Below are 57,671 nucleotides of genomic sequence, written 5' to 3'. Positions count from 1 at the left end.
CTCGACGCTGAAGCCGCTCAGCCGGCCGTCGAACGCCAGCACGGTCGAGATGCGCCCGTCCTTGGCGTCGATACGCACCAGCTTGGTGCGGGTGTTCTCGAACGATTGCGCCAGCAGCGAGCGGCCGTCCGGCGCCCAGTCCAGGCGACGGATGTGGCCTGGATGGTCCTCGCCGATCCGCAGACGCTTGTCGCTGTCGACATCGATGATCCAGGCGCGCAGGCCGATGTACTGCTCGCGCAGCTGGATGAAGGCCAGGCGCTTGCCGTCAGGCGACCACTCGCCGGGGCCAGAGGCCTCCTCGAACACGATCCGCGCCGCGCCGGTGGCGGCGTCGATGACCACCACGTCCGAGTGGTAGAAATAGTCGTTCAGGCCGGTGGTGTCGGCGACCCGTGCGGCCAGCCGCTTGCCGTCCGGCGACCACCGCACGTCGGCGATGTTGCGGCCCTCGATGGCGATGCGGCGGGGCTGCCCGCCGGCCGCGTCGAGCAGCCAGAGACGGCCCAGATCAACCTTGTCGTCGATGACCGTCTGGTCGCGCTTGGCGGCGATATCGGCCTTCTGCTGGTCGGTCTTGGGGTCGGCGGCGACATAGGCGAAGGCCTTGCCATCGTTCGTCCGCGAGAAGCCGCGCACCTCCGTGACCGAGGCCGTCACCCGGCGGGCCGGGGCGCCGTCGACCGGGGCGATCCACAGCTGCCGCGCCGCGAGGCCGGCCGTGGGGGTTTGGTTGGACAGGAAGGCGATCTCTCGCCCGTCCGGCGACCAGCGCGGGCCGCTCTCGATCTGCGTGCCGCTGGTGAGGCGTCGGGGCTGGGCGCTGCGATCGACCGGCGCGATCCAGATCGCCGAGCGCGACGGCCGCTGGGTCGACAGCGTGGGGGTGACGACATAGGCCACCCACTTGCCGTCGGGCGACATCTGCGGGTCCGACGCGTCGGTCAGGCCCATAATGTCCTGCGGCCGGATCGGCTGGGCCGCCGCCGCAGCGACAGGCGGGCCGCCGAGCAAGGCCACGGCGGCCAGCATCACTGCAAATCGAAGTCCGCCGGCCATGCCGCCAACCTCATGTTCGATGGGGGAAGGTTCGGCGCGCGACCTGCAGGACCGCGCGCCGAGGGGATTGGCTAGCGCAGCTTCCAGTTCACCGTCACGCCCACGGTGCGCGGGCGGATGACGAACTCGTTCAGGCCCGTGCCGTTGGTCGACAGGCCGTAGCCGAACGCCACGGCCCGCTTGTTGGCGATGTTGGTCGCGAACAGGGCCACGTCGACGGTCTCGAGGCTGAAGTTCAGACGGGCGTCGAACTGGTTATAGCCGGCGACCTTGACGTCCGGGCCTTGCAGGGTCTCGGGGGCCTCATCCAGATAGCGGTGCGAGACGGTCAGGACCGGGCTCAGCGGCGCATCGAAGCGATAGGTCGCCGAGTTCGAGATCTGCCAGGGCGAGGCGCCGGGCAGTCGCGTGCCTTCCAGCAGCGGCGGCGAGGCGGTGCGCACCGTCTCGGTCAGCTTGGCGTCCAGATAGGTGATGTTGGACATCAGGGTCAGGTTGTTGGTCGGACGCCCCACCACCGCCAGTTCGACGCCGCGGATGCGCGCCGAGCCGGCATTGGTCCCGTAGGTGAAGTTGTCGCCGGGACGGACCAGGCGCACCTGGATGTCGCTCCAGTCGATGTTGTAGATCGACGCATCGACCTCCAGACGGCCGTTCAGCCAGCTCGAGTGTGCGCCCAGCTCGTAGTTCCACAGCGAGTCAGAGGCCCAGGCCGCGGGGGTGTCGAAGCCGGGCAGATCCACGACGGTGTTGGGATTGCCGAACCGGAAGCCCTTGCTGGCCAGGGCGAAGACCGTCAGGTCGCGGCTGGGCCGCCAGGCCAGCGAGACCTTGGGCACGAAGCCGTCGTCGCCGGCGTTGCGGCGCGGCACCATCTGGCCCGTCAGGCCGTAGTTGATGCCGTAACGCTCGATCTCGACCCAGTACTTGGTATCGAACAGGCGGCCGCCGACCGTTGCGGTCACCTTGGGCAGGAACTCGTAGCTGACCTCGCCGAACAGCGCCTTTTCCGAGCCCTCGCGATGGCTGTAGGTGCGGTTGAAATACTCGCCCTGCAGCTGGACGGCGTTGTAGCGCGAGGCCAGCACGGCCGCGCCGGTCGGCAGGCTGCTGAGCGTGGCGACGTCGGTCTGGGTCTCCGAATACATGCCGCCGATCAGCCACTTGAACGAGCCGTCGCCCTTCGAGGCCAGACGCGCCTCCAAGGTCTTCATGTTGGTGTGCATGTCCTCTTCCGACAGCACACCCTTGGGCGCGAAGGTCCGCAGCGCGCTGGTGCGCGTGACGTCGCTTTTCAGCAGGTGGTCCTTGGTGTTGGTCGAGGCCAGGATCGTCAGGTTGGCGAAGTCGAACTCGTGGTCCAGCCGCAGCGAGTGGATCTCGAAGTCGTAATCGGTCGGCCCCGGCAGGATGGTCGAGCGGGCGAAGGGACCGAACGTGCTGTGCGTCGTGGCGATCTCGTCCGACTTGTTCTTCTGGTACAGGCTCAGCAGCGACAGGGTCGTGCGGTCAGTCGGGGTGAACACCACCGAGCCGCGCACGCCGTTGACCTGCAGGTTGTTGGTCGTGCCCGTGCCCAGGTTCTTGATGTAGCCGGCGTCCTCGCGCGAGAAGCCCGCCACACGCACCGCCAGCCTGTCCTGGATGATCGGCACGTTGACCATGCCCTTCACCGCATAGCTGGCCTTGCCCGAGCGCGCGATCTGCCGGACCGTCGTCTCGGTCGCCGCGTCATAGTCCGACGTGTCGGCGGTGTTGACGATGTAGTTGATCGCGCCGCCCAGCGAGGCCGAGCCGAACAGCGAGCCCTGCGGGCCGCGCAGCACCTCGACGCGGTTCAGGTCGAAGGTGTCGACGTCGGGAATGCCCGAGGCGTAGCTGGGCTCGGTCAGCGGGATTTCGTTGAGGAAGTAGCCCGTGGGCCCCTGCCCCTGGTCGATGCCCGCCGTGGCGCCGACGCCGCGGATGGTCACGGCCGACTGGCCCGAAGTGCCCTCGTTGAACACCACGCCCGGGATGCGGCCCAGATAGTCGGCGTTGCTCTGGGCGCCGGCGGCCTGCAGCTGCTGACCCGTGACGGCCGACGCGCCGCCGGCCAGGTCCTGCAGACGCTCGGCGCGCTTGCCGGCGGTGACGATGACTTCGTCAATGAGGGCGGCCTGGGCCGTGAGATCCCCGGCGGGTTCGGCCTGGGGGCTCGTCGCCTGGCCCTCGGGCACGATGCTCAAGCCCCCGGCCGGCGTGCGCCGCACCGTCAGGCGGCTGCCCGACAGCAGCGCCTTCAGCGCCGCCTCGTCGGTCAGGTGACCGCTGGCGCCGGGCGAAACCCGCCCCCGCACCAGGCTGGGATCATAGACGACGTCCTGGCCGCTCTTCAGTGAATAGGCTCGCAAGGCCGAGGCCAGGTCCTGGCGCCCGATGGCGTAGTCTCGCGACTGGGCCTGAGCCTGGGCCGCCGTCGCGCCGCCCGCCATGGCCAGGGCCGCGCATCCCGCCAGCAGCATACCCCGAAGGTCGATGGTCTTCATTATCCGCCCCCATTGAACTCAAGCGTTCAGTGACAGGGATGCAGCGCGAGGGATTCACCCCCATCGCCCTTCGAACTTTTTGTGACGAAATGAACGCGGTTCAAAAACTAGCGGTGCGTCAGGACGATCTGGCCGTCGCCCGCATGGGCCTCGACGGGGAACGCGGTGGCAATCGCCTCGGCGAAGGCCTGCGGGCGATCAGTGTGGAAGACGCCGCTGACAGGCAGGGTCGACAGGTCCGCATCGCCCAGCACCAGGCGCGGGCCGCCATAGCGGTTGAACTCGGCCACGGCCTCGCCCAGCGGGGTGGATTCCAGGATCACCCGCTCGGTCCGCCAGGCCTGGACATGGGCCAGGTCTACGGCGACGACAGCCGGGGCCGCGGCGGGGATGAGGCGGACCTCATCGCCGGGCGACAGGATCACCGAGGGCGCGACGGGGCCGGCCAGCAGCTTGGATTTTCCACCGGCGGCGGTCGCGGGCAAGCGCTGGCTGGTCGTGTCACGGAAGATCGCCACCTTGCCCTCTTCCAGGGTCACGGTCGCGCGCTGGCCCTCGCGGCGGACGTCGAACGCCGTGCCCAGCGCCCTGACCTCGTCCTGGCCGACAAAGACGCGGAAAGGCCGCTGGGCGTCCTTGGCGACCTGGAACCAGGCCTGGCCGTGGTCCAGGAACAGACGCCGCTCGTCCTTGTCGAAGCGCACCCGCAGTTGCGAGCGGGTGTTCAGCATCACGGTCGAACCATCGGCCAGGCGCAGACGGCGTTGCTCGCCCGGCTCGGTGCGATAGGTCTTGCTGGCCAGCAGGCCGGCGCCGATCACCCCGGTCACGGCCGCCGCGGCGGCCAGTCCGCCGCCCAGCAGCAGTCGGCGATCGATCCGCCGGGCCGGCGTCTTGCCCGAGCCCATCAGGATCGCGCGGGCCTCGGGGTTATCGGCCAGATCGCCGACCGCGTTGAAGATGCCGGCATGGGCGTCGAACGCCGCGCCGTTGGCCTTGTCCGCCGCCAGCCAGGTCTGCAGCTGCTGGTCGTCGTCGCGCGTGCGCTGGTCGGAGCCCTGGCGCGTCACCCAATCGGCCGCCGCCTCGGGGCCCTTGCCCCCGGGCGACCGGGGTCCGCCGGCAAAAATCCAGTTACGCTTACGCATCCTGATCCATCCGCACCCGGATATGCCCGAGCGCCTTGCTCACCTGCTTTTCGATGGTGCCCACAGAGACCCCGAACCGCGTCGCCAGTTGAGTGTAGGTCAGACCGTCCATTCGGTTGAGCAGAAAAACTTCCTTGGTGCGCGAGGGCAGCTCTTCCAGGATCTTGGAGAGCCGTACCAGGGCTTCGCGCCCTTCGAAGATGCGGGCCGGCGAGTGCTCGCTGCCGACCAGTTCGACGGTGTCGATGTGCACGTGGCGATCCTCGCGCCGCGTCCGGGCCCGGCGGCCGCGCTCCAGGAAGACGTTCGAGGCGACCGTGAACAGATAGGCCTCGGGACTGACCAGCTCGCCCGGATCCACCCGGCTGATGCGGACGAAGGTCTCCTGCGCGCCGTCCTCAGCCGCGGATTGGTCCAAGCCCTTGCGCCGGAAGTAGCGGACGATCGTGTCGCGATGGCGGGTGACCAGGTCCGACAGGCGCGCGTGACGATCGTCTCCCCCCCGCATATCCATCTTCATCGGCGTTTCGCCATCCCCGACATGAACCTGACCGGACGCATCGCTCCCAGCGTGCGTCACAGCAGTCCGGCTTCGTCGTCACCGACGCGCGCCCGCTGCCCGGCTGATCCCTATTATTCTGTTCTGTTCGTCCAGTTCTCAGGCAACCTCGTCCGGCTGGCAACCGCAGTTTCCGGTTTCCCGGGCGCCTCCTGCCCGCCCTTTGCGCACAGGAGGCTCCGGAAGGCCTAGACGGCGATGGGTGTTTGCGCCGTCTCGCGCGCGGTCAGCAGGCCGAACAGGTCGCGCGGATCCCCCGGCGAGGCCAGCAGGTTCAGGCGCACGCCCTCGCCCGCCTCGGTCATCCGATCGCGCAGATAGCGCAGCGCCGAGAAATCCTCGATCGCGAAGCCCACCGAGTCGAAGATGGTGATCTGGTCCGCGCCGCGCCGGCCGGGCGCCTTGCCCGTCACCACCTGCCACAGCTCGGTGACCGGGAAGTCCGGCTCCAGCTGCTGGATCTCGCCCTCGATGCGGGTCTGCGGCGCGAACTCAACGAACACCTCGCCCCGGCGCAGAATGTCGGCGGCCAGCTCGGTCTTGCCCGGGCAATCGCCGCCCACCGCGTTCAGGTGCACGCCGGCCCCGACCATGTTGTCGGACAGGATGTGGTTCTGGGCTTTGTCGGCGGTGACGGTGGTGACGATGTCGGCGCCCATCACCGCCTCGGCGGCCGACTGCGCCACGGTGATCTCGAAGCCCCGGTCGCGCATGTTGACCAGGAACTTGCGCGTCGCGGCCGGGTCCACGTCGTAGACCCGCAGCCGGCGCACGCCCAGCACGGCGCGGAAGGCATGGGCCTGGAACTCGGACTGCGCGCCCAGGCCGATGATCGCCATGGTGCTGGCGTCGTCGCGCGCCAGGTGACGCGCCACCATCGCCGAGGTCGCCGCCGTGCGCAGCGCCGTGGTGATGGTCATCTCGGCGATCAGCTCCGGATAGCCGGTGCGGACCGAGGCCAGGACGCCGAACCCGACGACCGTCTGCAGACCCTGGGCGACGTTGCAGGGATGGCCATTGACGTACTTGAAGGCGAAGGCCTGGCCGTCGCTGGTCGGCATCAGCTCGATCACCCCGTCAGGCGAGTGGCTGGCCAGCCGGGGCGACTTCTCGAACGACTCCCAGCGCCGATAGTCGTCCTCGATATAGCTCGCCATCTCGGTCAGCACGGTCTCCAGGCCGATCCGATCGACCAGGTTCACGACGGCGTCGACATCCATCAAAAGCACGGGGTAGCCCTCCGGTTTAAAGCCTGGGCGACACCCTAACTGCGCGTCGATACCGAACGGGATGCTCAATTAGCCTGGCAAAGCGCCAGACTTTTTGTCACTTTTGATGTTGTGACCACGAGTTTTGCAAAATGCACATCTTCGACGACCTTGATCGCCGGCTGATCGGCGCCCTGCGCGAGGACGGCCGTGCGCCTCTGTCGAAACTGGCCCTGCTGCTAGGAGTCTCGCGCCAGACGGTCGAGAGCCGCCTGACCCGTCTGCTCGACAGCGGCGCGGTCCTGGGCTTCACGATCCGGGTGCGCCAGGACGCTGAGGACGACGCGGTGCGGGCGATCATGATGATCGAGGTGGTGGGCAAGTCGACCACCGCCGTCATCCGCAGCCTGCGGGGCCTGCCCGAGCTGCAGTCGCTGCACTCGACCAACGGCGCCTGGGACCTGGTGGCCGAGATCCGCGCCGCCAGCCTGCAGGACTTCGACCGCATCCTGCGCCACGTGCGCGAGACGCCCGGCGTGCAGAACAGCGAGACCAGCCTGCTGCTGAGCAGCGTCTGAGGCGACGCCAGCCCGTCCGCGACCTTCCCAGGATTTTCAGTCTGTGGAATAGGTATCCACATAGTGAAAATGACACCGGTTACACCGGCGTCCCGTGGAGGATTTCGCCCCTGTCTCGAGCAACCTCCAGCCGTCCGTTCATCGCCCTGTTGCTGGCCAGCGCCGCGCTCGCGACCGCCGCGCCGGCCCTGGCCGCGCCCGCCGCCAAGCCGATCGCCGCGGAGCGGCAGATCCCCGCCGCCGACGCCGTGCTGGCGACCCTGGTCCGCGCCAACGCCGCGCAGATGGCGGCCATGCGCGCCGAGCCAATCCCGGTAACCACCGGCGGGGCCGTGCGCGAGATGTCGTCCAACTGGGTCTCGGCCACCTACTATGTCGGCGCCGCCCGCCTGGCCCGGGTGACCCAGGACCAGGACACCCTGAAGTTCCTGACCGACGCGGCCGAGCACTACAACTACGCCCTGCGCGGCGCCCGGTCCGGCAAGACCATGCTGAACGCCGACGAGATGGCGATCGGCGCGCTCTATCAGGAGCTCTACGCCCGCCGCGGCCAGGAAGGGACGCTGATGCCGCTGCGCCAGCGCCTGGACTGGTCACTGCCGCATCTGGCCCGCCTGCCGATCCCCGAACATCTGGTCTGGTGGTGGAGCGACTCGCTGTTCATGGCCCCGCCGGTGCTGGCGCGGATGAGCGCGCTGGACGGCGACCGCAAGTATCTCGACGCCATGGACAAGCAGTGGTGGCGCACCTTCGCCCGCCTCTATGATCCGGACGAGAGCCTCTACTACCGCGACGAACGCTTCATCGAGCGCCGGGACGAGAAGGGCCGCAAGCTCTTCTGGTCGCGCGGCAACGGCTGGGTGATGGGCGGCATGGCCCGCGTGCTGGAATCGATGCCGGCCGACTACATCCAGCGCCCGCGCTACCTGATGGTCTATCAGGCCATGGCCAAGCGGGTCGCGGGCCTGCAGCGCGCCGACGGCCTGTGGGCGTCCAGCCTGATGCAGCCGGAAAAGTTCCCGGAGCCCGAAACCTCGGGCTCGGCCTTCTTCGTCTACGCCCTGGCCTGGGGGATCAATCACGGCGTTCTGGACCGCGCGACCTATCTGCCGGCGGTGCTGAAGGGCTGGAAAGGCCTTGAGGCCCAGGTGCTGCCTGACGGCATGATCGGCGCGGTGCAGAAGACCGGCGACCAGCCCGTGCCCACCACCGCCACGGACATCGGCCCGTACGGCACCGGCGCCTTCCTGCTGGCGGGGCTGGAGGTCATGAACCTGGCCAAGCCGACGACCGCCCTGCCCCTGGCCGAACCGCCGCGCGATGCGCCGGCCTTCATCGCCGCCACGACCCCGACCCCGGCCCTGCCCCGCACCGTGCGCGGTCCCGAGGAAGAGACCCGCCACGCCACCGAGATGAAGGCCGTGGCCGCGCTGGCCTATGACCCGCTGATCGAGGGCCCGGGCCTGGCCCCGGCCCAGGTCCCGCCCGCCGCGCCGGGCCAGCCGACGCCGCCGAAGATGATCTTCCGCATGACCCCGCCGCCCGCCGGCCAGGACCAGCCGCGCGCCACGGTCCGCTACGCCCCCGAGCGCTACGACGACATCCTGTGGGAGAACGACCGCACGGCCCACCGCATCTACGGCCCGGCCCTGGAGCAGTACGAGCCGCCCTCGACCTCGGGCATCGACGCCTGGGGCAAGAGCGTGCGCTACCCGTTCATGACCCGCCAGCTGCGCACCGGCGACCAGCACGCCTATCACGGCGAGGGCATCGACTATTACAACGTCAAGACCTGGCGCGGCGCGGGCGGACTGGGCGTCTGGGACGGCGGCAAGCTGTGGGTGTCGCGCAACTGGAAGGACTACAAGATCCTGAAGGACGGCCCCGACGTGGCGTCGTTCAAGGTCGACTACGCGCCCTGGAAAGTCGGCGGCTCTGAAACAAAGAAGGGCCGCCAGGTCTGGGAAAGCCGGACCTTCGCCCTGCCCATGGGCACCAACTTCACGCGGATGGTCTCGACCTTCGGCTCCAACGCCAAGGGCCCGATCACCGTGGCCATCGGCATCACCAAGAAGCCGACCGCCGACCGGCCGGGCGACTTCCAGGCCGACAAGACCAAGGGCGCCTTCACGTTCTGGGACGTCACCGATCCCGACAAGGGCACCATGGGCCTGGCCCTGCTGGTCGATCCGCGCCAGATCGTCGACGTGGTCGAGACCGACAGCGACTGGCTGGTGCTGGTCAAGGTCATGCCCGGCAAGCCGTTCGTCTACTACATGGGCGCGGCCTGGGACAAAGGGCTGGACTTCCACTCCCGCGCCGAGTGGGAAGCGTATGTCCAGGCCCAGACGCCCGACTTCAATCCGGCGAGGCAGTAGCCATGGACCGTCGCGCGCTCTTCCAGCTCGGCCTCGTCGCCGTCTCTGCGCCGAGCCTTGCTCTGGCGGCCGGCAAGGCGATCTTCGTCACCGGCGCGGTCGGCGACGGCAAGACGCTGAACACCAAGGCCATCCAGGCCGCCATCGACGAAGCGGCCAAGACCGGCGCGACCGTCGCGCTGAAGCCCGGCGTCTATCTGACCGGCGCGCTGTTCCTGAAATCCGGCGTCACCCTGCGGCTGGACAAGGGCGTGACCCTGCGGGGCTCACAAAACCTGGCCGACTATCCCGAACTGCCCACCCGCGTGGCCGGCATCGAGCTGACCTGGCCGGCGGCCCTGATCAATGTCTACCGGCAGAAGAACGTCCGCATCGTCGGCGACGGGACGATCGACGGCGACGGCAAGGTGTTCTGGGACAGCTACTGGGCGCTGCGCCGAAAGTACGATCCCAAGGGCCTGCGCTGGGCCGCCGACTACGACTGCAAGCGCCCCCGCCTGATCCAGGTGTTCGACAGCGAGCAGGTCGAGCTGGCTGGGCCGCGCCTGCGCCGCGCCGGCTTCTGGACGGTGCATGTCTGCTATTCGCACGACGTCCACATCGCCGACATCGAGATCCGCAACAACGAGGGCGGCCGCGGCCCCTCGACCGACGGCGTCGACATCGACTCCTCGCACGACGTGCTGGTCGAACGGATCGACGTGACCTGCAACGACGACGCCCTGTGCCTGAAGGCCGGCCGCGACGCCGACGGCCTGCGCGTGGCGCGGCCGACCTACAATGTCGTCATCCGCGACTGCGTTGTCCGCGACGCCTCGGCCGGGATCACATTCGGCAGCGAGACCTCGGGCGGCTTCCACGACATCAAGGTTTCGGGCCTGAAGGTCCATCATCCCACGCCCGTGGGCATCCTGTTCAAGTCGGCCCACACGCGCGGCGGCGCGGTCTCGAACATCGACATCGCCGACCTGCGTCTGCAGGACGTCTTCACGGTGTTTCGGGTGAACCTGAACTGGAACCCGACCTACAGCTACGCCGAGATCCCGGCCGGCATGACCGACGTGCCGCCCTACTGGAAGGTGATGACCCAGCCCGTGCCGCCGGAGAAGGGCCGCTGCCGCCTTAGCGACGTGCGCGTGAAGGACATCAAGGCCATCGGCGCCAAGACCGCCTTCGAGGTCGCCGCCTTCCCCGACCTGCCGCTGGAGCGCTTCAGCTTCGACAACCTGGATCTGGACAGCCAGACCGGCGGCCGCATCGCCAACGCCCGCGACTGGCGCTTCACCCGCACCAAGGTCGACACCCTGGACGGCAAGCCGCCCGAGGTGACGGCCTCCTCGGGCGTGACAGGCCTCTAGGCCGGTCTCAGGCCTTGGCCACCTCGACCGCATAGACGTGGTTGGCGCCGTGCATGTTGGACGTGAACACGATCCACTTCTGGTCCGGCGTGAAGGTCAGGTTGGGCTCAAGCCGGTAGTCATGGGTCGACATGTCGACCAGCTTCTCGCTGGCCATCTTGTCCACGGTGATCAGGTCATCGGTGTAGTATTGGGTGGCGGCGTCGCGGATGGTTTCGGGCCGGAAGGCGTAGATCCATTTGCCGTCCTTGGCGTGGGCGACCATGTCCTCGTCGCCGCCGTCGCCGGCGAACAGCAGGCCGTCCGGCGCGACGTTGTAGTGCACCGACCACTCGTTCTGCTCGACGCGGCGATACAGCTTCTTGCCCGTGGCCAGCTCGTGGCCGGCGATCCAGAACACCTGGCCGCGCGGGGTCTGCAGGTCGTACCAGATCCATTTGCCATCGGCTGAGAAGAACTCGTGGCCGGCGATCTCGAAGTTCATGGTCCGGGTGTGGATCTTGGTCAGGCCCGTGCCGTCGGCCCGCACCGTCCAGATGCGGTCGACCCGGTGCCAGGGGCCCTCGTGGCAGAACATCACCAGAGACGGATCGGTCGGCGAGAACTGGATGTGGCCCAGCCAGCGCACCGACTTGTGGACCACGGTCCGCGCGCCGGTCTTGAGGTCGATGACGAAGATCTCGGCCGGCACGTCGGTCTCGAAGCGCTCGGTCATCCGCACGCCCTTGGCCTTGGCGAAGGACAGGGGTTTGCCGTCGGGACCGTTGGCCGCGTACTCGGCCTGGCCGAAGCGCTTGCGGTCGTCCTCGGTCTGCGGCTGCAGCGGCTTGGCGCCGTAGGACACCGAGCCGGCCAGCAGCGTGCCGTCGGCATTGATCGAGTTGATCGCCCCGGCCGGGATCTGCGCGATCTTGCGGGCCTTTCGGGTGTCGATATCGATGGCCCAGATGGTCTTGGGCCGGTCGGCGGCCAGGCCCTCGCTCCCATCCGCCATCTTGGGCGCGGTGACCGAATAGAGCACGTCGCGCGAATGGCGGGTGGTGAACAGCAGGTCCACGCCCGGCCCCTTGACCAGCAGGCCGGTCTTGAAGGTCTTCAGATCGCAAAGCCAGATGCCGGCGGCGCTCTTGAACACCAGCTTGTCGCCCTGCGGGGTGTAGCCGTTCTGGTGGAAATAGAGGCTCTGCGTACCGGGCTCGGGCGACAGCCGCACGATGCGGTGGCCGGTCTTGGGATCGACCCAGTCGCGCGGCGGCTCGGCGCCCTTCCCCACCACCGCTTGCCCTGAAGCCAGGGCCGGCGCGGTCATCGCCGTCGCCAAGGCCAGGGCGCCGCCGCCCAGGAACTGGCGTCGATGGGTCGAGGTCGTCGGGTTTCGCATGGAACGCATTCTACGATATGGGACCGGTACCCACATATTTTAACGGCGGGCGCGAATCTGCAACTCTGCGCCGCAACAGCCGTCAGCGCTGGGCGAGGAAACCGATGAAGACGTGGCCCCAAACCCTGGTGCTCGCCGGACTGCTGGCCGGCCTTTCCGGCTCGGCCCTAGCTCAGCCCCAGACCCAGACCCTGGCCTTTCCCGGGGCGGAGGGCTTCGGTCGGTTCGCCAAGGGCGGTCGCGGCGGCAAGGTCATCAAGGTCACCAACCTCAACGACGCCGGCCCCGGCTCGCTGCGCGCGGCGGTCGAGGCCGAGGGACCGCGCATCGTGGTCTTCGAGGTCGGCGGCGTGATCCGCCTGAAGAGCGACCTGACGATCGCCAACGACTACATCACCATCGCCGGTCAGACCGCGCCGGGCTACGGGATCACCCTGCGCGACGGCCAGTTCCTGATCGACGCCAACCACGTGATCGTACGCTACCTGCGCTCGCGGGTCGGCGACGAGGTCGGCAAGGAGCACGACTCCCTCTCGATCGGCGGCGGCTCGGACATCATCCTCGACCACATCTCGTCGGGCTGGTCGATCGACGAGAGCCTGTCGGTCACCCAGAAGGTCACGCCCCAGGTCAAGCACCTGACCAATGTCACCGTGCAGTGGTCGCTGATCGCCGAGAGCCTGAACCACTCGATCCACGAGAAGGGCGACCACGGCTATGGCAGCCTGCTGCAGGGCTCGTATGGGGCCCGTTACAGCTTCCACCACAATCTGTGGGCCCATCACGAGGCGCGGATGCCGCGCATCGGCAACTACGCCAAGGCCGCCGACGACCCCGAGGGCGTCACCTTGGATTTCCGCAACAACGTCTTCTACAACTGGGGTCCCGGGGCGACGACGGACTTCTACAACTGGGAGCCGGGCTTCAGCCAAGGCTGGGCCATGGACCCGTTCTATGGCCGCCCGGACAACGCCTCGCGCTTCGCCGCCGGCGAGGACCTGAACACCAACTCGACCACCCACTCCAACTTCGTGGCCAACTACTACATCCAGGGCGCCAATACGGGCGGCCCGCTGGCCCTCTATATCCGCAACAAGAGCGGCCTGACCCACTTCGCCGGCAACTGGATGGACGATCAGCTGGTCGCCGATCAGAAGAGCCTGGTCCTGGCCTCGCCGGCCGCCCCGGGCGAGCACGTCGTCGACCAGCCCTTCGCGTTCGGCGACGTCGCCACCCAGACCGCGCCCGACGCCTACAAGGCCGTGCTGGCCAAGTCCGGCGCCTCGCGCCAGCGCGACCCGATCGACGCCCGCGTGGTTCAGAGCGTGATCGACCGCAAGGGCAAGATCATCAACAGCCAGAAGGACGTCGGCGGCTGGTTCACGACCGCCTCGACCGCCGCGCCCAAGGACAGCGACGGCGACGGCATGCCCGACGCCTGGGAGAAGGCCCACGGCCTGAACCCGAAGGATCCCGCCGACGCCGTCCAGGATCGCGAAGGCGACGGGTTCACCAACATCGAAGAGTACGTGAACGGCCTGGTTGGGTGAGCATCAGCTGTCATCCCGGACAAGCGCGGAGCGCGCCGATCCGGGACCGCAGGAAGCGCCGCTTTCCGCGGTCCCGGCTCTCCGCTGCGCTGCGGCCGGGATGACAGGTCAGCCTAAGGCAGCGGCTTGAAGCCCTCGGCCTTCACCACCCACCGGCCGTCCTTGGGGAAGCCCGGGGTCGGACCGGTCGAGCCGTCCCAGCCGCCGGCCATCATCGCTACGGCCGCCAACAGCGAGCCGTTCGACGGGAAGTAGGTCTCGGCCGCGCGGGTATAGCCCGGACCGTCGGGACCGACCGTCTGCCCCGCCCCCGCCGTCGGGACGAAGGCCTCGGCGTGCGCATCCAGATGGACGCGGGGCGTCATGCCGCTGACCCCGAACTTGTTGTTCTTGGCGTCATAGAACAGCCAATCGATCGCCTTGTCCGGCTCGCCCAGGCGCGCGGCGGTCATGGCCGCCATCGGATAGTCCCAGCCCCAGGTCTGGCGCAGGTCCCAGTCGCTCTCCACCGCCCGCAGGGTGCGCCGCATGGTCTCCGGATCGACGCCCTTCCCGGCGATCAGGCCATAGGCCATCAGGAACGACGGGTGGTCGCGGTTTACGCACTGCGACTCGATGGCGTTCTTGGAGCAGGCCGGGCTGCGCGCGTTGTCCCAGAAGTCCGGCGCGGACTCGGCCGGCAGGTAGAGGCCGTCCTTGACCGCCAGGGGAGCCAGACCCCGGATCACCGCGTCCCACTCGGGCTTGCGGGGCTGGCCGGCGCGGACCCGCCACTGCTGCGCCGTCTCCAGACCCCAGCGGTAATAGGCCAGCTCGAAGGCTGGATTGACCGTGGTCAGGGGGTCGTAGTTCTCCTGCACCGGGATGATCGGCGGGCCCAGCACGAAGCGGCCTTTGTCGTCCTTGTGCGGGAAGCTGGCCAGCAGCTCGGCGGTCTCCGAGACCAAGCGGCCGTACTTGGCCAGGGTCGCCTTGGTCGGCTTGTCGCGCCAAACCAGCTCGGACATCCAGATCGGGTGCGGCTGCTGCCACATGATGAAGGGCGAGACCTTCGACGGGCTGTCGACGCCGTCGGGGCCGACCATCTTCGGCCACCAGGCGCCCCTCAGGCCATGGCTGGCGGCGCGGGCCTGGGCGTCCTTCAGATGGCCGACATACCAGGGCAGGCTGCGCTCCAGCTGCTGCGGCCGGTTCCACAGCGCGAACTGGCCGGCGTGCCAGGCGTGCATCTCGAGGTGGAACTTCCCGTTCCAGCTGTTGGAGAACAGCCCCTCCTCCTGCGGCGGGACCTCGCCCGCGCCGTTCAGGGCCATCAGATATTGCGACAACACCACCCGGCGCTCCAGCTCGGCGGCGCGCGGATCGGTGCTGCCCGAGAAGTCGACGGCTGCGCCTTGCGTCCAATAGGATTTCCAGTGCGCCCGGGCAGCCTGGTCGGCGACCGCCACGCTGGGCAACGCCTTGGGCAGGGCCTGGCGTGCGAAGGCCACCTCCAGCCCCAGCGTCCGCCCCTTGGCCTTGGGCGCGACGATGTAGCCGTGCGGCCCGGCGGCGGTGAAGTCGACGGCGCGGTCGGCCTGCAGGGCGGCGAAGTATCGGGTGGCGTCCAGCTGGCGCGCAACGTCGAGGCGGCTTGGCCCCTCCCCCGTCAGCTTGGTCGTGTGCAGCTCCGGATGGGTCCAGTCGGACGGGTTGGGGTTCAGGGTCTTGGAAACGCCCGGGAATTTCACCGACAGCTTCAGCCGTCCCTGTTCGACCAGGGCGGAGTCCACGTCGACCACGATCATGTCCAGGGTCGGGTGGACGCGGGTGCGGACGACCACCGCCTCGCCATCATAGGTGAAGCGACTGGTCAGCACGCCGCTCCACAGGTCCAGGGTCTGCTCGGTCTGCGTCAGGTCCTCGAACTGCGCGGGCTTGCCGGCCTTGTCGCGCAGCTCCAGGGCCACGCGGCCCAGCGAGAAGCGGTGCGGGTTCTCGCGCAGATAGGCCAGGGCCGGACGGGTCTGGGCCTCGTTCCAGTCCTTCATGTAGGCGTAGGGCTGCTTGGTCCCGCGCACGTCGATCGGCGTGGTCCCGTCGGCATAGGTGTAGTTGTTCGGATTGGGAAAGGCGTGCCAGGCCCACTGGGCCTCGGTCAGCAGCGGCGCCAGCTTGGAATAGGCCTCGGGGAAGGTCTGCAGGCCGGTGATGTCGGCGGTGAAGCCGATCTGGCCGTTGCCGACCATCAGCGGGGCGGACGGATCCACCTTGGTCAGGCGCACGTCATGCCGGCTGACCAGGGCGTGGCGGTCGATGGTCTGGGCCTGAGCGCTCAAACTCACGAGCATCGCGCCGAACGGGATGAGGCTGGCCAGCAGCGCACGTCGCATCTCGTCGTCTCCCTGGATTATCGCTCCGGCCGCCGAAGCTCTTCATTCCATCTTATAGGAGACTTTCTCACATCGTGGAGCCCTTAGACTCCCTTCACCCAGACCTTGACCCACCACTCGGCGCGCTCGCCCTCCAGGGCGGACGTCGTCCAGGCCAGGACGTCGGGATGGGTCATCCAGAAGCCCAGCGGCGGGGCGTGGTCGCTGTTCTCGAAGTTCAGGTCCGGCTCGCGGTCGCGGGGCACATTGGCGTTCGGCATGGCCCAGTCCTCCTGCGGCGGCATCCGCACGCCGTCCAGGAAGTGCAGCGCGGCCTGGATCGCGCCCGCCAGCGGCTCGGTCGTCACCTCGCCCATCGCCGGGTGCCGGCGCAGGAAGGCGACGCCGGCGGCGTCGGTCAGCACGACGGGTTTGAACGCCGAGGGTGGTTTGGGCGAAGCGGCCGAGGTCATGGCGGCAAGCTAGGCGGGTCGGCCGGCCGGCGCTAGGCCCCGGCCGCCCTTGGCGAGGATGGATGACGGCGACTGCGCGCCCACCGGCATCCGCCCCCCGTCAGTACTGGTAGCGCACCGTGGCGGACCAGAACGCGCCCTCGGGACCGATCGCGCCGTTGTTCTGGTAGGAATAGATCGCCTGGGCCGGCAGCAGCGGATCGGGCGTCCTGGTCGGCTTGGCCCCGAAGACATTGCTGCCCGACACCGTCAGGCGCACGTTCTCACGCACGTCGACCGAGACGTTCAAGTCGGTCGTCCACAGTCCGCCGATGTCGTAGTCGTACTGGGTGACCCCCGCCCACGGGCCGGTGGTCGGCGGCACATTGACCGTGCCCGAGCGCCGCAGCTTGCCCCAGTGGCTCTGGCGGACATTGACGTCGAACGGCCCGCGCTTCCAGCCCGCCGACAGGATGTGCTTCGACTTCGGGACCGAGTTCTTCAGATTGATGGCCGCGCTGCTATCCAGCAGCGTGATGCCGTACGAGGCCAGCACCGGCGGGGCGTCATAGATCTTGCGCAGCGAGATCTTGTTGAAGTTGGCCGCATAGCCCAGCGTGAAGGTGTCGCGCTCGAGCCTGAACACCTTGTCGGCGGTGATCTCGATGCCGTCCGTGCGGATGTCCGACGAATTGACCAGATAGCTGATGCCGTCGCCGCGCAGGATGCGGCCGTTGGTCAGCTGCTCCGACAGCGACGGACTGCCGGTCGCCGGGCCCAGCGGACGGGCCGCGACGTTGAAATTGGCGATCTGGGTGATGCGGTTCTCGACGTCGATGCGATAGGCGTCGACGGCCAGCTTGATCCCCCAGAACGGCTCGGCCACGAAACCGAAGCTGAGATTGACCGAGGTCTCCGGCTGCAGCGGCGAGGCGCCCAGGGCTTGGGCCTCGGGCGACAGCACCGACAGCACGTAGTTGGTGCTGGTGTTGGAGTTGCCGGTCGAACGGTAGGACAGCGACGCGAGCGCCGGCGCGTGGAAGCCGGTGCTAACCGTGCCGCGCACGGCCAGGCGTGGGCTGATCTCATAGCGGCTGGAGGCCCGCCAGGTCGACTTCGAGCCGAAGTCGGAGAAGTCCTCGTAGCGGGCGGCCAGGTCGACGGTCCATTGCGGCGTCAGGTTCAGGCCAGCGCCGACATAGAGCGACAGCGCCTTGCGATCGATGTTCTGGACGTCGGCGGGGCTATAGCCCGGCAGGGCCTGGGAGACGCCCAGCGAGCGCGGGATGATCTGGCCAGCGCGCGGACCGTCCAGCACCCGCGGCGGGTTGGCGGCGGAGTTCACGCCGGGCACGCCCCAAGTGTAGGAGGCCACGTCGCCGGCGGTCAGGGCGAAGTCTTCCTTGCGGTACTCCGCGCCCACCGACAGGTCGGTCGGGATCGACCACAGACTCACCGACCGCTTGAAGTCCAGGTTGCTGGTCCAGGCCGAATAGCGGTTGCTGCCCAGGTAGAAGTCTGTCGGGCTGGCCAGGCCCCACGAGGCGTTGATCGAGTTGGTGACGTACAGGTCGACCTTGTCGCGGCCGTAGTTGGTGCTGAGATCCCAGTCCCAGCCCAGCAGATCCTTGCCGCGGATGCCGATCGCCGAGGAATAGTCCTTCTCGTCGATCTCCTCGACGGGGGTGAAGCCGTCCGGATAGATCGCCCGCACCACCTCGTCGCGGTTGGGCGTGCGGAAGTTTTGCGGCGCGGCCGAGGTGCGCTCGGCATAGGTGAAGAAGCCGTAGGCCTCGGCGGTCTCGCCAATCGGATGGGCGATGTCGGCGGCCAGCGACTTCAGGGTGAACGGCGCCTTGCCCAGGTTCTTCCAGGCGTTGTTGTCGCGCGTGGCCTCGCGCGGATTGGGCACGGCGTTGGCCGGCAGGCTGGGATTGCTGTTCAGAGTTCCGGCCGGAACGACCTCCTGTCCCGTGATCGTGCTGATCGGGAAATAGAACAGCAGGTTCGGGTTCACCGGGCTGTTGCGGATGACGATCTTCTGGTCGTCGTACTGGCCGGTCAGGCGCAGGTGGCCGCCCTGGCCGAACTTGAAACCCTGGCTCAGCTGCACCACTGTGGTGGCGCCGTCGCCCTCGGTGAACTTCCCATAGCGGACCGAGCCGAAGCCGCCCTCGGCGTCGTCCTCAGTGATGATGTTGATGACCCCGGCGATGGCGTCCGAGCCGTACAGCGCCGAGGCGCCGTCACGCAGCACCTCGATCCGGCTGATGGCGCCGCTGGGGATCAGCGACAGGTCGACCGGCGCGGTGGCCGAGAAGCCGCCCGCACCCAGAAAGGCCGTCGAGTGGCGACGCTTGCCATTGACCAGCACCAGGGTGTGGCCGGGGTTCTGGCCGCGCAGCTGGCCGGCGCGGACCATGCTGCCGATGTTGGGCGTCGGCACATTGGGTACGAAGAACGACGGCAGGGTCGCGCCCAGTTGCTCCAGCAGATTGGCCTTGTTTGCCTGCTCGATCGCCTGGTTGCTCAGCACGTCGATGGGGGCCAGGGCGCTGCTGACGGTGCGGGCCGCGCCGCGCGAGCCGGTGACGACCACGTGGTCGACCTGGCCTTCGGGCGCCACCTCGTCGGCGCGCGCCAGCGGCGCGGCAGCGAGAACGGAAAACCCGACGGCGGTCAGTAGTCGGCGGCGAAAGACTTGGCGCATTTTGATCCCCTCATGACGCTCACTTGTCGTTGAGGGGAGAAGCAACACATTGAGAAAAATCACTCAACTAGTTGAATTTATGGTATTTTTTAACCGACTTATAGCTTCTGGTTATCAGATCAGGCCCAGCCACCGGCCGGCCACCAGAGTCGACAGCCAGAAGACCAGCGACGCGCCCGCCAGCCCGCGACTGAGCCTCTCGGCGCCCCCGCGACGCAGGGTCGTCAGCACCCCGACCTGGAGGGCGAGCGCCACCACCAGCAGGGCCAGCTTCACCGGGAAAAGCGGGTTGGTGTAGTACTTGTAGGGCCCCGCAGCGACCAGCAGCACGCCGGAGACGGCGACCAGCGCCAGGGCGGTCCAGAAGGCCCTGGAGACCCCATCCGCCACCGTGACCGCCGGCGTGCTCCGGAAGATCACCCGCAGCGCGCCCAGGTCGGCGGCCAGCACCGTTCCGCCCAGCAGCGCCAGGCCCAGCAGGTGCGAGGACTCGACCATCGAAAAGGCGAAGGTCGAGGCCTTCAGGAACTGGCCCGGCGGAGTTTCGCCCAGCCACAGGAAGGCGTCGAGAAGCGACATCGCGGTCCTTCAGCTCTCAGTAGTAGGCGATCAGGCGGCCGGTCACGATGACCCCCGCCCACAGCAGCAGCGAGGCCAGCCCAGCGGCGCGGGCCGAGCGCGGGATGGCGCCCTCCCCCCAGGTCTCGATGGCCTTGTAGGTCGTCGAGTGGAACAGCAGGACGTTGATCCCGGCCACGATCAGCAGGCCGAACTTGATGCGCAGGAAGAGGTTCTCGTAGATCTTCTCGGACTGGGCGACGAACAGCAGCCCGCCGCTGATCACCATCACCGCAAAGCCGACCCAGGTGACCGGAAGCAGCGGCCGAGCCACCGTCACCGGCGTCAGGCGACGGAACACCACGCCCAGCAGGCGCAGGTCCACCAGGGCGATGGGCCCGGCCATCAGGGCGATGCCGATGATGTGGAAGGTCTGGATGACGGGGAACGCGAGCTCGGACTCGCGCACCGCCGTCGCCACGGGCCACTCGTAGACCCAATGGATGGCCGACTGCAGAACGGACATGGACGGATCGTCGACTAGCGCGGGGCCGGACCGGCGTCGCCGGGGCCACCGTCACCGGGCGTACCGCCGGCGACCACGCGGCCGCCCGGCAGGGTGATGCGGCGGGCGTCGATGATCTTGGCCCCAGTCTTGGCCAGGTAGCCGTCGACGATCAGGGTGTCCCCCACCTTGATGTCGCCCTTGCTGAAGCCACGACGGTTCAGGGCGCCCGGCCCCGCCCCCTCGCAGGCCCAGACCGAGGTCTGGCCGTTGGCGCCCTTCACCTCGAGATGGAAGTACGAGTGCGGGTTGGTCCACTCGACCTTGACCAGCTTGCCGCTCAGCCGCACCGGCTTGGCCGCGTCGTACATGGCCGAGAACGAATGGTGGGCGAATGCCGGGGCCGCCATCGCCATCGCCAGGCCGACCAGGGCGGCGCGGCGCGCCAAAGTCTCACGCGAACTCATCTTCGAAGAACCTCCACTGGGTCGGGGCGACTGCTTAGCTCTTGGTCCGAGCCGGTCGTAATTCCCGCTGGTCATAAGCTTATGCGGCGGCCTGGCGGCCGGCGGTGCGGGCCGTGCGGTCCTCGACCTGCCGGCGCCATTCGCGCCAGTCGGGGGCGTCGGCGGCCGGCGACAGGCCACCCGGCTGCAGCCCGCGCGTCAGGTCGCGACGCGTGACGTGCGGGGCCAGGGCGGCCACGAAGTCGATGACATAGTCCCGCGCCACGCGGTCTCGGCGCAGCAGGGCATAGGCGCTACACGCCGGCAGGCCGGTCACGGGGCGGCGCACGAGGTCGGCGTCGACATCGGCCATCTCGGCCAGCAGCCCCACGCCCAGGCCGGCGCGGACATAGGTCTTGATCACCTCGATGTCGTGGGCGGCATAGGCGAACTGCGCCGAGGACCCGGCCCGGGCGAAGGCTGCGGCGACCGAAGCGTGCGAGCCTAGGGCCGACTCGTAGCCGATCAGCGGATACGCCGCGAGTTCGGTCAAGCTCAGCGGCCCCTCAGTGCTCGCCAAAGGATGGTCGGCTGGGAACAGCGCGATGCGCCGCCAGTGGTAGAGCGGCACCACCAGGTCGGCGGTCTGCGGCCAGTCCATCGAGCTGGCGATCAGCAGGTCGGCGTCCTGCTTGGCCGAGACCGAGCGCTCGGCGTCGCTGAACAGGTTGAGCCGGACGCTGACGTCGGGCGAGCGCGCCTTCAGCTGCTTCAAGGCCGGCGGCAGCACGAAGCGCGCCTGGGTCTGGGTGGTGGCGATGACCATCTCGCCCACGGCGTCGCGCCGGTGGTTGGCGGCCAGGGTGCGGATGTTGGCGGCCTCGGACAGGATCACCCTCGCCCGCTCGATGACCTGCGAACCGGCCGGCGTCACCCGCTCCAGGCTCTTGCCGCGCCGATCGAAGATCTGGAAGCCCAGCTCCTCTTCCAGGAGCTTCAGCTGCTTGGAGATCCCCGGCTGGGTGGCGTGGACGCGCTCGGCCGCCAGGGTGATGTTCAGATTGGCGTCGATGATCGCCAGCAGATATCGCAGTTGCGCCAAGGTCATAGCGTGATCGAGCCCCCTCATGATCGAGCCGGCTCAATTCCTACTTACGCAATATGCATTTGGTCGATTAAGTTTTTCTCCGCCGCGCATTAGTCGACCACGCCGATTGGCCCGCTACGGCGAGCGCAGCAGGTTCGAGGCAAAGCAAAAAACCAGAACTCGCCGCCCCGCGCTTATGCCTGCAAAGCATAAGCACATGCCGACAAGCATTGTGCGCCTGGATTTACGGCTAAGTCATCGACCGACATCTTCCGCCGACCGCGACCCGGCCTGTCGGGACCGCCGGCCCGATCATGTCTTGTCGAGGATGTTTCGCTTGATCCGAGGTTCCACCCCCGCCGCGCTGGGCGCGGCGATCACGCTTGCGGCCATGGGCGCAGTCGCGCCGGCCAGCGCCCAGACGCTTACCGGCAAGGCCGCCGAGGCGGCGATCCTGGGCGCGCCCTATCGCGGCGCTGCCGTCGCCACCCCGCGCGGCGCCGACGGCAAGCCCGTGCTGACCGGCTTTTGGAAGCTGCTGCACGAGACCGGCAAGCCCGACGGCAACATCGGCAAGGACCTGCCTGGCTACGCCCTGCCCTTCACCGCCAAGGGTAAGGCCGCGTTCGAGGCCAACCAGAAGGTCATCGATCCGGAAGCCCGCTGCCTGATCTCCGGCGTGCCGCGCCTGCTGACCAGCGTCCTGCCGTTCGAGATCCTGCAGACGCCCAAGCGCCTGGCCACCTTCCACCAGCTGAGCTGGCACCGCTGGGTGTGGCTGGACGGCCGCCAGCCCGACGCCGATCCGGATCCCCGCTACCTGGGCAACGCCATCGGCCACTGGGAGGGCGACACGCTGGTGATCGAGAGCACCGGCTTCCAGGACAGCGCCGACGGCAAGGTGTGGATCGACGACAACGCCAACCCCATCAGCGGCCAGGCCAAGGTGGTCGAGCGCTGGAGCCGTCCCGACTTCCACCACCTGAACCTGGAGCTGACGGTCACCGACCCGACCTACTACAGCAAGCCGATCACCTATCGCCGCAGCTGGGTCGCCGGCGCGGCCGGAGAGCACCTGAAGGAATTCTCCTGCGAGTGGAACACCTGGTGGGTGCTCAACAATCTGGAGCCCGGCCCCGGCCCGATCGGCAAGAACGGCAACCGCGGCTTTGGCCCCGACAACCAGATCGTCCCCGACCTGCCGCTGGGCGCGGTCGAGGGCAATCGCGGCACGGGCTACTGGCTCTATCGCACCAACAAGAAGAAGCCCTCGGACCTGCCGCCGCCCCCGCCGGGCGCCGTCGCGGCCGCGCGCTGACCTCATCCCTTCTCCAGATTCCAGAGGCTTTCCATGCGCATACAGCGCGCTCTTTACGTTTACGCCCTGCTGGCCGCCGTCGCCGTGCCGACGCTCGCCCAGGCCCAGGCGGTCGATCCCAATCCCGAGACCAGCGTCGCCCAGGCGGTGACGGCGAAGGCCGACGCCGCCACGCCCGTGCCGCGCGGCCTGGACGGCAAGCCCGACCTGTCGGGCTTCTGGCGACCGGTGCGTACGCCCGGCAAGCCCGGCGGCAACATGGGCAAGGACCAGCCCAATTTCGACCTGCCCTATAGCGAGCAGGGCCGCCGCGCCCGGCTCTATTCGCAGAACCACACGGTCGATCCCGAGGCCGTCTGCATCCTGGGCGGCATCCCGCGCCACAACGCCTCGGGCCTGGCCTTCGAGGTGCTGCACACGCCCCAGCGCCTGGCCACGCTCTACAACTACAACACCCACCGCTGGGTCACGATCGGCGAGAACCAGACCTTCCCCGCCAAGCTGGAGCCCAGCTACTTCGGCACGGGCCTGGCGCACTGGGAGGGCGAGACCCTGGTGATCGAGACCCGCGGCCTGCGCGACAGCTCCAAGGACAAGATCTGGCTGGACGAGAACGGCGACCCGACCAGCGACCAGACCACCGTGGTCGAGCGCTGGACCCGTCCGGCCTACAACCAGCTCAAGCTGCAGATGACGATCACGGACCTGAAGTACTACACGCGCCCGTTCCAGTTCGACCGCACCTGGCAGCTGGCCGATCCGGGCGCGGGGGCCAACGAGTACGCCTGCAACGAGAACAATCTCGACGCCGAGCACATCGGCCCCGGCGCCGGCGTCATCGGTCCCGACGGCAACCGGGGCTTCGGCTACGACGCCCCCCTGCCCGCCCAGCCGCCTGGGCCCGAGGCCTACGACATCAAGCAGTGACCGCTTCAGCCCCGGCCGTCCTGGCCGGGGCTTTTTCGTGGAGGCCGTCACGGCTTGGCCGGGGCGAACCAGAACTGTCCGTGGCAAGCGTGGCAGGTCTCCAGCAGTTTGCTGCTGGCCAGTTCCAGCTGGTCGACGTCGCGTTTGTCGACCGCCGTCAGCACCGCCTGCGCCGCCCCCTGCAGACGCCAGGCGCGCTCGTTGAACACCGGCCGGTTCTTGTCCAGCGCCGCCTGGATCTGGGCGCCGTTGGACACCCAGCCCTCCTCCTCGCTCTCGACCTTGGCGCCAGCCTTCAGCAGCGGACGTCCCTCCATGACCAGGAGATTGGGCGCCTCCAGCAGGGTGACGGCGGCGTTGCGCAGGGCCTTCCAGTCCTCGTCGGTCTTGGGCGCGCGGGTGACCGTGCCGCTGGCGTCGGAAATGGTCGCCGTCGCGCCCCAGATCGCGTCGGCAGGCGCATCGACCTGCGACTGCATGATCTCCTGGAGGCTGACCTTGGCGCTGGGATGCGGCGCGTCAGGCGTCCGCTGGCATCCGGCCAGCACCACGGCGACGACGAGCAAGGCGGGGTGTTTCATCTCAGATCCTTCTGGTGGAAAGCCCGCGCACGCGGCGGCTGACCTGAGATCTCGAGACCACGCGACGAGGGTATGCAGGAAGGTGGAAACCGGTTGGCGCGGCCCCGTACAACGGTTGCCGCGCACGTTCATGAACGGCGCTAAGCCCTTCAGCCGACTGGGAAATGCGCGCCGCGCCCACCCGCGCCCCAGATCGCGGCCTGGTCGCGCGGCGCGGCCACCAGCAGGCGGCCATCGACGTTCAGCTGGTCCAGACCGTCGATGACATAGAGAGCCTCGAAGGCCGGCGCGCCCGCCGCCTTGCCGGCCAGTTGGCGCAGGCCGTCACGGCTGGTCACGGTCTCGGCGACCTGAGACAGCGCCGCGTCGCGGGTGCCGGCGATGATGACGATGCGGCCGCCAGCCGGGCCGGCGAAGCTGCCGACATAGCCGTAGTCCTCGTACATGCCCTTGTTCTCGATCGCCTCCATCGCCTGGCTGGCGTAGCGGCGGCCGGTCTTGCGATCGACCAGCTCGTCATAGGTCTGGCCGACCTCGAAGCGCGAGCCGGAGAACACCGCCTCTTTCAACGGGCCAAGGCCGCTGAGGTAGCCGATGTAGACGAGGTTGTTCTCCTTGATCATCGCCGGGGTCAGCTGCGAGGCGGTCACCGTGCGCGGGGCCTGGGGACCCAGCAGCGGCGCGACCTGGGCGATGGCCTTGGCCGCCCCGACGGGCACATAGGTCAGGCCAAGGTCGAAGTAGCGCTCGCGGCGGTCCGGTTGGCGAGCGGCGGCGCGGGCTAGGTCGGTGGCGGATTCGACGCCGTACTCCCGCACCAGTCGGTCGGGCTGCCCCTCGCGATATTCGCCGAAGATGTAGTAGTCGCCGACCACGATCAGGGTGGGTCTCTGGCTGTCGGCCAGCGCCTGCCAGGGGCCCAGCGCGGCCGGCTCGCCGCTGGACATCAGCCAGCTTCCGCCGGCCCAGGCCAGCGGCGCGCCCAGGGTCAACAGGGCCAGGGCGGCCAGGGCCGGCGCCAGGCGCTTGCCGCGCGGCTTGGCGCGTTCGACCGGAGCGGCCAGGGCCAGCCGGTACTCGCCGCGCGGAATGGTCAGGGCGATCGGCGCGCCCTCGAAGGCCGGCGCAGACTCCAGCCGCTTGCGCAGCTTGTGGACATAGACCCGGGCGACGGCGTCGTGGGTCGGGTCGAAGTCGGGCCGCCGGCCGAACACCGCGACAGCGACCTCGCTCTCCTTGGGCGACCGCTCGGCGCCGGCGTGTTCGGCCAGATAGTCGAACAGGCGCAGCAGCAGGGTCGAGCGCCCCAGCGCCCCGCTGCGCCGCACGCGATCGATCTCGGCCGGTAGGGCCGACGGCTTGGCGGCAGTCATCACGGTCACTCCGATTCCGGACGAGATCACCCCATGCTCAGCCGCCCTCGGCGCGCCGCGCGATCCCTCTTCCGCGCGTCATGGCACGCAGCCAAATCAAGCACTTATGACGATCAGCAATAAGCATATGCGTGCTCCAGCCGCGCTATCGGACCGTCCAGAAAAGCTGACCTTTAATTCCTACTCATTAGATAGATTATCGAAACCTCCCCATCCTCTGGAGGCCTTGAGATGCAGACGCCGACCCGCCGCGCCACCTTCGCGATCCTGACCGCCGCCGCTGTGCTGGCCGCGTCACAAGCCTCGGCGCAGACACCTTCCACCAAGGCCGTCCACGACCGCCTGCTGGTGCTGGACAGCCACGTCGACGTGCTGCTGCCGGGGACCAATCCCCGCTACTTCGCGCCGGACGGGACCTCGTTCACCAGCCTGGACAAGCTGAAGGCCGGCGGGGTCGACGCGCTGGTCTATGCGGTGGCGGTCTCGACCGGTCCGCGCACCGCCGAAGGCTATGCTGCAGCCGCCACGGAGGCCAAGGCCAAGCTGGCGGCGATCCAGGCCCTGCCCCAGGAAAGCGGCGGCGCCATCCAGCTGGCCCGCACCCCGGCGGACGTTCGCCGCATCGTCGCCGGCGGCAAGATCGCGGTGCTGACCGGCTTCCTAAACGCCTACTCGCTGGGCGAGGACCTGGCCGCGTTCGATCCCTATTTCGCCGGCGGCGTGCGGGTCGCGGGCCTGACCCACGCCGGCAACAACGCCTTTGCCGACTCCTCGCGGCCCCAGGCCGGGACCGGGGCCGAGCACGGCGGTCTCTCGCCGTTGGGCAAGGCCGCCATCGCGCGCTTCAACGACCTGGGCGTGCTGGTCGACGTCTCGCAGCTGACCCCGGACGGCCTGCGCCAGGTCCTGGCCATCACCCGCGCCCCGGTCGTGGCCAGCCACTCCGCCGCGCGGGCCCTGGTCGACGTGACCCGCAACCTCTCCGACGCCGAGCTGGACGCCATCAAGGCCAATGGCGGCGTCGTGCAGGTCCCGGCCTTCAACAGCTATCTGGCGGCCAAGCCCGCCGGCCAGGACGAGCAGCCCAAGGCGACGGTGAAGGCCTATGTCGACCACATCGACTACATCGCCAAGCGGATCGGCGTGGACCATGTGGGCGTCGGCACCGACTTCAACCACGGCTCGGGGATCGTCGGTTTCGCCGACGCCAGCCAGGCCCCGGCGGTGACGGCCGAGCTGCTGGCGCGCGGCTACAGCCAGGCGGACCTGGCCAAGATCTGGGGCGAGAACTTCCTGCGCGTGCTGGGCGCCGCCCAGGCCGCGGCCAAGGCCAGCTGACGATGAGCGGCGGGACGGAGCGGGTCGCCGGCCTGCCGATGTACGACCTGCCCGAACTGCAGGACGCCAATGACACGCTGTGGGCGGCGCTGCGCGGACGTCTGTCCGTCGCCGGCGTCGCCACGCCCGAGCGGCTGGATCGCACCCGGCCTCTCGAGAGTCTGTGGACCAGTCCCGGCCTGGTGCTGGCCCAGACCTGCGGCTATCCGCTGGGCAAGACGCTCTATGACAAGGTCCAGCTGATCGGCACGCCGCGCTATCTGGCCCATGGCTGCGAGGGGCCGTTCCACCGCAGCGTCGTCGTGGTGCGCGCCCATGACAGGGCCGAGAGCCTGTTCGAGCTGCGAGGACGGCGCTGCGCGGTCAATGCGCTGGACAGCAACACCGGCATGAACCTGCTGCGCGCCGAGATCGCGCCCCTGGCCAAGGGTGCGCCGTTCTTCGGCGCTGTCACCGTGACCGGGGCCCATGTCGAGAGCGCCCGCACGGTGGTCGAGGGTGAGGCCGACCTGGCGGCGATCGACTGCGTGACCTGGGCCCACCTGCGCCGCCATCGGCCCAAGCTGACCGGCGCGCTGCGCATCCTGGCCTGGACGTCGCGTACGCCGGGCCTGCCGCTGATCGCGGCGCCGAACCTGTCGCGGGCGGTCTACAACGCGATCCGGCGAGCGTTGGACGAAGTGATGGCCGACCCGGCCCTGCGCGAGACCCGTCGGCTGCTGCTGCTGGACGGCGTCCACGCCCTGCCGCTCACCCATTATCGCGCGGCGAACTACCTGGAAGAGCTCGCCGCGCGACAGGGCTATCCGGCCCTTATTTGACTACCTTTATTTGACCTGGTCGAACTCGACGTCGATCTGAAGCTCGACCTCGGGACCAACCGGGCCGACCAGATAGGTCAGGCCGAACTCGCGGCGATCGAACTTGCCGGTGGCGGCGAAGCCCAGCTTGGCGCCGTCCTTGGCCTTGCCGACGCCGCTGAACACCACATCCAGCACGACCGGCTTGGTCACGCCCAGGAAGGTCAGATCGCCGGTGACCTTGCCCGTGGTCGGGCTTTGCAGGGCGATCGACTTCGACACGAAGGTGATGGTCGGGAACTGGCTCGACTTGAAGAACTTGTCGCCCGCCAGTTCCGCGGCGAAGCCAGCGACCGGCGTGTTGATCGAGGTCGGATCGATGGTGACCGACAGGCTCGATTGCTCGGGCTTCTGGCTGTCCCACTTCAGCGAGCCTTCCAGCTTGTCGAAGCGGAAGACGCTCTTGGACACGCCCGCCTGGTGGTCGATGCGGGCGATCAGCGCCGCATGGCGGGTATCCAGCGCATAGGTCCCGGTCGGGGCCGAGGCCGGGTTGCGGTCCGGCGCGGCCCAGGCAGATCCCGTTGAGAGGGGGCCGGCCAGAAGCGCCAGCGCGGCGAGAGCGGGGAGAAGACGAGCCCGAACCATTTCAGTTCCTCTTGAAGCCATAGCGACCAGACCGGCGCAGACTGCCCATACCGTCTGGCCGGCGGCCAGCCGATATGACCATCGGGGATAAACTTATTCGCTCCCGCCGTGATCGACGGCGCCGCACCGCCCGATAACGCCCGCCGTCACCGTTACCGCGCCGTTCCTCAACCTGAAACGAACCGTAACCCGCGCGACGCCGAGCCCGCCCCTGAGCATAGCGACGTCTTCCCGCGCCTGACCGTCAGGCGCTCTTGAGAAGATGCGATGTCCCTCCCCGCCCTCCACGCCGCGCTCGCGGCCGCCCTGCTCTCGCCTTTGGGGGCTCATGCGGCCGAACAGATCCCGGCCGGCACGGAGGTCGACGGCGTCCAGATCACCGCCCGCAGCCTGGAGGAAACCCTGCCGCTGGAGCTGTCGCGCTACGGCAGCGACGTGGCGATCATCACCGCCCGACAGGTCAAGGACGGCGGCTTCGTCGACACCGTCCAGGCGCTGCAGACCCTAACGCCCGGCCTCTATATCGCGCCCGGCGCCGGGCCGTTCAGCTATGTCGACCTGTCGCTGCAGGGCTCGCGCACCCAGGACGTGCTGTGGACCGTCGACGGCGTGCGGATCAACAACCGGCTCTACAACTCGACCACGCCGGTCGACACGCTGCCCGCCAGCATGATCGAGCGGATCGAGGTGCTGAAGGGCGGCCAGGGCCTGTTCTACGGCACCCAGGCCGCGGCCGGCGTCATCAACGTCGTCACCCGCGCCTTCTCGAACGAGACCGGGGGCGAGCTGACCCTGGGCGGCGACACAAACGACACCTTCCATGCCGACGGCTATCTGCGCGGAGCCCTGGGCCGCCACAAGTACGTGGTCTACGCCTCCAAGGACGAGAGCGACGGCATCACGCCTTATGACGTGATCCAGCCCAGCGCCACCGACCGCAAGCGCGGCTTCGACGTGGTCACCCTGGGCCTGAAGTACGGATTCGACTTCACCGACGACCTGCGCTTCACGGCCAGCTGGCAGCACACCAACGCCAAGCTGGACAACCTGTCGCCGCGCCTGGTGCGCACCAGCTACAACGACCGCGACGAGGAGATCGTCAGCGTCCGCCTCGACTACACCCCCAGCGACCAGGCCCAGTTCTTCCTCAAGGGCTATTTCCACGACTGGGACACGACCTACGAGAACGTCCAGAACGGCGCGTCCGGCCCGGTCGTCGTCTACCCGGCCGGCACCTACTGGGGTTATCAGGACTACGGCGTCAGCGCCCAGGCCAAGCTGCGGCCGCACAGGGGCCTGGAGTACCAGCTCGGCTACGACTTCCAGAACTTCAAGGGCCGCGACGAGGTCCTGCTGATCGACGGCAAGACCGAGCAGGTCCACGCCCTGATCGCCCAGGTGCGCACGACGGAAGACCTGATCCAGAACGGCGCCCTGACGTTCGGCGTGCGCTACAACCATGGCCAGGGTTCGGACACCACGATCTGGACGCTGAGCGGTCGCTATGACCTGGCGCCGGGCCTCTATGTCGAGGGCGTCGGCGGGACCTCGTTCCTGCTGCCAGACGCCGAGCAGCTGTTCGGCGTCGATCCGTGCTGCGCGCGCGGCAATCCCGACCTTAAGGCCGAGAAGAGCCGCAATGTGAACCTGGCGCTGGGCGGCGCGCTGTCCGCCGGCCGCGTGGGTTGGAAGGTCACGGGCTTCTCGCGCCGGATCGACAACCTGATCGCCGACGACTACGCCAACCCCGCCTATCCCGACGGCCTCTATGTCAATGTCGACGGCACGGTGCGGGTGGACGGCGCCGAGGCGGCGGCCCAGGCCGACCTCGGCGCGGGCTTCGCCCTCAACGCCAGCTACACCTACACCAAGTCGCGCAACGCCGGCGCCAGCCTGCAGCGCGACCGCACCCCGCGCGACTTCGCCAAGGCCTCGCTGTCCTGGGCGCCGACCGGCAAGCCCTATGGCGCGGACCTGTCGGTGAACTGGACCGGCGACATCTGGCAGACGGTGTCGGGCTTTGGCCGGATCAACTACGGCGGCTTCGTCGTCGCCGACATCGCCGCGCACGTCTTCCTGGACGCCGAGCGTCACCACCGCCTAGGCCTGCGGGTGCAGAACCTGTTCGACGAGGACTATGCCGCTCGCCTGGGCTCGGCCCCGAAGGACGGCTCGACCAGCCGCTTCCTGTACCGGAACCTGGGCGTGCCGCGCACCGCCCACGTCCGCTACAGCTACGCGTTCTGACGACCATGGCGACGCTCAACTGGCGGCCGGCGTGGAAGGTCGCCAAGCGCTGGCTCTACATCGTCCATCGCTGGCTGGGCGTCGCCGCCTGCCTGCTGTTCGTGCTGTGGTTCGTCTCGGGCGTGACCATGATGTACGTGCGCTTCCCGCGCCTGCACGAGGCCGAGCGCGTGGCCCACAGCGCGCCGATCGACTGGGCCAGGGTGCGGCTGGATCCGCAGGCGGCGATCGCGGCGGCGGGCGCCAAGGCCTTCCCGGCCGACCTGACCCTGGCGATGTGGGGCGGTGAGCCGGTCTATCGGCTGATCGAAGGCCGCAAGCGCCTGGGCGTCTCGGCGGTCGATGGCCGGGTGATCGGACAGGTCGACGTCGAACAGGCCAGGACCGTGGTCGCCGCCGCCTGGCCGAACGCCTCGCCCCGCTTCCTGCGAACGCTGCGCCGCGATCAGTGGACGGTCGCCCAGGCCTTCGACGCGGCGCGACCGCTGCACCTGTTCGCCCTGGACGATGCGGCCAGGACCCAGATCTATGTCGGCGCAAAGGGCGGTGAGATCGTGCTGGACACCAACCGGACCGAACGGTTCTGGAACTGGCTGGGAGCGGTGCCGCACTGGCTTTACTTCACGGCCTTGCGGGCGCTGCCCGGCGCCTGGACTCAAGTGGTGCTGTGGACCTCGGGCCTGGCCATGGTCAGCGCGGTCAGCGGCCTCTGGATCGGCCTGCTGCGCGTGCGGATCCAGCGACGCTACGCCGGCGGCCGCATGTCGCCCTATCGCGGCTGGATGACCTGGCACCATCTGGTCGGCCTGGCCGGCGGGCTGTTCGTGCTGACCTGGGTGTTCAGCGGCTGGATGTCGATGGGTCCCAACGGCTGGGGCGGACCCGGCGAGACCGTGGTGCGCGGCCGCAAGCAGTGGATGGCTCCGTCAGAGGCCGCCTATCCCCTGGACAGCGCGGCCCTGAGGGATCGTTCCGCCGACCGGCTGGCGCGGTTCTACTGGCTGGGCGAGCGGCCGTTGATACTGGTCGACGACGGACAGGCCAAGGCGGTGCTCGATCCCGTCAGCGGGCGTCCCCTCAGCTTCACCGACGATGAACTCTTCGCCCGCGCCGCCGGCCTCGTCCCCGGCGCCCGCCTGGTCATGCGCGATCGCCTGACAGAGGACGACGCCTACTGGTATGGCCACCACGAGCCCGCGCCGCTGCCGGTTCTGCGGGCCGGCTTCGACGATCCCGCGCGCAGCTGGTTCTACATCGATCCGACGACCGGCCGAATGGTGGGCGTGGCCGACCGGTCGCTGCGCCTGTACCGCTGGACCTTTTCGGCCCTGCACAGCCTGGACTTCCAGTTTCTGTTGGCCCGTCGGCCGCTGTGGGACATCGTGGTCTGGCTGCTCAGCGCCCTGGGCCTGACCCTCTCCGTCACCGGCGTGGTGATCGGCTGGCGGCGGATCAAGGCCGACCTGGCCAAGTCCCGCCTCAGGCTCCGCGCGCGAGGCGTTCCCTAGCCTTCCGGATGCAGGCCCGGCGCTTCCTGACCCGTGCGGGCGACATATTCGGTGTAGCCGCCACCGTACTGGTGGACGCCCTCGGGCGTCAGTTCCAGCACACGGTTCGACAGGGCGCCCAGGAAGTGGCGGTCGTGCGAGACGAACAGCATGGTGCCTTCGAAGTCGGCCAGGGCCGCGACCATCATCTCCTTGGTGGCGATGTCCAGGTGGTTGGTCGGTTCGTCGAGGACCAGCAGGTTCGGCGGATCGAACAGCATCTTGGCCATGACCAGACGCGCCTTCTCGCCGCCGGACAGGACGCGGCAGGGCTTTTCAACGTCGTCGCCGGAGAACCCGAAACAGCCCGCCAGGGTGCGTAAGGCGCCCTGCCCCGCCTGTGGGAACGAGCGTTCCAGCGACTCGAAGATCGTCTCTTCGCCGTCCAGCAGGTCCATCGAGTGCTGGGCGAAATAGCCCATCTTGACGCTGGCGCCGATGTTGACCGTGCCCTCGTCGGGCTTGGTGTCGCCGGCGACCAGCTTCAGCAGGGTCGACTTGCCCGCGCCGTTGGCGCCCAGCACGCACCAGCGCTCCTTGCGGCGCACCAGGAAATCCAGGCCGTCGTAGATCGGCTTGTCGCCATAGCCCTTGCGGACGCCCCGCAGGTTGATCACGTCCTCACCCGACCGGGGCGGGCTCTGGAACTCGAACTGGACCGTCTGGCGGCGGCGCGGGGCCTCGACGCGCTCGATCTTGTCCAGCTTCTTGACCCGGCTCTGCACCTGGGCGGCGTGCGAGGCGCGCGCCTTGAACTTCTCGATAAACTTGATTTCCTTGGCCAGCATGGCCTGCTGGCGCTCGTACTGCGCCTGGCGCTGCGCCTCGCTGAGCACGCGTTGCTGGTCGTAGAAGTCCAGGTCGCCCGAATAGGTGATCAGCTGGCCGCCGTCGATCTCGACTACCTTGCCGATGATGCGGTTCATGAAGGCGCGGTCGTGCGAGGTCATCAGCAGCGCGCCGTCGTAGTTCTTCAGGAACGACTCCAGCCAGATCAGGCTTTCCAGGTCCAAGTGGTTGGACGGTTCGTCCAGCAGCATGCCGTCGGGACGCATCAGGAGGATGCGGGCCAGGGCCACGCGCATCTTCCAGCCGCCGGACAGCTGGCCGACATCGCCGTCCATGCGCTCCTGGCTGAAGCTCAGGCCGGCCAGCACCTCGCGCGCCCGCGCTTCCAGCGCATAGCCGTCCAGCTCCTGGAAGCGCTCCAGCACCTCGCCGTAGCGCTCCATGATGGTTTCCAGCTGGTCGGCCTGGTCCGGATCGACCATGGCGGCTTCCAGCGTGGCCATTTCGGCGGCCAGGGCGCTGACGGGGCCGACGCCGTCCATCACCGCGGCGACCGCGCTCTGCCCCTGCATCTCGCCGACGTCCTGGCTGAAATAGCCGATCTTGATGCCGGGATCGGTGACGACCAGCCCATCGTCGGGCTGCTCCTGGCCGGTGATCATGCGGAACAGCGTGGTCTTGCCGGCGCCGTTCGGGCCGACGAGCCCGACCTTCTCACCCTTTTGGATCCCCATCGAGGCGTCGATGAACAGGATCTGGTGGCCGTTTTGCTTGGAGATGTTGTCGAGGCGGATCATGGGCGCCCTGCTAACGCGGGCGGGGCCCCGGGTCTAGCCAGCGAACGGCCACATCCCGGCGATCCTGATGATTGCCCACCGGCGGTCTGATATTCGCCACGGCGGCGCCTTCAACCCATGATGGGGAGACGGCGACGATTTCGTGTCATAGGCGTTTCGCCTGCCGCGCCAGAACGCTACGCTGCGGATCCTGGCCAGCAGGAGGGAGCGGCGCGTGGGCGGTGATGGCGGCTTGGAACTGGGCGCTGACGAAGCCGAACGCCTCGCCGCGCTCAAGCGCCACAACATCCTGGATACCCCGCCCGAGCCGGCCTTCGACCGGATCGTGGATCTGGCCCGGATCGTCTGCGACGCCCCGATCGCCCTGATCAGCTTCATCGACCGCGACCGGCAGTGGCTGAAGGCCAAGGTCGGGCTGGATGTCGACGAGACCCCGATCGACAAGTCGGTCTGCGCCCTGGCCATCCGCTGGAAGGCCCTGTTCCAGATCCAGGACCTGTCGACCGACCCGCGCACCCGCGCCATGGAGCTGGACCGTGACGGCGCGCCGCTGCGCTTCTATGCCGGCATGCCCCTGGTCACCCGCGACGGCGTCGCCCTGGGCACGCTGTGCGTGGTCGACCTCAAGGCCCGCACGGGCTTGACCGAGGACGAGGCCAGCGGCCTGGCGATGCTGGCCCAGCAGGTCATCGAGCTGATCGAGGTGCGCGTCGCCGTCGACGACCGCGCCCGCCTCGCCAGCGAGAACCGCGAGAAGCTGGCCCTGGCCGTCAGCGCCGCGCGCATGGGCCAGTTCGACTACGTGCCGGCCACGGGCCACCTGGACTGGGACGACCGCTGCCGCGAGCTGTTCGGCCTGTCGCCGGGCGCGCCGGTGTCCTACGAGAGCGCCTTCCTGCCCGGCCTGCACCCAGACGATCGCGACGAGGCGGCGGCCGCCGTCGGCGCCTCGCTGGAGCAAGGCCTGCCGTTCGACGTCGAGTACCGCACCATTGGCCTTGAGGACGGGGTCGTGCGGCACGTCCACGCCCAGGGCATGCCGATCCTGGAGAACGGCCAGCCCGTCCGGCTGATCGGGACGGTCCAGGACGTCACCGCCGACCGCCTGCGCCGCGCCAAGCTGCTGGAGACCGAGGAGCGGCTGCGTCTGGCCCACCGCGCCACCAATGACGCCATCTGGGACTGGGATCTGGTCCGCGACCACGTCTTCTGGAACGAGGCGCTGTGCGAGGTCTATGGCTATCGCTCCGAGGAGGTCGTGAACGACGGCGCATGGTGGATCGAGCAGATCCATCCCGACGACCGCGCCCGCATCGATGAGAGCATTCACCTGATCATCGACGGCCAGGCTTCGGACTGGAGCGACGAGTACCGCTTCCGCCGGGCCGACGGGACCTATGCCGACATTCGCGACCGCGGCTACGTGCTGCGCGACGCCGGCGGCCGCGCGGTGCGGATGATCGGGGCTATGCTGGACCAGTCCGAGCGCGTGGCTATCGAGCGCGGCCTGGTCAACCAGATCGCCGTGACGGCCTCGGAACTGGAGCAGGTCTGGACCTCGACCAACGACCTGATGGGCCGCGTGGGCCTGGACGGACGGCTGCAGTCGGTCAATCCGGCCTGGGAGCGCCTGCTGGGCTGGCGTGAGGCTGACCTTCTGGGGCGGACGTTCTTCGACCTGATCGATCCGGACGACCGCACCGAGACCAGCGGCGTGGCCCAGCGCCTGGCGCGCGGCGAGCGGGTCAGCAACTTCGTCGACCGCGTGCTGGGGGCCGATGGCGACGCCCGCACCATCCTGTGGGACGCCATCCCCGACGGCGACCGCTTCTATGTCATCGGCCGCGACCTGACCGAACAGCGCGCCATCGAGGAGCGCCTGCGCCAGAGCCAGAAGATGGAGGCCGTGGGCCAACTGACCGGCGGCCTGGCCCACGACTTCAACAACATGCTGACGGGGGTGATCGGCAGCCTGGAGCTGCTGAAGCGCGATCTCTCCGGACAGCGCCTCGACCGGGTGGACCGCTACATGGACGCGGCGACCAGTTCGGCCCAGCGGGCGGCGGCCCTGACCCAGCGCCTGCTGGCCTTCTCGCGCCGCCAGTCGCTGGACGTGCGCACCGTCGATGTCGACCGGGTCATCGTCGGCATGGAGGAGCTGCTGCGACGCACCCTGGGCGAAGGCGTCGGCCTGGAGCTTAAGCTGGCGGCCGACGGCTGGAACGCCCGCACCGACGCCAACCAGCTGGAAAGCGCCCTGCTGAACCTGGCCATCAACGCCCGCGACGCCATGCCCGACGGCGGAAAGCTGACCATCGAGAGCCACGACCGCAGCCTGAACGCGGCCGCCGCCGGCGAGTTGGAAGACCTGCGCCCCGGCGAATATGTCGAGATCACCGTGTCCGACACCGGTGAGGGCATGACCCCGGACGTCGCGGCCAAGGCCTTCGACCCGTTCTTCACGACCAAGCCGATCGGCCATGGCACGGGCCTGGGCCTGTCGATGATCTACGGCTTCGTCAAGCAGAGCGGCGGCGTCGCCCGCATCGACTCCGAGCCGGGCCAGGGGGCGGTGATCCGCCTGTACCTGCCGCGCGACGCCGCCGAGATCGAGGACATCGCCGACACGCCCAGCACGCCCCTGGCGCCGGCCCGTGACGGCGAGCGGATCATGGTGGTCGAGGACGATCCGGCCGTGCGGATGCTGGTCACCGAGGTGCTGGGCGGCCTGGGCTACGCCCTGATCGAGGCGGCCGACGGGCGCGAGGCCTGCCGGCTGCTGGACGCCAGGCCGCGCATCGACCTGCTGGTCACCGATGTCGGCCTGCCGGGCCTGAACGGCCGCCAGTTGGCCGACTATGCCCGCCAAAAGCTGCCGGGCCTGCGCGTGCTGTTCATGACCGGCTATGCCGAGCAGGCGGCGGTGCGCTCGGGCTTCCTGGAGCCGGGCATGGACATCGTCACCAAGCCCTTCGCCATCGACGCCCTGTCGGCCAAGATCCGCGAGATGCTGGAAAGCCGCTAGAGCTCGGCCGTCAGGGCCCCACCCTGCTTGATCGCCTTCATGCAGACCGTGGTCGAAAACCGCTGCACGCCGGGTAGCTGGCTGATCTCCTTGCGCAGCAGGTGGTCGAGGGCGTCGACGTCGGCCGCCACGATGCGCAGCAGATAGTCCCCCGCTCCGGCCGTGGAGTGGCACTCGGTGATGGCCGGATGGCGCAGCACCGCGGCCTCGAACGCCTCGTAGCGGGCGAAGTCGACTGTGGCCTGGGCGTAGACGGTCAGGCCCTTGCCGATCGCCCGGGCGTCGATGCGGGCGTGATAGCCGGCGATGACCCCCTGCTTCTCCAGCGCCTGGACCCGTGACCAGCACGGCGACTTCGACAGCCCTACCCGCTCGGCCAGGGCCGCAAACGAGATGCGGGCGTCGGCCTCCAGGATGCGGAGGATCAACATGTCGATACGGCTCAGAGACGTCATTCGTTCTGCTCGAACATTGAATTTCAAGCCATCGTTCTAGCCGGCGTGACGCCGACGGCGCAAAGGAGAACAATGTGCCGAAAGAAGCCCCTTAAGGTTTCGACATGGCCCAAGACATGACTTACGCGCGGTACCTCGCGCTCGACACCCTGCTTTCGGCGCAGCAGCCACAGAGCGATCGGCACGACGAACTGCTGTTCATCGTCATCCACCAGACCAAGGAGCTGTGGCTCAAGGAGATCATCCACGAGGTGACCCTGGCCAAGCGCCTGATCGCCTCCGGCGATGTCGAGCCGGCCTACAAGGCCCTGGCGCGGGTCTCGCGGATCCAGACGGTGATGACCCTGTCGTGGGACATCCTGGCGACCATGACCCCGGCCGACTACCTCAGCTTCCGCGGCTCTCTGGGCACCAGCTCGGGCTTCCAGTCGCACCAGTTCCGCACCCTGGAATACATGCTAGGCCTGAAGGACCAGCACTTCCTGAAGTTCCACCAGGAGGGCTCCGACGCCCTGGCCCAGCTGCAGGCCGCGCTCAACGCCCCCAGCCTGTACGACGTCGCCATCGCCCAGCTGCCGCGCCATGGCCTGGCGGTGCCCGACAGCGCCCTGCACCGCGACTTCAGCGTGACCTACGAGCCCTCCCCCGAGATCGAGGCGGCCTGGCTGGAGGTCTATCGCGACACTCAGCGCTATTGGGAACTGTATCAACTGGCTGAGAAGCTGGTCGACCTGGACGACGCCCTGGTCACCTGGCGCCACAAGCACGTTCTGACCGTCGAGCGGATCATCGGCGGACGCCCGGGCACGGGCGGCACCGACGGCGTCGGCTATCTGGCCGGCACCCTGCGCCGCCGCGCCTTCCCCGAGCTCTGGACCCTGCGGGGCAAGCTGTGACCACCGCCCGCAAGGATCTCTTCTCCAAGGCGCTGAGCGTACCGGGTCGCCTGCACATGGCCGCCCACAGCCATCACCTGTGGCCGGACGTCACCCTGGCCGCCCAGGTCGAGGCCTGGGAGGACGCCGTCGTCCTGGCCGACCACAAGTGGGACAAGGCGCTGGGTCAGGTCTATCCGGCCGCCCAAGCGCTGGTGGCGCGCGAACTGAACCTGCCCTCGCCCGACAGCGTCGTCTTTGGCCCCAATACCCACACCCTGCTGGCGGTGCTTCTGTCGGCGTTCGACCGCAAGCCCGTGCACGTGCTGGCCACCGATGGCGAGTTCCACTCGTTCCGCCGCCAGGCCCAGCGCTGGGTCGAGGCTGGCCAGATCGAACTGACGGTCATTGACAGCCAGGCCCCTGACTTCGCCGAGCGGTTTCTGGGAGCCGCCAAGGCCGGCGGTCACGACCTGATCTTCGCCAGCCACGTCTTCTTCAAGACCGGCCAGGTGTTCGAGCGCGCCTGGGAGTTGGCCCACCTCGCCAAGCCCGAGGGCCCGTGGGTGGTGATCGACGGCTATCACGGCTTCCGCGCCGTCCCGACCGATCTGGCGGCCGTGGCGGACCGGGTCTTCTATCTGGCCGGCGGCTATAAGTACGCCATGGCCGGCGAAGGCGCGGCGTTGCTGCATGCCCCGGCGGGCTTCGCGCCCCGTCCCGTCCTGACCGGCTGGTACGCCGAGTTCGGCGACCTGGAAGGCCCGCCCGGCGGGGTCGGCTACGCCCGTGACGCCGGCCGCTTCCTGGGCGCAACCTTCGACCCGTCGGGCCTGTATCGTTTCGTGGCGGCCGGCCAGATGCTGGAGACCGAGGGCCTGACCACCGCCGCGGTCGCCGCCCATGTCCGCGCCCTGCAGAGCGACCTGCTGGCCCGCATCGCCGCCGGCGCGGCCGGACCACTGAAGGAGGCCGTCGTGCTGAACCCGCCCGGCGAGGGTCCCCAGGCCCGTTTCCTGGCGCTGCGCCACCCCGACGCCAACGCCTGGAAGCAGGCCCTGGCGGCCCAGGGCGTGGTCGTCGACGTGCGCGACGACGTCCTGCGGATCGGCCTGTCGATCTATCACGACGCCCAGGACATCGCCGATTTCAACGCCGCCTGCGCCCGATCTCTAAATTCGATCTGAGAAATTGATCTAGATTGTTGCGAAGCATTGCTGGACCGCTATTCGGGATTGCGAATAAGTCGCATTCCTCATAGAAGCCCGCCCGTGTCGTTCAACCTTCGCCTTTTCCTGGTCATTCTTCACGCCGCCTTCGTGGTGGCGATGGGCGTGCAGTCGGCGTTGGACACCCCGCACCACTACACGCCGCCGGGTCATCAGGTCCTGGCGTCCGCGGCGGGCGACGAACAGGCCCAGACGGCCGGCGACCTGATCCAGGCCGCCGACGATGAGTCCTCGGCCTCGCAGAACGAGACCGAAACCAGCGTCGATCACGCGATGATCGGTCCTGGACCGCTGGCGGGGCTCCCTCCCCTCCGCGCCCAGACCAGCCTCGACCTGACGGCGGATGGACTGCCCGGCGGCCGCCCGGCCGCCACGATCGAACGCCCGCCGCGCGCCGCCCTGGCCGCCTGAAGCGTGAGCGGGGCCCCGCCCCGCGCCTGAACCCAAGACCCGAACCGTAACCGCGGACGAAGCGCCGAACGGCCCTCCGTGTCCTCCAGCTCGGACTGCGCGCCCCTGCGTGCGGCCACGGGCGCCTATGCTTTCAACAATGGGGATCTACCAATGACCAAGTCGCTCAAGCTGGCCCTTCTGGGCGCCGGCGCCAGCCTGGCCCTCGCGCACGGCGCGGCCGCTCAACAGCAGCTGGCCATGCTCGACACCGCCGCCGACAACAACAACACCAATGTCGACAGCCTGGTCGTCACCGCCGCCGGCTTCGAGCAGAAGATCGTCGACGCCCCAGCCAGCATCACCGTCATCCCGCGCCAGGAGCTGGAAGAGATGCGCGCGGCCAGCCTGGCCGAGGTGCTGTCCTATGTCGAAGGCGTCGATGTCGGCGGTTCGGTCGGCAAGACCGGCGGTCTTTCCATCAACATCCGCGGCATGGGCAGCGACTACACCCTGATCCTGATCGACGGCCGTCGCCAGAACACGGCCGGCAGCGTCACCCCGAACGGCTTCGGCGAGACCTCGACCAGCTTCATGCCGCCGGTCAGCTCGATCGAGCGCGTCGAGGTCGTGCGCGGCCCGGTCTCGACCCTGTATGGATCAGATGCGATGGGCGGCGTCGTCAACATCATCACCCGCAAGGTCGGCAAGAAGTGGACCGGCTCGGCCTCGGTCAACGGTACGCTGCAGGGCGACAGCGAGTTCGGCAACCTGTACGGCGGCGAGGTCTTCGCCACCGGCCCGCTGGTCGCCGACCGCCTGGGCCTGCAGCTGCGCGGCAGCTTCATGAACCGTGAAGCCTCGAAGCTGACCTTCGAGAACGTCAACGGCGTCGATGCGCCCATCACCGGCTTTGGCCGCAGCTCGACCAAGAGCGAGATCCGCAACTACGGCGGCCGCCTGACCCTGACGCCGCACAAGGACCACGACCTGTGGCTGGACGTCGACATCAACACCCAGTGGTACGACAACGCCAAGGGCCAGATGGGCACCAACACCCTGGCCGGCGGCTACGCCAACGCCCTGGAGTTCGACCGCGAGCAGTACAGCCTGGCCCATGACTGGCGCCTGCCGTTCGGCACGCTGCAGAGCAACCTGTCGCGCAACAAGACCGAGACCACCGGCCGCATCATTCCCCCAGGGGTTCCCGGCGCCGGCACGGCCCGCAAGCTGGAATCGACCAACACCATCCTGGACAGCAAGTTCTGGTCGCAGTGGCGCAACCACACCTTCACGATCGGCGGCCAGTACTGGGACGCCGAGATGATCGACGGCGTGGCCCCGGCCCCGTTCAAGTTCGAGCAGTGGGCGATCTTCGCCGAGGACGAATGGCGCTTCGCCAAGGACCTGGCCCTGACCGTCGGCGGCCGTCGTGACGATCACAGCACCTTTGGCAGCCAGTTCAGCCCGCGCGCCTATCTGGTCTGGACCGCCAGCCCGATGCTGACCGTCAAGGGCGGCGTGGCCAAGGGCTTCAAGACCCCGCGCCTGGAGCAGCTGGCCCCCGGCATCAACGGCTTCGGCGGCCAGGGCCGCATCCCGCTGATCGGCACCCCGACCCTGACGCCGGAAACCAGCACCAGCACCGAGGCCGGCGTCTACTACGACAACCTCAACGGCTTCACCGCCAACGTCACGGTGTTCAACAACGAGTTCAAGGACAAGATCGCCGCCGGCATCCCGGTCGCCAACTGCGCCTTCGGCCTCAGCCAGACACAGTACGCCAGCGGCCAGGGCCGTCCGGCCGGCTGCGTCGACGTCGGCTTCTTCCCGGCCTCGGCGACCTTCGGCCAGACCATCAACATCGACGAGGCGGTCACGCGCGGCGTCGAGGCGGCCGCCCGCTTCCGGTTCCTCGAGGACTGGACCCTGGGCCTGAACTACACCTACACCGACAGCGAGCAGAAGAGCGGCACGCAGTCGGGCCAGAAGCTGACCGACACGCCCGAGCACATGGTCAACGCCAACCTGCGCTGGCGAGTGACCGACAAGGTCAACGCCTGGGTCCGCGGCGAATACCGCAGCGAACGCTTCCGCGGCGTGGGCGCGGCCTATGACGCCTTGGGCGACTACAAGGCCTACAGCCTGTTCCACCTGGGCGGCGCCTATCAGATCAGCGACAAGATCACGCTGAACGCCACGATCTACAACCTGTTCAACAAGGACTTCGTGCGCCAGCTGCCCTACGGCACGCCGGTCGCCTATGCGCCTGAGTACACCAACAACCAGGAGCCCCGCCGTCTGTGGGTCTCTCTGCGCATGGACTTCTAGGACCTGAGGAACGCCGGGCGGTTCACGCCGCCCGGCGGATCTCCGCGCCCAGCCGTCCCACGGCATAGGGCTTGGCCAGGAAACGGCCGCCTGTCGGCATCTGGTCCGCCGCCGGGCGCGCCTGGCCCGAGGTGAGCAGGCAGCTGGTCTGCGGCCAACGACGGCGGATCTCGCAGGCCAGGTCCAGACCGTTCATCCCCGGCATGTCGATGTCAGTGAACACCACGTCGACGCCGTGACGCTCGGCGATCACGTCCAGCGCCTCCTCCGCGCAATCGGCCTCGTAGACGGTGAAACCCTCGTCGCGCAGGCAGTCGGCCGCCACCATCCGCACCAGCGGCTCGTCATCGACGACCAGCACCACACAATCGTTCGGCGCGTTCATGCTCGGGCCTCCTCGCCGGCCAGGATCGGCTGCTCGGTCAGCACCTGGGTCAGGGCCATCAGCATGTCGCGGGCGGTGAACGGCTTGCCGACGAAGCGGGCGCTGGCCACGCCTTCGGTCGCGAAGCGGCCGGCGCACAGAGCCGACATGTAGACCACGGGCAGATCCGGATGCATCGCGCGGGCCTCGCGCGCCAGGTCGAAGCCGTCCGGCCCCTCACCCAGATTGATGTCGGTCAGCAGCGCCGCAGGCATGCGGCCCGTCTCCAGCCAGCTGCGCGCGTCGCGCACGCATTCGGCCTGGCGCACCTCGAAACCGGCAGCCGCCAGGATCGCCGAACTCGCCTCGCGCAGCCCGGCATTGTCTTCGACGAGAAGGACCAGAGAACGTTCCATACTGCCTCCTGCTCAAGGAAAAGCGCGGAACGAAGATCAGTTTCAGAAAAATCGAGACTTAATTATTTGTAAATAATCGTTAACTCGCAGACCACAACAGTAAAGACAGAGGCAATGCTTCACCTGCCGCAAAATCAGGCCGCTCGGCCGGAAGGCGCCGCATCGCGTGGCGTTGGCGACGCAGGCGGCTCCTTCCGACCTCAGGAGTTTGCGCCCTGCCCCGCCCGGCGCCAGCCTCGGAGGGCAACAGGGAGTTTGCAAAATGCTCTCCAGACTGACGAATAGCCTCTGGCAAGTGATCCGCGACGGGTTCACCGGCAGCGACGGTCGTTACTGGCTAGCCTAGCGCTTGCAGGACGTCTTTTCGGGCACGGTGGCGTTCGTCACCTGGCTCCATTCGGCCGGGGTCAGCACCGGCCAGGCGAACTTCGTCGCGAAATAGCTCTTGAGATCGCCTGAGAACGGCCAGTCCGAGGCGGCCAGGAAGTGGTCGGGCCCGATCCGGCGGATCAGGGCGGCCAGCTTGGCGCGGTCTTCGGGCGAGGTCTTGTCGGTCATCACCTGGGCCAGGTCGAAGCGCAGGGTGTCGCCCAGCTTCGGATCGGCCTGCAGGGCGTCGGCGAAGGCGCCCAGGGCGTCCAGGGTCACCGCATCGATGCCGCCCCAGCCCGCGGCATGGGCCAGAACGACCGGCTGCTGACCGGCGGCCGGCAGCACGTCCTTCAGGAACACCCGCACGTCCTGCGCGCCATAGTCGGCGGCGCGGGTGCGCATGTGGATCATGATCGTCCAGCCGTTGTCGGCCGCGGCCTTGAACACCGCCGCCAAGCGCTGGACTTGCGCCGGGTCGCGCAGGTCGACCTCGGAATTGGTCAGGTGCAGCTTCAGGCCGGTGACGGCGCAGTCGCCCTTCCAGCGGCCGATCTCGTCCAGGGCGTCGGGGGCCAGCGGATTGACGCCGATGAAGGTCGACAGACGGTCGGGCCGCGCCCGCGCCAGGCCGACCGTGAAGTCGTTGGCGTCGCGGGTGATCTGGGCCGCGTCGGGCAGCGCCGGAACCATCATCGGGCTGCGGGCCAGATAGGCCGTCGACATCAGCCAGCCGTGCTGCACGCCGGCCTTGTCCATCTGCGCCAGCAGGTCGTCGACGGTCAGGGGCTCGGTAAAGCGCGGATCGCACGCGCCCTTGCGAGCCGGGCTGCCGCAATAGGCCGGCAGCATCTTCAGGATCGCCGGCGAGTGGACGTGCATGTGGTAGTCGGTGCGCACCTGGGCCTCGGCGCCGCCCACGACGGCGGCGGCGGCGGCCAGAGCGCCCAGGATCAGGGTCTTCATCGGGATCGCTTCCTCAAAACAAAAAGGGCGCGGAGAACCTCCGCGCCCTTCCCGGCTGCCACCTATTGGCCCAGCAGCGTCTTTCGCCAGAACATGATGCTGGTCCAGAAGTAGTAGTCCTCGTTCTCCTTCTTGCGGAAAACGTGGCCGTCGTTCTTGGCCAGCAGGTGCCAGGCCTCGCCGCCCTTGGCGCGGACGGCGCCGATCATCTGGTCGGCTTCCGAGGCTGGCACGCGCGGATCGGTGCCGCCCGTGGCCACCAGCAGCGGGATGGTGATCTTGTCGACGCTGGTCAGCGGCGAGATCTTCATCAGCTGGGCGCGCTGCTTGGCGTCGCGCTCGTCGCCATATTCCACCCGGCGCAGGTCGCGACGGTAGGACTGGGTGTTCTCCAGGAAGGTGACGAAGTTGGAGATCGCGACGTAGCAGTTGGCCCCCTTCAGGCGGGCGCTGTAGTGCGTGGCCGAGGCGTAGCACATGTAGCCGCCGTACGAGACGCCGTTGACCGCGAAGCGGCTGGCGTCCAGGGCCGGGTCCTTCTCCAGCGTGTCGAGGAAGGCGCCGATGTCCTTCACCGAGTCCTCACGCTTGAACGGGCCGTTGTCCAGGTTGACGAACCGCGAGCCAAAGCCCGACGAGCCGCGCACGTTGGGGAAGAACAGCGCCACGCCCAGCTCATTGAGCAGGTAGTTGTTGGGGCCCAGGAAGTCGGGACGGGTCTGGCCTTCCGGACCACCGTGGATGTCGACGATCAGCGGGCGCTTACCGGGGAACTTGGCCGGGTCGGGCTGATACAGGAAGCCCGAGACCTTTTCGCCGTCGAAGCTGGCGACTTCCACGAACTTGGGCTCGACGTTCTTGGTCGGGTCCAGGCCGCCCGTTTCGCTGTGCGTCCACTGGGTGACGGCCAGGGTCTTGGGGTCGATCGAGAAGGCGTCGCCCGGCACCTTGGCGCTGGACATCGACAGGCCGATCTGGCCCCAGGGCGAGATCTCGATGGCCGAGCCGAAGCTGTAGGGGATGACGCCGCCTGGCAGGCCGTCGACATTGCGCACCGCGCCGGTGGCCACGTCCATAACGCGCACGCGCGACACGCCGGCTTCGTTGATCGCATAGACCACGAAGCTGCCGTCGGGGGCGATGGCGTAGTCGCTGACGTCCCAGCGCGGCTCCTTGGTGATGGCGGCGAAACCGCCCTTGGCGTCCAGCTTGCCCAGGCGCAGGAAGTCCGAGCCCTTGTTCGAGGTCAGCCACACCGAACCGTCAGGGGCGTACTGCGGGTCGACGTACGAGACCTGTGTCTTGCTGTCGGTCAGGGCCTTCATCTTGCCCGTGGCCAGGTCCAGCTCATAAACCATGGCCGAGTTGATCGACATGCGGTTCAGAACCAACGCCTTCGAACCGTCGGCCGAGAAGTCGGCGATGTTCCAGCCGCCGCCCTTCACCTCGGCGACCAGGCGATCGCTCTTCGGGTCGGCCGGATCGACGACGTAGAGGTCCATGTCGGCGCCGTTGCGGCGCGACGAGGCGTAGCCGACCAGCTTGCCGTTCGGGGCCCAGGCGCCGAACCAGTTGCGGCTCTTGCCGTCGGTCAGCAGGCGCGGACGGCCGGCTTCCAGGGCGTAGAGTTGGTAGAACTCATCGCCGCCTTTGTCCTTCTGGATCACCAGCGTATCGCCCTTGGGCGACAGGATGGCGGCCGGGACCGGCTCCTTCTCGAAGCTGATCTGGCGACGCGCGCCGCCCGGGGCGGCCACGACGTGGATCTGGTCGGTGTCGCCGAAGCGGGTCTTGACCAGCATCGAGCGGTCGACGGCGTTCCAGCCCAGGAAGTTGGCGTGGCGCGACTGCTGGTACGGGGCCAGGCCCGCGACCAGATCCTGCGGGATCGCCGGGGCGCCGTCGACGACCATGGCGGCGGGAGGAGCGACGGTCTGGGCCGCGAGCGGAGTCGCAACGACGGCCGCGCTGGCCATCAGGGCCAGCGCCAGGGGAAGGCGAAGGGTCATTTGGGGATCACCATTTGCAAGGTGGGTGCGCGCCGCCGTGCTGGGGAGCCGGCGGCGCGCGGGTCGATGTGCGGAGCTGAACTAGAAGCGCATCCGCGCGCCGACGGTCACGTAGCGACCGATCACGTCGTAGTAAGGCGAGTACAGCGAGCTGACCGGGGGCTTCTTGTCGAACAGGTTCGTCGCGTTGGCGTACAGTTCGACTTCCTTGCCGGCGATCTCGGGCAGGCGCGCCTGAACGCCCAGGTCCACATAGGTGTAGGCCTTGATGTGGTTGTTCACGAGATCGACGGTGTTGTTGTAGTTGCCCGCCGAGATGTAGCGGGCGCGGACGTTGGCGCTGAAGACGTCGCCGGCCCAGTCGAGCGAGGCGTTCGCGCGGGTCTTGGGCGCGCCCAGACCGAACGAATAGCCCTGCGACTTGACGTACTCGATCTTGCTGACGCCGTCGTTGGTGGTCAGGCTGTTGATCCAGGTGCCCAGCAGGCGGGCGCGGACCCGGCCCGGAGCGCCCGGGATCAGGCGGTCGAACGCGGTCGAGTACGAGATCTCGGCGTCGAAGCCGTCGGTCTTGTAGTTGGCCAGGTTGACGTAGGTCGAGACGATCCGGGTGATCGTGCCGCTGGCGTCACGGGTGACGCGCGAGCACAGGTCCTGATTGCCGTTGGCGCAGCGGGTGACGATGTCCTGCGCCGCGATCGTGGTGATCACGTTGTCGATGTTGATGTTGAAGTAGTCGAGCGACATGGAGAGGCCCGAGATCGACGGCGGCGAATAGACGAAGCCGGTCGTGAAGGTCTTGGCGGTCTCGGGGTTCAGGTTCGGGTTGCCGCCGCCGTTCGTCAGCACGTAGACGCTGGAGTTGTTCGTCGGGTCGGTCAGGGTGTTGTAGCCGGTCGTCGTCGTCGTGAAGAGCTCGGTCAGATTGGCCGAACGGATGTCACGCGACTGGGTGATGCGACCGCGGAAGCCCGGGAAGAACTCGTTGGTGGCGCCCACCTTCCACGACCAGATCGAACCGGTGGTGTTGTAGTCCGAGACGCGAGCCGCGGCGTTGACTTCCAGCTTGTTGAAGACCGGGATGTCGCGGACCACCGGCACCAGCACTTCGGCGAAGGCTTCCTTGACCGAGAAGCTGCCGGCCATGGCCGAGAAGCTGAACGAGCTGAAGGCCTTGGCGGCGTCCAGGGCGCCGACCGAACGATCGACCGACTCCTTGCGGGCCTCGGCGCCGACGGCGATCGAGACCGGGCCGGCCGGCAGCGAGAAGGGCTCGCCGCGCAGGCTGAAGCCGCCCACGTCCAGCTTGCTGGTCTCACGCATCGACGGCGTGCCGGTGACGTAGTCCAGCGCCGCCTGCGAGGGCGCGCCCTGGCCGAACAGGTTGATCGGCACGCAGTTGGTCGAGCTGTTGGTCAGCGCGACGCGGCAGACGGCCTGGCCGGTCGTCGGGCTGATCACCGAGTCCACGGCGTTGGCGTAGTTCTGGGTCAGGAAGAACCCGGGGGTGTCGATGTTGTTCTCTTGCTCGCCGTGGCTGTAGTACGCGCTCCAGCGCCAGCTGTCGCCGAACTCGCCGTCCAGGGCGATCGTGCCCTGGGTGGCCACGCGCTCGAAATCGATGGTCGGATAGGCCTCGGTGTTGAAGCGACCCATCGTGAAGGTCGTCTGGCCGGCGGCGGCCATCGCGGTCTTCACGGCGTTCGGCAGGAAGGCGTTGTCCGACTTGATCGTCAGGTTGCCGCGGTTGTGGTCGCCGAACCAGATGTAGTTGTTCCACATCCGCGAGCGACGCAGTTCGGCCGTCAGCTTGACCTTGTCGGTCAGGTCGTAGGTGGCGCTGGCCATGGTGGCGTAGCGCTTCTGCGGCGTGACCAGCGGCGACAGGTCATCGTTCGAGGGGCCTTCGCCGCCGATCGAGTTGGTGCCCTGGACCGTGCCGTAGTTGAAGTCGCGCAGCGAGCCATCGGGATTGAAGGTCTTGCCGCGCAGCACGCCCGACATGATCAGACCGCCGGGGGCGGCGTTCGCGAAGCCGACGTTCGGGGCCAGGACGAAGCGGCCCGCGCCGTTCGAGATGGTGGCCCAGCGGCCGATGTTCGGACGGCTGTTCTTCGGCACGACGCCGTCGTTGTCGAGATATTCGCCGCCGATCACGAAGTGACCGCGACCGCCGGCGAAGGTCGTGCCGGCCGCGCCTTCGACGCGGATCTGCTTGGCGTCGTCGAACGACGACTCACCGCCTTCGATGCCGAACTTGAAGCCGTTGAAGTTGCGGTCGATCGACAGGTTGACGACGCCGGCCACGGCGCCCGAACCCCAGGCGGCCGAAGCGCCGCCGGTCACGACGTCCACGCCCTTCAGCATCACGCTGGGGATCATGTTCAGGTCGTTCTCGCCCGAGAAGCGACGGCCATCCAGCAGCACCAGGGTGCGGTTGACGCCCAGGCCGCGCAGGTCGACGGGGGCGACGCCCGCGCCGGTGTTGGTGCCGGTGGTCTGGGCCGAGGTCGTGGCGCGGAACTGCGGCAGGTCGTTCAGGGCGGCGGCCACGTTCGGACGGGCGCCGACGGACAGGTCCTCGGCGGTGACGCGCACGGTCGGGGTCGGGGCCTGGAAGCCGGCGCGGTCGATGCGCGAGCCCGTGACGACGATCTCGGCGACGCTGGAGTCTTCGGCCGGCGCGGTCTGCGCAAAGGCGGCGGTGTGCAGCATCATGGCGGCGGGCGCGATGGCGCAGCCCAGCAGCAGATTACGGCGAGTTTGGCGTGAAACAGTCAACGAGATCCCCTCGATTTTGCGGTCGACAATCGCCCTTCCCCGCCGCCGCATGATGCGATCGGCCGGGTCGCGGTCCGGGGCTCCTCCCCCGTTCCGCCAGGCGTTCCTCTGCCCCCGCTGTCCTTTGGCCTGAGAGATTCGGGCGCCGCTCACGCCCTTGCTCCTTCGGCGAGGCCGCTCCTGTTACGAAGCGGTCCTTCTTTCCAGCGTCCTCATGCTCTGCGGTCCGTTTGCCTGAGCGTTTCCGGGGCGGTTGCGCCTTCGGCGTCGGGCCGAAACCCGATCTCTTCCGCGAGAGCCAGGACACTTACGCGCCGTGGTTCCGCTTTCGTCAAAACCCGCCAAGACGACAAAAACCGCCCCGAAACGTCACCTTGCGGAGAAATCCTCCCAAGCCGGCGACCTCCGTCGGCGGACGGTTCGTCGATCCCTCGCCGCTCGGCTGGGCCGTGACAGGTCCGTGACAGCTTCGCCAAGGTTCAAAGACCATCGCTATCGCAAGGATCAAGCCACGAATGCCCACTCGGTGTGCACAAATAGCCACACATTTGGGCAGTCAGCGCGGATCGCTGGCCTGTCCCGCACGCCAGCGCGCCAGCAAGGCCTCTCGCCGGCCCTGGTCAAAATTGGCCAGCAGCGCCGGTCCGACTCGGATGGGCCGGCCGCCGGAGGGCGCCGCCGCGCCCAGGCCCGCCCGGATCGGGGTCAGCCGCGCCTCCAGCAGCCGCCGCTGGCCGGCTTCCGACATCAGATAGTCCAGGAACACCCGGGCGGCGTGCGGATGCGGCGCGGCCTGGGTGATGAACGCCACCCGCGAGATCGACAGGTGATAGTCCTCGGGCACGAGATAGCCGATGTCGCGCTCGGGGCCGTAGTTGCGCACGTACCAGTCGGCGTACGAGCCGTTCATGTCATAGGCCAGCAGGTGCTCGCCGGACGCCACGCGGTCCAGCATCGGCTTGCCCGGCACATAGGGCCGCGCCTGGGCGGCGGCCATGGCCTCATACAGGGCCCAGCCGTCCGGATAGACCTCGGTGTCGCTGGATAGATACAGGAAGCCGACCCCGCTGCGCTCTGGATCGTACAGCCCGATCTTGCCGCGCCAGCGCTGGGGATCGGCCCGCAGCGCCGCCAGCAGGGCCGCATGGCTGCGGGGGACCTCGTCCGGCTTCAGCAGCGTCTTGTTGTAGACGAAGACGATCGGCTCGTTGGTCATGCCGAAGCCCTGGTCGCGCCACCGCGCCCAGGCCGGCAGGTGGCGAGCCTCGGGGCTGTGATAGGTCTGGGCGTAGCCGTCGTTGATCAGCTTGACCTGGGTGTCCATGGCCGAGGTCCAGACGACGTCGGCGACCGGCTTGCCGCTTTTGGCCTCTTCGATCACCCGAGCCTGGGTGTCGCGCGCGGTCAGCACGACGAAGCGCAGCTTCACCTTGGGAAAGCGGCGCTCGAAGTCCGCCACCAGCTGCTCGTGGACATCGTTGTTGATGTAGACGACGACCTCGCCCTCGCGGCCGGCCGCGCGTACGTCGCCGGCCCGCGTGGCCTGCCCCGGCGCGGCCGGACCGCAGCCCGCCAGCGCGGTCAGGCCGGCCGCGGCCAGGCCCGCCAGCACGCCCCGTCTCTTGACCGCGATTGCCAATCGGCGTCGGATGGCCGCTTCTCCTGCTTATGCTTCGGTCCCTACATCCCCGATGAAGATACTCGTTGTCGAGGATGATCCGCCGCTGCGCCGCTCGCTGCAGGCCACGCTGGAAAGCGAGGGCCACCAACCGGTCTGCGCCGAGACGGGCGAGGAAGCCCTGGCTCTCGCCCTGGCCGCCGGGGCCGATTTCGACGCTGTGGTGCTGGATATCGGCCTGCCCGACATCGACGGTTTCGAGATCCTGGGCCGCCTGCGTCGCGCCGGTTTCCTGACCCCGATCGTCATGCTGACCGCGCGCGACGCCGTGCGTGATCGCATCGCCGGCCTGGACATGGGCGCCGACGACTATGTGCTGAAACCGTTCGACCCGTTCGAGCTGGTCGCCCGCGTCCGCGCCGTGGCCCGCCGACAAAGTGGCTATGCCTCGCGCAGCGCCCATGTCGGATCCCTGGCCTGCGACTGGGAGGCCGGCGCGGCCTGGGTCGGCGACCGCCGCCTGGATCTGCGTCCGCGCGAGTGGGCGGTGCTGAAGGCCCTGGCCAGCCGTCCCGGCCGCGTCATCGAACGCGCCCGCCTGGCCGCCGAGGTGTTTCCCGACGAGGAAGACCCCTCCCCCAACGCCCTGGACATCCACGTCGGCCGCCTGCGCCGCAAGCTTGCCCCGGATGGTCCCAACCTCAGCACGCTGCGCGGCGTCGGCTATCGGCTGGATCCGTGAGCCGGCGCCCCAGCCTGGTCGGCCGCCTGCTGCTGGCCCAGGTCGCGCCGCTGGCCCTGCTGGGCGCGGCCTTGGCCCTGGCCGGCGCCCTGGCCGCCCACGCCGTGGTGGAGAAGTCGTCCGACCGCCTGCTGGCCGGCTCGGTGGCCTCGATCGTCGCCCAGATCGGCGCCCGCGACGGCCAGGCCCAGGTGGCCCTTCCCCCGTGGTCGCTGGGCCTGCTGGACAGTCCCGAGCGCGACGCGGTGTTCTATGCTGTACGACAGGGCCCCAGACTGGTCACCGGCTATGACGACCTGCCCCGTCCCACCCCGCCGGCCGCCAACGAGACCAATTTCAACTATGCCCGGATGCGCGGCTATCGTGTGCGCATCGCCCAGTCGACGGTGATGGTGCCGGGCGTGGCCCAGCCCGTCGTCGTCGCCGTGGCTCACACCCTGGACTCGCGCGAGGCCAGCGTCCGCGACCTGCTGTTCAACCTGATCGGCCTGCCGGTGCTGCTGGTCCTGGCCGCCGGGGCCCTGGTCGCGCCGGCCGTGCGCTGGGGCCTGGCCCCCTTGCGGCGGATGACCGACGACCTGACCGCCCGTAGCCTGGCCTCGCGCCCGGACCTGGCCTCGATCAGCGTCGACAACGCCCCGGCCGAGCTGTCGCCCGTGGTCCACGCCTTCAACCGCATGATGCGCAGCCTGGAGCGTTTCACCCGGGCGCTGGAGCGGTTCTCGGCCGACGCCTCTCACCAGCTGCGCACGCCGCTGTCGGTGATCGTCGCCAACCTGGCCTTGCTGGAGCGCACCGCCGCCTCGCCACGCGACAAGGCCCTGCTGGGCGACTCTCGAGAAGCCGCCGCCAACCTGCGTCAGGTGCTCTCGCAGTTCCTGGCCCTGGCCCGCTCGGAAGCCGCCGCCGCCGAGGGCGAGGCCGACTTGGCCGCCCTGCTGGCCACCATCCAGGTCGAGGCCGCCCGCGCCTTCCCCGGGGTCGAGGTCCTGGCCCGCCTGCCCCGCGACCTGCCGATGGCGAAGGGCAATCCGGTGCTGATCGGCGAGCTGTTGCGCAACCTGGTCTTCAACGCCTGCGCCTACGGCGGCGGGCGCGTGCGGATCGTGGCGCGCGAAGGCCGGGTGACGATCTGGGACCACGGCCCCGGCGTCGACGAGGCCCAACTGGACCGACTTTTCGCGCCGTTCAATCGCGGCGAGTCCGACAAGCCCGGCGCGGGCCTGGGCCTGGCCATCGTCCGTTCGATCGCCGAGCGGTTGGGGATCGGCGTCACGCTGCGCCTGCGCCGTCCCCGCCCTGGCCTCGTCGTCGCCCTGTCGTTCGACGCCTGATCAGCTGCCGCAATAGGTGGCGATGACCCCGGCGCAAGGGTCGTACGGCGCCGGCGTCGCGGCGGTGTTGGCCGCGCCCCCTCCGCCGCCGCCGGCGCCTTGCAGGCTCTGCAGGACGCTGACGCTTTCGCCGCCGATCGAGGCGGTCGTCATCTGGGCGCTCTGGCCGGTGGCGGCCAACTGGGCGGTGACCGCCGGGGCGCTAGCGACCTGCTGGGCCATCTCGGGCGCGACGGCCGAGGCGATCGAGATCGCCACCCCGGCGCTGATGATGTTGGCGCTGACGGCGCTGATCAGGGCGGCCGAGATCTGTTCAGCGCTGGCGCCGCTGCCGGCCAGCGCCGCCGAAACGGCCTGCTGGATGGCCGCCAGCTTCTGGGCGGGCGTCAGGTTGCGGAAGCCGGGCCGCGCCGCGGCGGCGCGCGCCGCCGTGGCGATCAGCTGCTGCAGCCCCGCCGGCGTAACGGCCGGCGCCTGACGCGCCAGGGCGACGCCCGGAACGGCCGCGGCCAGCAGGCTCAAGGCGACGCCGCTCGCGACGATGGATTTGAAGGTCATGGTCCTGGTTCCCCCACCTGAAATGATGCGGCAGGGAGCGCTCCGGCGCGACGACCGGCAAGTATAAGGAACTTATAAGAAGTCGTTCAAAAACGGCGACTTAGCGTCGGACGCCCGACCCTTTCACATGACAGGCGCGCCGGGCTCAACCCCAAATCGCCCTCACGTCCATAAGCGGTGCATAATTGCCCCCCGCAACGCCAGACCGCATGGTGCCGATCAGTCTTTCCGGATGACGATGCGCGCGTTCCTCGATTCCCGCTGGCGATGGCTTCATCAGAAGCGGGCCGATCCGTTGCGGGAACTCTGGCGCTATGGCGCGGCCCTGGCGATCGTCGCGGCCTCGACCCTGGTGGCCGAAGGCTTCTACCGCGTCTTCGACACCACCCGCCTGTCGATGGTGTTCCTGGCCGGCATCCTGGTCACCGCCGTCACCCTGGGCGCCTGGCCGGCCTATTTCGCCGCCGCCATCTCGTTCTTTCTCTACAACTTCTATCTGGTCGAACCGCGCTTCACCTTCCAGCTGGTCTCGGCCGAGGACGTGCTGGTGCTGGTGGTGTTCGCCGCCGTCGCGTTCCTGACCGGCAGCCTGACGGGCCGCATCCGCGACCAGGCTCGGCAGAGCGCCGACCGCGCCCACACCACCGCCGCCCTGTTCGAGGCCAGCCGCGAGCTGTCGGCCGCCGACGAGGAGGACGTCATCCGCGGCCGCATCGCCCAGCACATCGCCCAGGCCGCCCGTGGCGAGGCCCTGGTCTGGGACGACGGCCGCACCTGGTGCGCGCCGGTCGGGATCAAGCCGCCGCCGGACCTGCTGGACGAACTGGCCCGCATCGCCTCCGCCAGCGGCGGCGAGCATCTGGTCGGCCCCTGGCGCGTGCGCGTCCTGCGGGCCGACGGCGCGCTACTGGGCGTCGCCGCCTGGCGCGGCCCGGTCGAGCAGGACGTCCCGCCGGAAGACGATCCCCTGGTCGCCGTGCTGGCCGATCTGGGCGCGGCGGCGGTGATGCGCGCGCGCCTGGCGGCCGCCCGCTCGGAGATCGAGGCCATGGCGCGGACCGAACAGCTGCGCAACGCCCTGCTCTCCTCGATCTCGCACGACCTGCGCACGCCCCTGGCCGCCATCCTGGCCTCGGCCAGCAGTCTCAAGGATTTCGGCGAGCGCTTCACCCCGGACGTCCGCGCCGACCTGGTGACGACCATCCAGGAAGAAGCCGTCCGCCTGAACCGCTTCGTCGCCAACCTGTTGAGCATGACCCGGCTGGAATCCGGAGCCCTCGATCTGGATCGCCAGACCTTCGGCGCGGCCGAGGTGATCGACCGGGTCGCTGTGCGCTTCGAGCGTCCCGGTCAGCCGATCCGGCGCGACCTGGGCGATGGCGGACTGCTGGCCAGTGGCGATCCGATCCTGCTGGAACAGGCCCTGGGCAATGTCGTCGAGAACGCCATCCGCTACGGCCCCGCCGGCGCGGCCGTCACCATCCGCGCCTGGCGCGAGGGCGAGACCGTGCGGGTCGAAGTGGAGGACCAGGGCCCCGGCGTGCCGGCCGCCGACCTCGACCGGATCTTCGAGAAGTTCTACCGCTCGCCGGGCGCGGCGACGATCCAGGGCACCGGCCTTGGCCTGTCGATCGCCCGCGGCCTGGTCGAGGCCATGGACGGGTCGATCGTCGCCCGCGCCCGCACCGACGGCGAGCCTGGCCTGGTGGTGGGCCTGATCCTGACGGGGAGTACGCCGCATGCAGCCTAGCCTGGGCCAGATCCTGCTGGTCGACGACGAGCCGCAGCTGGTGCGCGCCCTCACGCCTGCGCTGGGCGCGGCCGGCTATGAGGTCTCGGTGGCGGCCAGCGGCCAGGCGGCCCTGGAGCATCTGGCCGGCGAAGGCTGTGACGCCGTGATCCTGGACCTTGGTTTGCCCGACATGGACGGCAAGACGGTGATCGCCCGCATTCGCGAATGGTCCGAGGCCCCGATCGTGGTGCTGTCAGCCCGCGACATCGAGCAGGAGAAGATCGCCGCCCTGGACCTGGGGGCCGATGACTTCGTCAACAAGCCCTTCGCGGTCGGCGAGCTGCTGGCCCGGCTGCGGGCGGCCATGCGCGGGCGCGAGCGGCGCTTCTCGGCGCGGGCAAGGTTCAAGGCCGGTGACCTGGAGATCAACTTCGCCGACCGGCGGGTCTTCCTGCAGGGTGACGAGGTGCGGCTGACGCCGCGCGAGTACGATCTGCTGCGAGCCCTGGCCCGCTATGCCGGCCGGGTGGTCACCCACCGCCAGCTGATGGCCGCCGTCTGGGGCCCGAGCGCCCACATGGACGCCAAGTTCGTGCGCGTCCTGGTCGGCCAGGTGCGCCAGAAGATTGAGGAAGAGCCCTCGGCGCCCCGGATCCTGCTGACCGAGCCGGGGCTGGGCTATCGCCTGGTGGCCGAGGACGACGGCGGCTGACGGGCTGGTCCGCCGCCGTCGTCCTCTCCGCGCCTTAGAGCGGCGCGAGGTCGATGACGACCGTCCCGGCGTTGCGGTTGCGCGACCAGGCGTCCTCGCTGGCGCCGGCGTCGATCGGACGCTCCTTGCCGTACGAGACCGTCTGCAGGCGGGCGGTGGACACGCCTTGGGCGACCAGGAAGTCGCGGGCGGCCGAGGCGCGGCGCGCGCCCAGGGCGAAGTTGTATTCGCGGGTGCCGCGCTCATCGCAATTGCCGGCCACCATCACCCGGACGCCCGGATTGCGGGCCAGCCACTGGGCCTGGGCGGCCAGGACGGCGCGGGCGTCGTCGCTGAGGGTGTGGCTGTCGAGCGCGAAGAACACGCGGTCGCCGGCGGCGGCGGCCAGCTGCTGCTGCAGGCTCAAAGCCTCTGCGTTTTGGGGCAGGGTCGGACGGCTGCCGTCCCAGCCCGGCGCGGCGGCCGGGGCTTCCGGCGCGGCGGCGACCGGCTGCGGCTTGGGCTTGGAGGCGCAGGCCGAAAGAACGAGCGCCAGGGTGATCGCGGCGGCGGCGGACAGTTGGGTCTTGGGCATGGCTAATCCGGACTGAGGGTTCGCCGCCCATGCAGCCGGCCCTCGCCGCAAGCTCAAGCATAAGAACCTTATAAAGGTGAAGCTTCGCCCCACCGGATCGAGGCTCTCAGGCCGCCCAGGTCCGAGCGGTCCATGCGCAGCGCCGCGCCGGACGCCTCGGCCAGGTCGCGGACGATGGCCAGGCCCAGGCCGTGCCCGGGCCCCGCCTCGTCCAGCCGCGCGCCGCGGGCCAGGGCCGCCTCGGCGCGGCCTTCGTCCATGCCGGGACCATCGTCCTCGACGACCAGCAGCCCCGCCTGCCCGGAGATCCGCACCTGGCGACGGGCGAAGCGGGCGGCGTTCTCGATCAGGGCGCCCAGCATCTCGGTGACCGTGTCCTCGGAGGCCGGAACCTCAAGGGTTTCAGGGATTTCGACGTCAAACATCAAGCGCTCGCCCTCGGTCGTACGCTCCAGCACCGCCACCAGGCGCTCGGCGACGCGGGCCGGCTTGGCGGTCGAGGCGCTCTCACGGGCGGCGGCGGCGCGGGCGCGGGCCAACTCGGCCTCCAGGGCGGCGGCGACGGCGGCGATGGCCGCGTCTAGACCATCGGCGGCCTCGGCGGCTCCGGCCTCGCGAGCCCGACGGCTCTGGGCCGACAAAGCCGCCAGCGGGGTCTTCAAGCTGTGGGCCAGGTCGCCGGCCCGGCGGCGCGCCCGGGCGACGTCCCCTTCCCGCGCCTCGGCCAGGGCGTTGATGGCTTCGGCCAGCGGCGCGATTTCACGCGGATGGTCGGCGGACATCCGCGCCGCCGGGCTCTTGCGCAGACGAGAGAGGTCTTCCCGCACACGCGCCAGCGGCAAGAGGCCTAAGGTGACCTGAAGCGCGGCGGCGGCCGATAACACGACCCACAGCCCGGCCAGGAACAGCGCCAGGTCGCGACCAAAAGCGCCGCGCGCTTCGTTGAGGGCCTTGGCGTCGCTGGCCGCCT

Annotated in this window: 46 protein-coding genes and 2 riboswitches (2 of these 48 only partly in view); of the genes, 19 read left to right on the top strand and 27 right to left on the bottom strand. The window is 68.9% G+C overall.

The window, feature by feature from the left end; genetic code table 11:
* The 5 genes from ABDW31_RS21685 to ABDW31_RS21665 form a co-directional block, all read right to left on the bottom strand.
* Nucleotides 1-1,059 carry the 5' portion of a S9 family peptidase gene (locus tag ABDW31_RS21685; RefSeq protein ID WP_184720519.1) on the bottom strand. 903 nt of this gene lie to the left of the window's left edge, so only the first 1,059 of its 1,962 coding nucleotides appear in the window; its start codon is at nt 1,057-1,059; the stop codon falls past the left edge of the window.
* A gap of 71 nt (nt 1,060-1,130) precedes the next feature.
* Nucleotides 1,131-3,587: a TonB-dependent receptor gene (locus tag ABDW31_RS21680; protein WP_343699548.1), complete on the bottom strand. Its 2,457-nt coding sequence runs from the start codon at nt 3,585-3,587 to the stop codon at nt 1,131-1,133.
* 107 nt (nt 3,588-3,694) lie between these two features.
* Nucleotides 3,695-4,735, bottom strand: a complete 1,041-nt coding sequence (locus ABDW31_RS21675; protein WP_184720523.1) for a FecR domain-containing protein — start codon at nt 4,733-4,735, stop codon at nt 3,695-3,697.
* A complete protein-coding gene (locus tag ABDW31_RS21670; protein WP_184720525.1) occupies nt 4,728-5,255 on the bottom strand; it encodes an RNA polymerase sigma factor in 528 nt (175 codons plus the stop codon). Before ABDW31_RS21670 ends, ABDW31_RS21675 begins: the two co-directional genes overlap by 8 nt.
* Nucleotides 5,256-5,482: 227 nt before the next feature.
* The gene (locus tag ABDW31_RS21665; RefSeq protein WP_184724025.1) at nt 5,483-6,514 is read right to left on the bottom strand and encodes an ornithine cyclodeaminase; all 1,032 of its coding nucleotides are present in this window, start codon (nt 6,512-6,514) and stop codon (nt 5,483-5,485) included.
* Nucleotides 6,515-6,654: 140 nt separating this feature from the next.
* Here ABDW31_RS21665 and ABDW31_RS21660 point away from each other — a divergent pair, with 140 nt between their 5' ends.
* The 3 genes from ABDW31_RS21660 to ABDW31_RS21650 all read left to right on the top strand — a co-directional run bounded on the left by ABDW31_RS21660 (nt 6,655) and on the right by ABDW31_RS21650 (nt 10,816).
* The gene (locus tag ABDW31_RS21660) at nt 6,655-7,080 is read left to right on the top strand and encodes an Lrp/AsnC family transcriptional regulator (protein WP_184720527.1); all 426 of its coding nucleotides are present in this window, start codon (nt 6,655-6,657) and stop codon (nt 7,078-7,080) included.
* A gap of 149 nt (nt 7,081-7,229) precedes the next feature.
* On the top strand, nt 7,230-9,458 hold the full coding sequence (locus ABDW31_RS21655) for a glycoside hydrolase family 88 protein (RefSeq protein WP_343699547.1): 2,229 nt from the start codon (nt 7,230-7,232) through the stop codon (nt 9,456-9,458).
* A 2-nt stretch (nt 9,459-9,460) separates the two neighbouring features.
* Nucleotides 9,461-10,816 (top strand): glycosyl hydrolase family 28 protein, encoded by a 1,356-nt coding sequence (locus ABDW31_RS21650; protein WP_184720529.1) that lies wholly within the window; start codon nt 9,461-9,463, stop codon nt 10,814-10,816.
* 7 nt (nt 10,817-10,823) lie between these two features.
* Here the strand turns inward: ABDW31_RS21650 and ABDW31_RS21645 are convergent, their stop codons facing one another.
* Nucleotides 10,824-12,197, bottom strand: a complete 1,374-nt coding sequence (locus ABDW31_RS21645; RefSeq protein WP_221444704.1) for an oligogalacturonate lyase family protein — start codon at nt 12,195-12,197, stop codon at nt 10,824-10,826.
* Between the two features lie 104 nt (nt 12,198-12,301).
* Between ABDW31_RS21645 and ABDW31_RS21640 the strand changes: the two genes are divergently transcribed.
* Nucleotides 12,302-13,747 (top strand): pectate lyase, encoded by a 1,446-nt coding sequence (locus ABDW31_RS21640; RefSeq protein WP_184720531.1) that lies wholly within the window; start codon nt 12,302-12,304, stop codon nt 13,745-13,747.
* Between the two features lie 113 nt (nt 13,748-13,860).
* On the opposite strand, the gene ABDW31_RS21635 is transcribed toward ABDW31_RS21640, so the two are convergent.
* The 7 genes from ABDW31_RS21635 to ABDW31_RS21605 form a co-directional block, all read right to left on the bottom strand.
* Nucleotides 13,861-16,119: a hypothetical protein gene (locus tag ABDW31_RS21635; RefSeq protein WP_343699546.1), complete on the bottom strand. Its 2,259-nt coding sequence runs from the start codon at nt 16,117-16,119 to the stop codon at nt 13,861-13,863.
* A gap of 83 nt (nt 16,120-16,202) precedes the next feature.
* A complete protein-coding gene (locus ABDW31_RS21630) occupies nt 16,203-16,571 on the bottom strand; it encodes a hypothetical protein (protein WP_343699545.1) in 369 nt (122 codons plus the stop codon).
* Nucleotides 16,572-16,671: 100 nt separating this feature from the next.
* Nucleotides 16,672-19,260, bottom strand: a complete 2,589-nt coding sequence (locus ABDW31_RS21625) for a TonB-dependent receptor (RefSeq protein ID WP_343699544.1) — start codon at nt 19,258-19,260, stop codon at nt 16,672-16,674.
* A gap of 114 nt (nt 19,261-19,374) precedes the next feature.
* A complete protein-coding gene (locus tag ABDW31_RS21620; protein ID WP_343699543.1) occupies nt 19,375-19,839 on the bottom strand; it encodes a DUF6644 family protein in 465 nt (154 codons plus the stop codon).
* Between the two features lie 16 nt (nt 19,840-19,855).
* On the bottom strand, nt 19,856-20,344 hold the full coding sequence (locus ABDW31_RS21615; protein WP_343699542.1) for a DUF6644 family protein: 489 nt from the start codon (nt 20,342-20,344) through the stop codon (nt 19,856-19,858).
* Between the two features lie 14 nt (nt 20,345-20,358).
* Nucleotides 20,359-20,790: a DUF6152 family protein gene (locus tag ABDW31_RS21610; RefSeq protein WP_343699541.1), complete on the bottom strand. Its 432-nt coding sequence runs from the start codon at nt 20,788-20,790 to the stop codon at nt 20,359-20,361.
* 79 nt (nt 20,791-20,869) lie between these two features.
* Entirely contained in the window at nt 20,870-21,877 is a 1,008-nt protein-coding gene (locus ABDW31_RS21605; protein WP_343699540.1) for a LysR substrate-binding domain-containing protein, read from the bottom strand.
* A 316-nt stretch (nt 21,878-22,193) separates the two neighbouring features.
* Between ABDW31_RS21605 and ABDW31_RS21600 the strand changes: the two genes are divergently transcribed.
* On the top strand, nt 22,194-23,174 hold the full coding sequence (locus tag ABDW31_RS21600; RefSeq protein ID WP_343699539.1) for a hypothetical protein: 981 nt from the start codon (nt 22,194-22,196) through the stop codon (nt 23,172-23,174).
* 33 nt (nt 23,175-23,207) lie between these two features.
* Nucleotides 23,208-24,101, top strand: a complete 894-nt coding sequence (locus ABDW31_RS21595; RefSeq protein ID WP_184720549.1) for a hypothetical protein — start codon at nt 23,208-23,210, stop codon at nt 24,099-24,101.
* Nucleotides 24,102-24,148: 47 nt separating this feature from the next.
* Here the strand turns inward: ABDW31_RS21595 and ABDW31_RS21590 are convergent, their stop codons facing one another.
* Nucleotides 24,149-24,682, bottom strand: a complete 534-nt coding sequence (locus ABDW31_RS21590; protein WP_184720556.1) for a cytochrome c — start codon at nt 24,680-24,682, stop codon at nt 24,149-24,151.
* A gap of 149 nt (nt 24,683-24,831) precedes the next feature.
* Nucleotides 24,832-26,055 (bottom strand): helix-turn-helix domain-containing protein, encoded by a 1,224-nt coding sequence (locus tag ABDW31_RS21585; RefSeq protein ID WP_184720558.1) that lies wholly within the window; start codon nt 26,053-26,055, stop codon nt 24,832-24,834.
* A 231-nt stretch (nt 26,056-26,286) separates the two neighbouring features.
* Between ABDW31_RS21585 and ABDW31_RS21580 the strand changes: the two genes are divergently transcribed.
* Together ABDW31_RS21580 and ABDW31_RS21575 are read left to right on the top strand one after the other, a co-directional pair.
* Nucleotides 26,287-27,393: a dipeptidase gene (locus tag ABDW31_RS21580; RefSeq protein ID WP_343699538.1), complete on the top strand. Its 1,107-nt coding sequence runs from the start codon at nt 26,287-26,289 to the stop codon at nt 27,391-27,393.
* Nucleotides 27,394-27,395: 2 nt separating this feature from the next.
* The gene (locus ABDW31_RS21575; protein ID WP_343699537.1) at nt 27,396-28,214 is read left to right on the top strand and encodes a PhnD/SsuA/transferrin family substrate-binding protein; all 819 of its coding nucleotides are present in this window, start codon (nt 27,396-27,398) and stop codon (nt 28,212-28,214) included.
* Between the two features lie 6 nt (nt 28,215-28,220).
* Here the strand turns inward: ABDW31_RS21575 and ABDW31_RS21570 are convergent, their stop codons facing one another.
* Complete coding sequence (locus tag ABDW31_RS21570; RefSeq protein ID WP_184720564.1) at nt 28,221-28,841, bottom strand: YceI family protein; 621 nt, start codon at nt 28,839-28,841, stop codon at nt 28,221-28,223.
* A gap of 267 nt (nt 28,842-29,108) precedes the next feature.
* Here ABDW31_RS21570 and ABDW31_RS21565 point away from each other — a divergent pair, with 267 nt between their 5' ends.
* Nucleotides 29,109-31,088, top strand: coding sequence for a TonB-dependent receptor (locus ABDW31_RS21565; RefSeq protein ID WP_343699536.1), 1,980 nt, complete (start codon nt 29,109-29,111; stop codon nt 31,086-31,088).
* Between the two features lie 5 nt (nt 31,089-31,093).
* A complete protein-coding gene (locus ABDW31_RS21560) occupies nt 31,094-32,596 on the top strand; it encodes a PepSY-associated TM helix domain-containing protein (RefSeq protein ID WP_343699535.1) in 1,503 nt (500 codons plus the stop codon).
* Here the strand turns inward: ABDW31_RS21560 and ABDW31_RS21555 are convergent.
* The gene (locus ABDW31_RS21555; RefSeq protein ID WP_343699534.1) at nt 32,593-34,221 is read right to left on the bottom strand and encodes an ABC-F family ATP-binding cassette domain-containing protein; all 1,629 of its coding nucleotides are present in this window, start codon (nt 34,219-34,221) and stop codon (nt 32,593-32,595) included. The genes ABDW31_RS21560 and ABDW31_RS21555 overlap by 4 nt on opposite strands.
* Nucleotides 34,222-34,435: 214 nt before the next feature.
* Here ABDW31_RS21555 and ABDW31_RS21550 point away from each other — a divergent pair, with 214 nt between their 5' ends.
* Nucleotides 34,436-37,246: a PAS domain-containing protein gene (locus ABDW31_RS21550; RefSeq protein WP_343699533.1), complete on the top strand. Its 2,811-nt coding sequence runs from the start codon at nt 34,436-34,438 to the stop codon at nt 37,244-37,246.
* On the opposite strand, the gene ABDW31_RS21545 is transcribed toward ABDW31_RS21550, so the two are convergent.
* Nucleotides 37,243-37,701, bottom strand: coding sequence for an Lrp/AsnC family transcriptional regulator (locus ABDW31_RS21545; RefSeq protein WP_343699532.1), 459 nt, complete (start codon nt 37,699-37,701; stop codon nt 37,243-37,245). The two genes, ABDW31_RS21550 and ABDW31_RS21545, sit on opposite strands and share 4 nt — an antisense overlap.
* A 104-nt stretch (nt 37,702-37,805) precedes the next feature.
* On the opposite strand from ABDW31_RS21545, the gene ABDW31_RS21540 reads away from it, so the two are divergent.
* The 4 genes from ABDW31_RS21540 (at nt 37,806) to ABDW31_RS21525 (ending at nt 42,526) form a co-directional block, all read left to right on the top strand.
* Complete coding sequence (locus tag ABDW31_RS21540; RefSeq protein WP_184720575.1) at nt 37,806-38,597, top strand: tryptophan 2,3-dioxygenase; 792 nt, start codon at nt 37,806-37,808, stop codon at nt 38,595-38,597.
* Nucleotides 38,594-39,763, top strand: a complete 1,170-nt coding sequence (locus tag ABDW31_RS21535) for an aminotransferase class V-fold PLP-dependent enzyme (RefSeq protein WP_343699531.1) — start codon at nt 38,594-38,596, stop codon at nt 39,761-39,763. The genes ABDW31_RS21540 and ABDW31_RS21535 overlap by 4 nt, the downstream gene beginning before the upstream one ends.
* An 84-nt stretch (nt 39,764-39,847) precedes the next feature.
* Complete coding sequence (locus ABDW31_RS21530) at nt 39,848-40,216, top strand: hypothetical protein (RefSeq protein ID WP_343699530.1); 369 nt, start codon at nt 39,848-39,850, stop codon at nt 40,214-40,216.
* A 153-nt stretch (nt 40,217-40,369) separates the two neighbouring features.
* A complete protein-coding gene (locus ABDW31_RS21525) occupies nt 40,370-42,526 on the top strand; it encodes a TonB-dependent receptor (RefSeq protein WP_343699529.1) in 2,157 nt (718 codons plus the stop codon).
* Nucleotides 42,527-42,548: 22 nt separating this feature from the next.
* Here ABDW31_RS21525 and ABDW31_RS21520 read toward each other — a convergent pair whose 3' ends face one another.
* The 6 genes from ABDW31_RS21520 to ABDW31_RS21495 form a co-directional block, all read right to left on the bottom strand.
* Nucleotides 42,549-42,911: a response regulator gene (locus ABDW31_RS21520; protein ID WP_184720581.1), complete on the bottom strand. Its 363-nt coding sequence runs from the start codon at nt 42,909-42,911 to the stop codon at nt 42,549-42,551.
* Nucleotides 42,908-43,306 carry a response regulator gene (locus tag ABDW31_RS21515; RefSeq protein WP_343699528.1) on the bottom strand — a complete coding sequence of 133 codons (399 nt, stop codon included), beginning with the start codon at nt 43,304-43,306 and terminating at the stop codon, nt 42,908-42,910. The genes ABDW31_RS21520 and ABDW31_RS21515 overlap by 4 nt, the downstream gene beginning before the upstream one ends.
* A gap of 342 nt (nt 43,307-43,648) precedes the next feature.
* The gene (locus tag ABDW31_RS21510; RefSeq protein WP_343699527.1) at nt 43,649-44,641 is read right to left on the bottom strand and encodes an amidohydrolase family protein; all 993 of its coding nucleotides are present in this window, start codon (nt 44,639-44,641) and stop codon (nt 43,649-43,651) included.
* A 62-nt stretch (nt 44,642-44,703) separates the two neighbouring features.
* Complete coding sequence (locus tag ABDW31_RS21505) at nt 44,704-46,650, bottom strand: prolyl oligopeptidase family serine peptidase (protein WP_343699526.1); 1,947 nt, start codon at nt 46,648-46,650, stop codon at nt 44,704-44,706.
* Between the two features lie 81 nt (nt 46,651-46,731).
* Nucleotides 46,732-49,431 carry a TonB-dependent receptor gene (locus ABDW31_RS21500; RefSeq protein WP_343699525.1) on the bottom strand — a complete coding sequence of 900 codons (2,700 nt, stop codon included), beginning with the start codon at nt 49,429-49,431 and terminating at the stop codon, nt 46,732-46,734.
* A gap of 115 nt (nt 49,432-49,546) precedes the next feature.
* Nucleotides 49,547-49,640: riboswitch (glycine riboswitch) on the bottom strand.
* 3 nt (nt 49,641-49,643) lie between these two features.
* A riboswitch (glycine riboswitch) is annotated at nt 49,644-49,732 on the bottom strand.
* Between the two features lie 255 nt (nt 49,733-49,987).
* Nucleotides 49,988-51,043 carry an ABC transporter substrate-binding protein gene (locus ABDW31_RS21495; RefSeq protein ID WP_343699524.1) on the bottom strand — a complete coding sequence of 352 codons (1,056 nt, stop codon included), beginning with the start codon at nt 51,041-51,043 and terminating at the stop codon, nt 49,988-49,990.
* 79 nt (nt 51,044-51,122) lie between these two features.
* Between ABDW31_RS21495 and ABDW31_RS21490 the strand changes: the two genes are divergently transcribed.
* Both ABDW31_RS21490 and ABDW31_RS21485 read left to right on the top strand, forming a co-directional pair.
* On the top strand, nt 51,123-51,791 hold the full coding sequence (locus ABDW31_RS21490; protein WP_343699523.1) for a response regulator transcription factor: 669 nt from the start codon (nt 51,123-51,125) through the stop codon (nt 51,789-51,791).
* A complete protein-coding gene (locus tag ABDW31_RS21485) occupies nt 51,788-53,125 on the top strand; it encodes a sensor histidine kinase (protein ID WP_343699522.1) in 1,338 nt (445 codons plus the stop codon). The genes ABDW31_RS21490 and ABDW31_RS21485 overlap by 4 nt, the downstream gene beginning before the upstream one ends.
* Here ABDW31_RS21485 and ABDW31_RS21480 read toward each other — a convergent pair whose 3' ends face one another.
* Entirely contained in the window at nt 53,126-53,683 is a 558-nt protein-coding gene (locus ABDW31_RS21480; protein ID WP_343699521.1) for a hypothetical protein, read from the bottom strand.
* A 295-nt stretch (nt 53,684-53,978) separates the two neighbouring features.
* Between ABDW31_RS21480 and ABDW31_RS21475 the strand changes: the two genes are divergently transcribed.
* Entirely contained in the window at nt 53,979-55,433 is a 1,455-nt protein-coding gene (locus ABDW31_RS21475; protein ID WP_343699520.1) for a DUF4118 domain-containing protein, read from the top strand.
* Nucleotides 55,423-56,127, top strand: a complete 705-nt coding sequence (locus ABDW31_RS21470) for a response regulator transcription factor (protein ID WP_343699519.1) — start codon at nt 55,423-55,425, stop codon at nt 56,125-56,127. The genes ABDW31_RS21475 and ABDW31_RS21470 overlap by 11 nt, the downstream gene beginning before the upstream one ends.
* Before the next feature lie 34 nt (nt 56,128-56,161).
* Here ABDW31_RS21470 and pal read toward each other — a convergent pair whose 3' ends face one another.
* Nucleotides 56,162-56,701, bottom strand: coding sequence for a peptidoglycan-associated lipoprotein Pal (gene pal / locus ABDW31_RS21465; RefSeq protein WP_343699518.1), 540 nt, complete (start codon nt 56,699-56,701; stop codon nt 56,162-56,164).
* Nucleotides 56,702-56,769: 68 nt separating this feature from the next.
* Nucleotides 56,770-57,671, bottom strand: the 3' portion of a protein-coding gene (locus tag ABDW31_RS21460) for a sensor histidine kinase (protein ID WP_343699517.1). It continues 433 nt past the right edge of the window; 902 of the gene's 1,335 nt are visible here — the last part of the coding sequence; its start codon lies off the right edge, out of view; the stop codon is at nt 56,770-56,772.

Source organism: Caulobacter sp. (assembly GCF_039596335.1).
GTDB lineage: Bacteria > Pseudomonadota > Alphaproteobacteria > Caulobacterales > Caulobacteraceae > Caulobacter.
The sequence above is the reverse complement of the archived record's forward strand: the minus strand, read 5'-3'. Positions and strand labels throughout refer to the sequence as shown.

What these genes read in the sequence shown, in the direction of transcription:
- ABDW31_RS21680 (WP_343699548.1), bottom strand. Translation starts at nt 3,587, where the DNA reads ATGAAGACCATCGACCTTCGGGGTATGCTGCTGGCGGGATGCGCGGCC.
- ABDW31_RS21675 (WP_184720523.1), bottom strand. Translation starts at nt 4,735, where the DNA reads ATGCGTAAGCGTAACTGGATTTTTGCCGGCGGACCCCGGTCGCCCGGG.
- ABDW31_RS21670 (WP_184720525.1), bottom strand. Translation starts at nt 5,255, where the DNA reads ATGAAGATGGATATGCGGGGGGGAGACGATCGTCACGCGCGCCTGTCG.
- ABDW31_RS21665 (WP_184724025.1), bottom strand. Translation starts at nt 6,514, where the DNA reads ATGGATGTCGACGCCGTCGTGAACCTGGTCGATCGGATCGGCCTGGAG.
- ABDW31_RS21660 (WP_184720527.1), top strand. Translation starts at nt 6,655, where the DNA reads ATGCACATCTTCGACGACCTTGATCGCCGGCTGATCGGCGCCCTGCGC.
- ABDW31_RS21650 (WP_184720529.1), top strand. Translation starts at nt 9,461, where the DNA reads ATGGACCGTCGCGCGCTCTTCCAGCTCGGCCTCGTCGCCGTCTCTGCG.
- ABDW31_RS21645 (WP_221444704.1), bottom strand. Translation starts at nt 12,197, where the DNA reads ATGCGAAACCCGACGACCTCGACCCATCGACGCCAGTTCCTGGGCGGC.
- ABDW31_RS21640 (WP_184720531.1), top strand. Translation starts at nt 12,302, where the DNA reads ATGAAGACGTGGCCCCAAACCCTGGTGCTCGCCGGACTGCTGGCCGGC.
- ABDW31_RS21635 (WP_343699546.1), bottom strand. Translation starts at nt 16,119, where the DNA reads ATGCGACGTGCGCTGCTGGCCAGCCTCATCCCGTTCGGCGCGATGCTC.
- ABDW31_RS21630 (WP_343699545.1), bottom strand. Translation starts at nt 16,571, where the DNA reads ATGACCTCGGCCGCTTCGCCCAAACCACCCTCGGCGTTCAAACCCGTC.
- ABDW31_RS21625 (WP_343699544.1), bottom strand. Translation starts at nt 19,260, where the DNA reads ATGCGCCAAGTCTTTCGCCGCCGACTACTGACCGCCGTCGGGTTTTCC.
- ABDW31_RS21620 (WP_343699543.1), bottom strand. Translation starts at nt 19,839, where the DNA reads ATGTCGCTTCTCGACGCCTTCCTGTGGCTGGGCGAAACTCCGCCGGGC.
- ABDW31_RS21615 (WP_343699542.1), bottom strand. Translation starts at nt 20,344, where the DNA reads ATGTCCGTTCTGCAGTCGGCCATCCATTGGGTCTACGAGTGGCCCGTG.
- ABDW31_RS21610 (WP_343699541.1), bottom strand. Translation starts at nt 20,790, where the DNA reads ATGAGTTCGCGTGAGACTTTGGCGCGCCGCGCCGCCCTGGTCGGCCTG.
- ABDW31_RS21605 (WP_343699540.1), bottom strand. Translation starts at nt 21,877, where the DNA reads ATGACCTTGGCGCAACTGCGATATCTGCTGGCGATCATCGACGCCAAT.
- ABDW31_RS21595 (WP_184720549.1), top strand. Translation starts at nt 23,208, where the DNA reads ATGCGCATACAGCGCGCTCTTTACGTTTACGCCCTGCTGGCCGCCGTC.
- ABDW31_RS21590 (WP_184720556.1), bottom strand. Translation starts at nt 24,682, where the DNA reads ATGAAACACCCCGCCTTGCTCGTCGTCGCCGTGGTGCTGGCCGGATGC.
- ABDW31_RS21585 (WP_184720558.1), bottom strand. Translation starts at nt 26,055, where the DNA reads ATGACTGCCGCCAAGCCGTCGGCCCTACCGGCCGAGATCGATCGCGTG.
- ABDW31_RS21580 (WP_343699538.1), top strand. Translation starts at nt 26,287, where the DNA reads ATGCAGACGCCGACCCGCCGCGCCACCTTCGCGATCCTGACCGCCGCC.
- ABDW31_RS21575 (WP_343699537.1), top strand. Translation starts at nt 27,396, where the DNA reads ATGAGCGGCGGGACGGAGCGGGTCGCCGGCCTGCCGATGTACGACCTG.
- ABDW31_RS21570 (WP_184720564.1), bottom strand. Translation starts at nt 28,841, where the DNA reads ATGGTTCGGGCTCGTCTTCTCCCCGCTCTCGCCGCGCTGGCGCTTCTG.
- ABDW31_RS21565 (WP_343699536.1), top strand. Translation starts at nt 29,109, where the DNA reads ATGTCCCTCCCCGCCCTCCACGCCGCGCTCGCGGCCGCCCTGCTCTCG.
- ABDW31_RS21560 (WP_343699535.1), top strand. Translation starts at nt 31,094, where the DNA reads ATGGCGACGCTCAACTGGCGGCCGGCGTGGAAGGTCGCCAAGCGCTGG.
- ABDW31_RS21555 (WP_343699534.1), bottom strand. Translation starts at nt 34,221, where the DNA reads ATGATCCGCCTCGACAACATCTCCAAGCAAAACGGCCACCAGATCCTG.
- ABDW31_RS21545 (WP_343699532.1), bottom strand. Translation starts at nt 37,701, where the DNA reads ATGACGTCTCTGAGCCGTATCGACATGTTGATCCTCCGCATCCTGGAG.
- ABDW31_RS21540 (WP_184720575.1), top strand. Translation starts at nt 37,806, where the DNA reads ATGGCCCAAGACATGACTTACGCGCGGTACCTCGCGCTCGACACCCTG.
- ABDW31_RS21525 (WP_343699529.1), top strand. Translation starts at nt 40,370, where the DNA reads ATGACCAAGTCGCTCAAGCTGGCCCTTCTGGGCGCCGGCGCCAGCCTG.
- ABDW31_RS21520 (WP_184720581.1), bottom strand. Translation starts at nt 42,911, where the DNA reads ATGAACGCGCCGAACGATTGTGTGGTGCTGGTCGTCGATGACGAGCCG.
- ABDW31_RS21515 (WP_343699528.1), bottom strand. Translation starts at nt 43,306, where the DNA reads ATGGAACGTTCTCTGGTCCTTCTCGTCGAAGACAATGCCGGGCTGCGC.
- ABDW31_RS21510 (WP_343699527.1), bottom strand. Translation starts at nt 44,641, where the DNA reads ATGAAGACCCTGATCCTGGGCGCTCTGGCCGCCGCCGCCGCCGTCGTG.
- ABDW31_RS21505 (WP_343699526.1), bottom strand. Translation starts at nt 46,650, where the DNA reads ATGACCCTTCGCCTTCCCCTGGCGCTGGCCCTGATGGCCAGCGCGGCC.
- ABDW31_RS21490 (WP_343699523.1), top strand. Translation starts at nt 51,123, where the DNA reads ATGAAGATACTCGTTGTCGAGGATGATCCGCCGCTGCGCCGCTCGCTG.
- ABDW31_RS21480 (WP_343699521.1), bottom strand. Translation starts at nt 53,683, where the DNA reads ATGACCTTCAAATCCATCGTCGCGAGCGGCGTCGCCTTGAGCCTGCTG.
- ABDW31_RS21470 (WP_343699519.1), top strand. Translation starts at nt 55,423, where the DNA reads ATGCAGCCTAGCCTGGGCCAGATCCTGCTGGTCGACGACGAGCCGCAG.
- pal (WP_343699518.1), bottom strand. Translation starts at nt 56,701, where the DNA reads ATGCCCAAGACCCAACTGTCCGCCGCCGCCGCGATCACCCTGGCGCTC.